The following is a 57,186-nucleotide window of genomic DNA, read 5'->3' as shown; positions in this document are numbered from 1 at the left end:
CTGAATAGCCTGCTCCAACCGATCAGTAATGGTTTGGATGGTTGGTAATACACAAAGGCGTCACCTTTTGGGGTGGCGCCTTTGTGCTTCTAACTAGCGTGCTGGTTGGCTTCTGGACGCAGGTGCTATCCCAATCTCCGTCATCCTCGCCCTTGTGGCGGGGATCCAGTGACCCGACGTCCGTCGGGTCAAAAGACTTTTCAGCCCAATGACTTGGGCTGACTAGATTCCTGTGACAAGCACAGGAATGACGGAGGCTTGGGCTCGTTTCAGGTCCCTAGCGATATCCCGGCAGCGAAACACCAAACAGTCAGTCATCCGACGACGGCACCTTGAGCCCCATCTTCAAAACAGCACCCCATATCGCAAAGCATCATAGATCCCCGCGTGAATATTGCGGCTGGCCACCGCGTCGCCGATGCGGAAGAGGTCGAACTCTCCATCGGGATTGTGCATCTTGATCGGATTTTCCTGGCGGATCAGCGCCTTATAGTCCACGGCGCCGAGATTGCGCGACATTGGTTTCAGTTCGAGATAGAGGTCGGCCATCGGCAGGGTTCCGTGCTCGACGACCACCTGGGCGACGCGACGTTCGACAGAGGCATTTTCCGAATAGTCCGAGCCCAGCACCGCCACCAGCTGGTTGCCCTCGCGGCGCACCGATTTCAGTCTTGTGTTAATGGTCACCCGCACATTCTTTTCCGCGAAAGCCTTGGCATAGGGCACGTGGTTCATGCCGCCGATCTCCGGCGCGAACATGCGCTCCGGCGAGACGATCTCCAGTTCGGCACCGGTCGCCGCAATTATTTCCGCCGCTGTCATGCCGGTATGGGCGCCATTGTCGTCATAGAGCAGGACCGGACCTTCGGGCTTGATGGCACCGGCGATGATATCCCAGCTCGACACGACCAGCTCGTCACCCGCTTCCAGCAGCGGATTTTGCGCTATACCGCCGGTGGCGATGACGACGAGATCGGGTTTTCGCTCCAGAATATCGCCTACCTCGGCAAAGACATTGTAATGGATCGGAACGCCCAGCCGCTCCAATTCGGACAGGCGCCAGTCGACGATGCCGATTATTTCCTTGCGGCGCGGATTGCGGGCTGCCAGCAGGATCTGGCCGCCGGCGGCGCTGGTCGCCTCCAGCACCTCGACCGAATGGCCGCGCTCGGCCAGCACCCGCGCGGCTTCCAGCCCCGCCGGTCCCGCCCCGACCACGACCGCGTTTCGCACTGGCCCTGATGTCTTCGAGATGACATGCGGGATGGTGGCCTCTCGGCCGGTCGCCGCATTGTGAATACAGAGCGCGCCGCCGCCCTCATAGATACGATCAAGACAGTAGGTGGCGCCGACGCAGGGACGGATCTGGTTTTCGCGGCCCTCGATGATCTTTTTGACGATATGCGGATCGGCGATATGGGCGCGCGTCATGCCGACCATGTCGAGCTTGCCCTCGGCGATCGCGTGACGGGCGGTGGCGACATCGGCGATGCGGGCGGCATGGAAGACCGGGAACTTGGTGGCTGCGCGGACATCTCCCGCGAAATCCAGATGTGGCGATGCCGCCATGCCCTGGATCGGGATGACATTGGTCAGATGCGCATCATGATCGATATGACCACGGATGATGTTGAGGAAATCGACCTTGCCGGACCCGGCCAGCCGCTTGGCGATCCCGACGCCCTCCTCCTTCGACAGACCGATATCCCACTGCTCATCGGCCACCATGCGGATACCGACGATGAAATCCGGCCCGACGGTTTTACGTACGGCGTCGAGCACCATGTCGGAGAAGCGCATGCGATTGTCGAGCGAGCCGCCGAATTCGTCGTCGCGATGGTTGGTGGCGGGCGACCAGAAGCCATCCATCAGATGGCCGTAGGCTTCGAACTCGATGCCATCGAGCCCGGCCGCCTGCATGCGCTGGGCGGCACTAGCGTAATCGCCAACGATGCGCTCGATATCCCAGTCCTCGATCTCCTTGGGGAAGGCCCGGTGGGCTGCTTCGCGGACCGGCGACGGCGACAGCACCGGCAGCCAGTCGCCTTTGTTCCAGCCGGTGCGGCGGCCAAGATGGGTCAACTGGATCATTACGGCGGCGCCGTGCTCATGACAGTCATCGGCGATCTTCTTCAGCCACGGCACGATCTCGTCGGAATAGGCATAAAGATTGCCAAACGCGGGTGGCGAATCCTGCGAGACGATCGCCGAACCCGCCGTCATCGTCAGCGCGATGCCGCCCTTGGCTTTTTCCAGATGATAGAGCCGGTAGCGGTCCTTCGGCATGCCGTCTTCGGAATAGGCCGGCTCATGCGATGTCGACATGATCCGGTTTTTCAGCGTCAGGTGTTTGAGCTGGTACGGCTGGAGAAGCGGGTCTTTCGACAGGGTCATGGTCTGGCTCAGGTTTCAAGTTCGAGACTGTTGCAGTACCCCTCACCAACTTCGGCCAAGGGCTCGTAAACTCGCCCGGCCTGCGTATCCTCTCCCGCAAGGGGAGAGGAAGACCCGCGGTGGCCGTCTCCACTTTACCTCTCCCCTTGCGGGAGAGGATAGCAAGCCCGCATGAAGCGAAGCTGAGTGCATGGGCGCGCTTGGTGAGGGGTAAAAATCCCCGCCCTCAATACCAGGCATCCGCCATGCTGTTCTTGCGTCGCGTCATATACTCTGCCAGCGCCTCGTCGATTGCCACGTCCAACGGCGGCGCTTCGTATTCGGCCAGCGTCTTTTTCCAGCGTTTGTTGGCGCGCGCCGCCATGTCAGTGGAGCCGCCCTCCTCGCTCCACTTTTCGAACGGCTCGTTGTCGGAGAGGCCTGAATCCCAGAACGCCGTCTGATAGTTGCGCATCGTGTGATCGCAGCCGAGAAAATGGCTGCCGGGGCCAACCTGCAGGAAGGCGTCCATGGCAAGCGTATTGTCGTCCACCACGACGCCTGCGAGGTAGGAATGCAGCGCGCCGCAGAAATCGGTGTCCATGACGAACTTCTCGTAGGACATGGCGAGCAACCCATCGAGGAAGCCGGCCGAATGCAGAATGAAATTGGCGCCGCAATGCACGGCTGACAGCATCGACATGACGCCCTCCTGCATCGCCTGCGCGTCCGGCAGTTTTGAATTGGAGAAATTGCCGGCACAGCGCAGCGGCAGTTTCAGCCGCCGGGCGAGCTGGCCGATGACCATGGAACCGATGGCAGGCTCCGGTGTGCCGAACGTCGGCGAACCGGAACGCAGCGACATCGAGGACAGGAAATTTCCAAAAATCACCGGTGCGCCCTTGCGCTCCAGTTGCGTCAGCGCGCAGCCGGCCAGCGTCTCGGCAAAGGATTGGGCAATCGCGCCGGCATTGGTGACAGGCCCCATGGCGCCGCCGAGGATGAAGGGCACGATCACCGCCGCCTGGTTGGCGCGGGCATAGGCGCGCAGCGATTTGGTCATGGTGCCGTCCCAGACGAGCGGCGAGTTGACGTTGACATTGCCGAGGATGACGCAGTTGCGATCAACGAAATCGCGGCCGAAGGCGATCCGCGCCATGTCGATCGAATCCTCCGCCCGGTCTTCCTGCGTGATCGAGCCCATGAAGGCGCGGTCGGAATATTTGATATGGCTGTAGACCATGTCGAGATGGCGCTTGTTGACCGGCACGTCGACGGGCTCGCAGATCGTACCGCCGGAATGGTGCAGCCACGGGCTCGACTGGGCGAGCTTGATGAAGTTGCGGAAATCCTCCAGCGTGCCGTAGCGGCGGCCCCTGTCGAGGTCCATGACGAAGGGCGAGCCATAGGCCGGGGAAAAAACGACGTTGTTGCCGCCGATCTCGACATTGTGGGCGGGATTGCGGGCATGCTGGGTAAACTGGGCGGGTGCGGTCGAGACGATCTCATTCAGCATGCCCGGTTCGAAGCGCACCAGCAGACCGTCAACTTTGGCCCCCGCCCGCTTCCAGTGATCCAGCGAAGCCGGGTCGTCGCGAAATTCGATACCGACTTCGCTCAGGATCCGGTCAGCGACGCGCTCGATCTTCTGAAGGTTTTCCTCGCTGAGGATATCGTAGGTCGGGATGTTGCGGGCGATATAGGGAACGCCCACAATCCGGGCTGCATTGTCGCGCCGTGCCGGGCGGGCGGGCCGTGAGCGTCTTGCCGGTTCTGCGTCGATAGCCACGAGCGTTTCCATGATAGGCCTCCCCTTTTCTCAATCGAGGCTAGCTGCGAAAAAGATCAGTGTAACGCTGGAAAAATTAGAGACATCCTATAAGCTGCACTTATGGAAACCCTGCGCCGCCTGCTGCCCTCCGCCTCCAGCCTGATCGTCTTCGAGGCGGCCGGGCGGCATCAGAATTTCACCCGCGCCGCCAATGAGCTGGCGATGACCCAGGCCGCCGTCTCCTATGCCATTCGCGGGCTGGAAGAGCAGCTTGGCGTACCGCTGTTTCACAGGGTTCACCGCGCCGTGCAATTGACGGAAGCCGGCGAGAAATTCCATGCCGACGTCTCGCTCGGCCTGTCACGCATCCAGAAATCGGCCGAGGAAATCCGCGCCAAGCGCCGCGAGACCAATGTGACACTTGCGGCATCAACTGCCTTTGCCTCGATGTGGATGCTGCCACGGCTGACGAAACTGCGCGCGGACCTGCCCGAAATCGACCTGCGCATCCAGACCAGCGTGCGTGATCTCGATCTTGAGGAAGAGCCGATCCCGCTTGCCATTCGCGGCGGCGGCGATCCGGTCAACTGGCCACGCTATCATACCGCACTTTTGGCACCCGAGGTGATCTGCGCCGTGGCATCGCCCGCTTTCGTCGAGGCGAACGGCATGCCGCAGCGACCTGGTGATCTGCTGAAACACCCGTTGATCCATCTGGAGGAGCCGGTCAGGCAGGCCTATAGCTGGCAGGAATGGTTTGCCAGCGCCGGCGTGTCCTATCCCGCCAAGGCGCGGCGGCTGACATTGAATGATTATGTGCTGGTCATCCAGGCCGTGCTTGCCGGTGAAGGCATCGCGCTCGGCTGGAACCATCTGATCGAACGGCAGGTCCGCTCGGGCGCACTCGTTCCGGTCGGCAATCATGTGCTGAAGACGGATTCGGCCTTCTACGTCGTCTGGCCGCGATCGCGCGAGCTTAACCAGCAGGCACGCCGGGTGCGCGATTGGCTTCTGGAGGAAGGCCGCCAAGAGCGGGAGAGCTGAGGAAGTCTCAGACCGCGACGGAGAGGGCCGGGCCGTTGTCGTGATATTTCTCGGCGAGATAACGCAGCGTCGTCACGGAATCGGCGGGCTTTCCGTAGAAATAGCCCTGCCCCATGCCGCAGCCGAGCCCCTTCAGCTTCATGGCTTCCGAGAAATCCTCGATCCCTTCGGCGACGACTTCGAGGTTGAGGCCATCGCACATGGCGATGATCGCCTTGACGATATGCTCGGACGCCCGGTCGGCGGAGATGCGCGAAACGAAGGCGCGATCGACCTTGACCTTGTCGAAGGAGAAATCCCGCAGGCGGCCAAGGCTTGACTGCCCGGTGCCAAAATCGTCGAGCGAAATGCGAACGCCGGCGGCGCGCAGTTCGGTGACGATCTTCTGGGCGACATCCGCATCGGTCATGACGGCGGTCTCGGTGATTTCGAGTTCCAGCCGGCGCGGATCAAGCCCGGCACGCTGGATGATCGACAGGACGTTGGTGGCGGTCATCGGGTCCATCAGCTGCGCCGACGACAGATTGAAGGATAAAAACAGCTCCTTCGGCCAGAGCAGCGCCGTCTCGGCCGCCTTGCGCAGCAGCGTCTCGGAGAGGGAATCGATAAAGCCGCGCTCTTCGGCGAGCGGCACGAAGACGGCAGGAGAGACATAACCGAGATCGGGATCGCACCAGCGGGCAAGTGCTTCGAAACCGACCACCATCTCGGTCTTCAGATTGACGATCGGCTGGAAGTGCACATCGACCTCATCGGCGATGATGGCGTTGCGCAGCGCCTGTTCCAGCTGCGTCGCACGTTTCATCTCCTGGGCGATTTCCTGGGAATAAACCGTGATCTGGCCACGTCCCCGGCGCTTGGAACGATAGAGCGCGGTATCCGCACTCTTCAGAAGTTCCTCGAATTCCTCACCGGCAAAAGGGTAAACCGCGAAACCGAAGGATGCGGACAGGCGGACATTGCGCTCGCCGAGATCAAAGGGCGCCGACAGCACCTCTTTCAGCATATGGCCGATCTTTTCGGCAGCCTTGCGCTCGAACACCAGTGGCAGGACGAAGGCAAACTCGTCGCCACCAGCGCGGATGACGGTCGCGCCATCCGGCACACAGGCAAGCAGGCGGCTCGCCACCTGGCAGAGGATTTCATCACCGGCAGCGGGGCCGAAAAGATCGTTGATCGGCTTGAACCCGTCGAGATTGGCAAGACCAATGGTGAACGGCGCGGGATCGCTGGCGCGATCGGCAGCGATTTCACGCACCTTGTCACGCAGTCTGTAGGAATTGCCCAACCCGGTCAGCGGATCGGTGTAGGCCATTGCATGCAAATCATTCCGGCTGATGTGCTGAGACGGTGTTTCAGCAGAATTCATAAACGCATTCCCAGGATTGGATCAAGCAGTGTCAGAAACAGACGATGGGCATGGAGAGTTAAGATTTCGAAAGCGCGTCTTCCTCTCTTTCCGCATCCTTCTCCCTAATTCTAGGGAGTTGACATCAATATGGTTCAACCCCGTGCTTTTACTGGCCTTTCCCGCGATATTTTAGCGTCTGCGAACACATCGATCCGTCAGCCCGCCAGGCGTTCGGCTTTGGTGTTGACAAACTTGCGGTAGACGGCCTCGATCATGTCCGGACTGATCGGCTTGGTGATGTAATCATCCATGCCGGCGAGCTTGCTCTGTTCGATATCGATATCGAGCGCCTGCGCCGTGACCGCGATGATCGGTGTCTGGAAGACTGCATTTTTCTCAAGCGCGCGGATGGCGCGCGTCGCATCGAAACCGTTCATCACCGGCATCGAGACATCCATCAACACCAGGTTCGGCCGGTATTGCTGCCAGAATTTGACGGCCTCCTCGCCATTGGCGGCGATCCGATAGGATATCCCCAACCCTTCGAGGATCTGCGCAAAGACGAACTGGTTGATTTCATTGTCTTCGGCAACCACGACTTCGACTTCCGGAATAGGACGGCCGGTCAGGTTGGTTTCCGGCACGATGATATCCCAATCGGCAGGCCCTTCGGCCTCCGCTGACGGGAGTTCGCCGATACCGTTTTCGCACAGGGCCAGAATGTTCGCCCGCAATTCGACGGCTTTCCAGTCCCTGGCGATCACCAGGGATGGAGACATCGTCCAGCTCGTGACGGTCGCCAGCGCGTCTGCCATCGTGCCATCGATCAGCAGTGCCTCGATCGTGATCCCGCGTGCCGCACACGCATCCTTGAAGGCTGCAAGCTCGGTGGCATTTCTGACCGCGCAGGCATCGAAACCCCAGCGGCGCAGTTGCGGCACCAGGTTGATTTCGAGAGCGGCTGCCGATGTCAGCAGCAGGATTTTCTGCTTGCCCTTCATGTCCGGATCGATGATGGCGCCGGCCTCGACCAGATGCTGCATGTCGATCGAGCGGAAGGGATCGTAGCAATTCTGCGCAGGAACGAAGGCGCTGTAATCCTTGATGTCCAATGGCGACCGGCCGGACGTGATGTCGTCGAGGCCGCTATAGCCGACGACCAGATCGGTCACATCGTTCATGCAGGTGACCAGCAGATATTTGCCGGGATCACCGACGCGAAACTTACGGGTGACGACCCAGAGATCCTCGCCATCCGCCTGAACGATCTGTTCCGGCTGGCAATAAACAGCGCCACTCTCCAGCGTTTCACGGTCGGATCGCTCGAACTTTTCAGCGAGATCCGGCTCGAGAAGATCCCAGACGGACCGGCCGAGGATGGCGTCGGCCGTCATGCCGTGGATGGCACAGAATGCCTTGTTGACGGCGATATAGCTGAGGTTGCGATCCTTGACGCAGATCGGATTGGGCAGGCAATCGAGGATGCCCTCGGTCAGCTCGACGCGCTCCATGTCGAGCTGCATCTGCTCTTCGCGCTTCTTCTGCTCGGAGACGTCGCTGATGGCGACGATGCCGAGACCGTTCGACAGGCGCCGCTTGCGCACATTGATCCAGCGGTGGCGGCCGATACGCTCGACAACGTCGAAACGCTCGCGCCAATGATGCGACAGATGTTCGGAAATCCATTCGTCGCGATTGGCATGGCGGCGGCTGGTCTCGGGCGCCGTGCCGCTGCGAACGCCGGAATCGAAGATGGCGCCGAGAAAATCCTTCAGCCGTGTTCCAGCCTCCAGAAAATGCGCCGGAATAGGATAGAACTGGAGAATGGGGCGACTGGCAAAAACAATCTCATCATTCTTGTCACAGACAAGAATGGCCAAGCCGAGTGCGTCAGATGTCGCCTCGAGCACGGTTTTCTGGATGTTCGCGCCGAAAGACGCTACATCATTCATTGCATAGCCCTCTTATAACCTTGGCGGCTTCTTTTTCCGGGGACATGCTGACGAACGCGCCTATCGGCCGTATCTGGGGTTCCGTTCCCGGGCGGACAGCTGCGCCACAGGCTCCAAATGACAAAACCTGTGCTCATTCAGGTTGTCGCAGACCGTCGCAGCTTTGTATTAAGGCCAGATTAAACCCGGCCGAATTTGTCACAGACCCACACCTCGACACAGCCGGGGATAGACCCTCCAGCGCACTTTTCATGTGCAGCCGAATCCCGGACAATAGATCATGGCCATCAAGCAGCTCTCAGAAACCCTTATCAACCAGATCGCCGCCGGTGAGGTCATCGAACGCCCCGCCAGCGCGGCCAAGGAACTGATCGAGAATGCGCTCGACGCTGGCGCCACCCGCATCGAGATCGCCACGGCGGGCGGTGGCAAGACGCTGCTGCGGGTGACGGACAACGGCTCCGGCATGGGGCCGGACGATCTCGAACTGGCGGTGCGCCGCCACTGCACTTCCAAGCTCGACGACAATCTTCTCGATATCCGCACGCTCGGGTTTCGAGGCGAAGCTCTGCCCTCGATCGGCTCGGTGGCGCGGCTGACGATCACCAGCCGTCCGGGTGGCGCCAGCCACGGCGCCGAGATCGGCGTGTTTGGCGGCAAGCTGCAGCCGGTGAAGCCCGCGGCCGTCAACCAAGGCACCGTGGTCGAGGTGCGCGACCTGTTCTTTGCGACGCCGGCACGGCTCAATTTCATGAAGACCGAACGGGCCGAAGCCTCGGCTATCTCCGAGGTCGTCCGGCGCATGGCGATCGCCTTTCCGGGCGTGCGCTTCGTTCTGTCCGGCTCAGATCGCACAACGCTGGAATTCCCCTCGACCGGCGACGACCGGCTGGCGCGGATCGCCCAGGTGCTGGGCCGGGATTTTCGCGACAACGCGATCGAGATCGATGCCGAGCGCGAAGGGGCGCGGCTCACGGGCTTTGCCGGCGTGCCGACCTTCAACCGTGGCAACTCGCTGCAGCAATATGCCTTCGTCAACGGCCGTCCCGTACAGGACAAGCTGATCTGGTCGGCCCTTCGCGCTGCCTATGCTGAAACCATCCCGCAAGGGCGCTATCCGGTGGCGGTGCTGTCGCTGACAGTCGATCCGGATGTGGTCGACGTCAACGTGCATCCGGCGAAATCCGACGTCCGCTTCCGCGATCCCGGCATGGTGCGCGGTCTGATCATCGGCGCCATCCGCCAGGCACTGGCGCAGGACGGCGACCGGGCTTCGACAACCGGTGCCAGCGGCCTGATGCGGGCCTTCCGGCCGGAACCGCAGCGGCCAAACGCCAACTGGACGGCCGCCACGTCGCCCTACCGGCCGATGGATTTCGGCTCAGCGGCTGCCGGTTTCGGCGAACGGCCGCAGGCAGCCTTTGCCGAGATGGCAATGCCGTCGGCCCGAACGCCGTTCAGCGAACCCGAACTGGCCGCAGCGCCACACCCGGACAAATCCCATCCGCTTGGCGCAGCCCGGGCGCAGCTGCATGAAAACTATATCGTCGCCCAGACGGAGGATGGCCTTGTGATTGTCGATCAGCATGCTGCGCACGAGCGGCTGGTGTTCGAGGAATTGCGCAAGGGGCTGAATTCCAGGCCGATCCCGGCGCAGGCCCTGCTCATTCCCGAGATCGTCGATCTGCCGGAAGACGACTGCGACCGACTGATCAGCCATTCCGCCGAATTCTCGCGGCTCGGGCTCGGTATCGAACGCTTCGGTCCGGGCGCCATCGCCATCCGCGAGACACCGTCGATGCTCGGCGAGATGGATGCCGTCGGGTTGGTGCGGCAACTGGCCGATGAGCTGGCCGAATGGGACACGGCCAACGGTCTTGCCAGCCGGCTCGACTATCTCGCCGCCACCATGGCCTGCCATGGTTCGGTGCGCTCCGGCCGGCGGCTGCGGCCCGAGGAAATGAATGCGCTGTTGCGGCAGATGGAGGCAACGCCGGGATCCGGCCAGTGCAATCATGGGCGGCCGACCTATATCGAACTGAAGCTATCCGATATCGAGCGGCTATTCGGGCGCAGTTGAGCATCCGGGCCGTCAATTGGGCTGGAAATTCAGGCAATGTCGCGCTAGAGCATGATCACAACAGATGACGCTGAAACGCTCGTCTTGACGCGTCCACCCGGATGCCTGTCGAGACAGCGCTTCCAAACAGCGGGCGAAATTGATGCGGGGTCGCAGGACGATGAACAGATTTGAGGGCAACGGCAACCGGGAAGCCAAGATCCGTTATCTCGATGGCGACTTCCAGATCGTTTTGCCGGGATCGCACGTCATCTGCGCGATGACCGGCGCCGTTATCCCGGTCGATGAGCTGCGCTACTGGAGCGTCGCGCGGCAGGAACCCTATGCCGACGCCGAAGCTTCCTATGAGGCCGACAAGCGCGCCGGCATTCTGCCAAACCAGATTTAGACGATCCGTCAATCCACCCTAATCACGGGCGGCGGCACTGTGCCTACGGCTTGCGCAGATTGCGGGTCCGCGCTGCCTTGACCGCCGCGTCGATGATCTTGCCCGATGAGCCCGGATCGTCAAAGCGGACCTCGACCTCGATCACCCTGCTCTTTTCCATCAATTCTCCGGCGCGGCCATGCTCGGGTTCCAGCCGCACTATGTCCTTGGCGGTGGTCACCAGCTGGTAGCCATGGGCGGCCGCGTGGTCGATGAGATCGCTGATCTCGTCCTCGGAAAAACGGTGGTGGTCGGGAAAGCTGCGGGTTTCCGCAATGATCGCCCCCGTCTCGCGCACCGTGCGAAAGAACTTTTCCGGATCGGCGATGCCGACCCAGGCCAGAACCTGAACATCCTTCAGCCCGCCATCATCGAGATGTTCGACGTTAGCGGCATAAATCTGCTTGCCGGCACGCGCCGAGCGGCGGATCAGGTCGTCGGCACGATCGCCGTTACCGATCTTCAAAAGTGCGGAGGCGTGGCGGATTTGCTGGCGGATCGGCGCCCGCACCGGACCGGCCGGGATCAGGAAGCCATTGCCGATGCCCCGGCGGCTGTCGATCACCAACAGCGAAAAATCAAATGTCAGCCGGGCGCTCTGAAAACCATCATCCATGATGATGATATCGGCACCTTCGGCCACCAGCCTGCGGGCGCCTTCGACACGTTTGCGGCAGATCACCGCCAGGCCTTCGCGCGCCAGAAGCAGCGGTTCGTCGCCGACGTCGCGGGCACGGTGATGGGCGGGATCGACCACCGTGGTGACATCAAGCGAGCCGCCATAGCCACGGCTGAGGAAGCCGGGTTTCAGGCCGCGCTGGCGGGCAGCACGGGCCAGTGCGATCGCCGTCGGCGTCTTGCCCGCTCCACCGACGGTGAAATTGCCGACGCAGATGACCGGGACCGGCACGGACGCACGCCGCGCATGATCCATGCGCGAACCGGAAATACGCCCGTAAATCCACGAAAAGGGCCACAGGCCATAGGCGCGCCAATCGGCCTTGGTCCACCAGAATGGCGGTGCATCAGAAACCATCAGTCCTTCCAGGCCTCCCGCGCCGGCCGGTTCTCCCGGTTTTCGCAATGTTCTGCGCGGCGAAATTCTTGTCCGATCGAAAACATTTTTTTCAGCAGAAAAAAGCCCACTCGATCCGCTGCACAAAACGTCAGATTGCCGGGAATTGCAAGCCGCGCGCGTATCGAACGGCGCAATGACCCGTTGATGGAACACACCAAACGGCATTGCCAGGCCAAATGTACCGCCGCTCGATATACCGAGTATTAACCAGACTACGCCACTCTCGGTTAACCAGATTTGGTGCCTTCCGTTTTCCTGTTTTTTGTAGCGGACATAAAAATGAACATAAGTTTCAACTCGGCGGCCACCGCCGCTTTGGCAATTCTGCGCCATAATGACAGCACCCATGCCAAGATGCAGGATGTCATCACCACCGGCATGCGGATCTCGGAGGCAGCCGACAATGCCGCCTATTGGTCGATCGCCACCGACATGCGCAACACCACCAAGGCCACGAGCACCGTGATCGACGCGCTGGAGCTCGGGGCCGCCCTCGTCGACGTGTCCTATCAGGGGATGGAAGACCTCATCTCCATCACCTCCGAGATCAAGACCAAGATCGTGGCGATGAAAGAGCCGGGCGTCGACCGCTACAAGGTCAGCTCGGAAATCTACGAGCTCGAAAAACAGTTTCTCTCGACCGCCCAGTCCTCGTCGTTCAACGGCCGCAACCTTTTGGCGCCGGGCGAGCTGCGCTATACCGAAAAAAGCTATGTCGACGGCAATGGCAAGACGCTGAACTATATCGAGATGAAAGCCCCGGACGCCAATGTCGCCTTTGGCGGCATCGTTGCCAGCTATACCAAGGGCGCGGTCGGCATCATCAACATCTATGGCGACAGCAACCTCAATGTCTTCGGCCCGGCCACCTACAAGAACGACGACGGCAGCACCTCAGCCCAGAACGGGCTGGTTGATACGCCGCAGGCCGATGGCATGACTGGTGGGGTGGCGCATCAGGACCCCGGCAAGGGAACGGCCTGGCTACCGGCCTTCAACGGCCGCACCCAGATCGGCTTTGCCAACGGCGCCCAGACCGACGATATGTACAGCGCCTCGCATATGGGCGAAGTGCCGGACGATCTGGTGGGCTACGCGACCGATCTTCTGTTGAAACGCTATGACGATATTCACAAAACCCTGACCGACCGGGGAGCGACGCTTGGCTCGCTCAGCATGCGTATCGAGATGCAGACGGACTTCAACCGCACCCTGACGGCAACGATCCAGAAGGGTGTCGGGCGGCTGGTGGATGCCGATATGAACGACGCCTCCACCAAGCTCAAGGCCATCCAGGCGCAAGTGCAACTGGCCGTTCAGGCGCTCAACATCGCCAACAATGCGCCATCGCTGTTGATGCAGCTGTTCCGGTAAAATCCGGGCGAACGCTAGATCAACACCGCTTCAAGCTCGGTGATGTCGTTGAGGCAATGATCCGATGCCCCCGCGAGCGATTGCGGCGAGCCGGTGCCGGTCAGGACAGCGACTGTCAGTCCAACGCCGGCATTGCGGCCCATGTGCAGGTCGTGATTGTTGTCACCGACGACTGCGACCTGATGCGGCTCAAGCCCGGTTGCGGCGCAGAAACCATGCACCATGCCAGGCTGCGGCTTGGTGCCAAAGCCACTGTCATAACCCGCGACGTAGTGCAGATAACCATCGAAACCGAAGCGCTTGGCGGTTTCGCGGATCGAGCGCTCGTTGTCGCTCGAGGCGACGCCGAGGCGGTAGCCCTTGGCATGCAGATTAGCAAAGAACGTGGCGAGATCGGTGACCGGCACCGCATACTGAGCCGAATTGGAAAACAGCCCGTCAAGCTTCGCCGTTAAGGCCTCGACCGTATAGGGCGCGCCGGCTTTAACCATGCCGGTGGCAATCTCGACGGTGTTGCCCGCAGCCAGCAGGCTGTCGGGCAGGACATGGCCGGTATCGGGATCCATGCCACCAGCGACAAGCAGACGCCGGGCGAGTTCGGCATCGCCATTGGCAGCGATACTGGCGACTTCATAGTTCACCGGCACCCAGCTCTTCACATAATCGAGCAGCGTCCCGTCCTTGTCGAAGAGGATGCCGGAAATGGTCCTGTCGGTCATCGTTACTATCCCCCCAGAAGAAAGTGTCAGTTATCGCCGCGTGGCAGCAGCCGTGCCTTTACCGTCAGCGGATTGATATAGGGCTCAAGGCCCCGGATCGTCGCCGATAGCGCGCCGCGCATTTCATGCACGGTTTCGAGCCCGGCATCGATCATCCTGTGGCGAACCTCGTCGTTGACGAGAAGATAATTCACCCCCTTGGCCAGCATCTCGACATCGCGGATGATCTTGGCGCTGCCGTTCTTGGCAAGCATCTGGTAGGTGTCGCGGAAATTCTGCACATTGCCGCCCGACAGGATGGCGCAGCCGAGCATGGCCGGCTCCAGCGGGTTCTGTCCGCCTTCGGCAAACAGCGAACGGCCGACAAAAGCCACCTCGGTCAACCGCAGGTAAAGCCCCATCTCGCCGATCGTATCGCCCAGCAGGATATCGGTTTCCGGCGTGATCGGATCGTTGCGGGTGCGCCGCGCGACCGTCAGTCCCTTGGACGTCAGCATCGTTTCGATCGCATCGCAGCGCTCGGGGTGGCGCGGCACGATGATGGTCAAAAGGCCGGTACGTTCCTTCAGGGCGCGATGGACGATGCCGGCGGCATTCTCCTCGCCCTCGAAGGTCGAGATGGCGGCCCAGGTCTTGCGGCCGCCGATCTGCTGACGGTAGTGCTTCAGCGCCTGATTGTCATGCGGCGGCGCATCGGTATCGACCTTGAGATTGCCGGACACCATAACCGGCAGCGCGCCAAGGGTCCGGAAACGGTCCGCATCGGCCTCCGACTGGGCAATGACCAGCGCCAGGTTTTCAAACAGCGCGTCGGCAAGCCAGAGGCGCTTCTTCCAGCGACCGAAGGTGCGATCGGACAGACGGCCGTTGACCAGAACCTGCGGTATATGACGCCGCCCGAGCTCCATCATCGTCATCGGCCATATCTCCGATTCCGCGATGATCGCCAGATCCGGCTCCCAATAATCGAGGAAACGGCTGACGGCCGGCTTGAAATCGAGTGGCACATATTGATGGATGACACGCGAGCCGAGCCGCTCGGCAACAATGCGAGCCGATGTCTTCGTGCCGGTGGTCAACACGACCGAGATACCGCGGCGGGAGACTTCATTGATCAGCGGAATGATGGCAGTGGTCTCGCCAACGCTAGCGGCATGAAACCAGACCAGCGGCCCTTGCGGACGCGGCGCGCTGGCATGGCCATAGCGCTCCTGACGGCGGGCACTGTCTTCCTTGCCCTTGGCGGCGCGGACGGCAAGATAGCCCCAGACCAGCGGATAGACCGCCGTGCCGATCCAGCGATAGCTGGACAAAGCCAATCGGGCGAGCATGCGGGTCATAGGGACAAGACTCCCCCGCAACGGCCAGCCCGACGGCTGTCCGCGTTTGCGGCGGCGGCCCGTTCAGCCGCATGGTTTACCTGTCCAAAACGCCCTGGCATCAAGCCTGTTCCGGATCCAGCAACCGGTGCATGTGGACAATGAAATAGCGCATATGCGCATTATCGACAGTCAACTGAGCCTTGGACTTCCAGGCGGTCAGGGCGCTGTCGTAATCAGGGAAGATGCCGACGACATCGAGTTTTTCCAGATCACGGAACTCAACACCGGTCAGCGTTGTCAATTCACCGCCGAACACCAGATGCAGCCGCTGTTTTACTTCCGAATTCTGAGCCATCAGACCTTCCAATTTTCTTGCCGTATTTTGCTTGTGGTTTGCGGCATTCAGCCGGAAAGGTCAATGGCCCTCCAGCCCCCGCGATGCGGCAATCAATGCCGGTAATGCAGGCTTTGCCGCCGCACACAGGACCGTATGGCGAACATTGGGGCGATTGTAGGAAAGCGGCTCTCCATCGAGACTAAAAAGCGCGCCGCCGGCCCGTTCCAGGATCAGATCGGCCGCCGCCAGATCCCAGTCATGGGAGTTTTTCTTGACGACCGTGCCATCGATCCGGCCATCGGCAATCATCGCAATCCGGTAGGCAAGCGACGGCACATGCGGAATGCGCGACACGCTGGCGCGGTAACCGGGCTCCAGAAGCCCGACCGTCTCTTCGGCAAGCGCGATCCGCAAAATCTCGGACCCCATCGGTTTGACGGTGATCGGCGAGCCGTTCTTTAGCGCCTCGCCCGCCGATGTCGCCTGAAACAATTCACCCAGTGCCGGGGCGAACAGAACACCCGCAACGGGCCGGCCGAGATGCACGACGGCGACGCTGACGCACCAGACATCCTTGCCAGCGATGAAGGCACGGGTTCCATCAATGGGATCGACGACGAAGACCGTGTCGCAGCCAAGCCGGGCTTGGTCATCATCGGTTTCCTCCGACAGCCAACCATAGTTCGGCCGGGCGGCCAGAAGCTTTTCCTTGAGAATATCGTTGGCGGCAAAATCGGCTTCGCTGACCGGCGAACGGCCACCGTTCTTCCACTGGACCTCCGGATCCTTGCGGAAATAGGACAGTGCCTTTTCACCCGCAGCCTTCGCCGCCATCGTGATCAGGTCCAGATCGCCGGACCATTGCTCCGGCGATGGGCGAACGGCATTCATGTCAACTTCCGTTTCCCGCAGCATCCGCCGCGTTAAAGAGACTTGGACGGGCGCTTACTTTCCAGCGAGCGTCATGCCCTCAATAGCAAGCGTCGGGGCAGCGACGCCGAATTTGCGGTCGATATCGTCGGCAAGCGTGATGGCAAAGAACATCTGCTTGAGATTGGAGGCAATCGTGACTTCCGAGACCGGGAAGGTCAATTCGCCATTCTCGATCCAGAAGCCGGAAGCGCCCCGGCTGTATTCGCCGGTCAGCATATTGACGCCCTGGCCGATCAATTCGGTGACGTAGAAACCCGTTCCGATACTGCGGATCAGGTCTTCGCGCGAGATATCGCCGGGTTCCAGCGCAAAATTTGTTGCCGAGGGTGAAACCGCCGTGCCGCCGCGCGCGCCGCGCCCGTTGGTCTCTAAACCCAGTTCCCGGCCGGTCGAGGTCGAGAGGAACCACTGTTGCAACACACCATCCTCGATCATCGAGAGTTTCTGCCCGGTGACCCCTTCGCCGTCGAACGGGCGCGAAGACGAGCCGCGCACCACCAGCGGATCATCGGTCACGGTGATGCCGGCCTTCATCACCGGTTTTCCCATCATGTCGCGCAGGAAGCTCGTCTTGCGAGCAACCGAGGCACCGTTGATCGCGCCGGCGATATGCCCGGCAAAACCGCGCGACATGCGCGGATCGAAAACGACGGTGACATTCTTCTGGGTCGGCACCTGGCGCGGGCCGATCCGGGCAACCGCCTTTCCGCCGGCGGTGCGGCCGATCTCGGCTGCGGATTTCAGGTCGGCGAAATAGAGGCGGCTGTCGAAATCATAGTCGCGTTCCATCTTGGTGCCGTCGCCGGCAATGGCGCTGACCGAGCGGCCAAAACGGGTGCCCATATAGGCGCCGGAAAAACCATGCGACGTGACCAGGACCATGCCGCCCATGCCCGCAGATGCGCCGGCACCGCTCGAATTGGTGACACCGCTGACGGCAAGTGCTGCCTCTTCGGCTTCAAGGGCTGCGGCCGTCAGAGTTTCAGTCGAAACCTCAGTCGGGTCATAAAGTTCAAGATCAGGATAGGAGCGCGCCAGGCGCTCGCTGTCGGCAAGCGTTGCATAGGGGTCTTCGGGAGAGGCCTTGGCCATCGCCACCGCACGCTCGGCAAGCACCTTCAGATCAAAGCCCGGATTGGCCGAAACGCTGGCGACACGGCGGCCGACGAAAACCCTCAGCGAGAAATCATCGCTTTCCGAGGCGTCGGTACCCTCGACCTTGCCAAGCCGCACGGACACGGAACGGGAGCGGCCCCGGACCACTACCGCATCGGCCTGATCGGCACCCGCTTTCAGCGCCAAATCGATGAGCGCGGCCGCCCTTGTCTGCAGAACACCGGAATCGATAATATCGGACATGATTTAGCCTTTCATTCCCGCTCCATTTATTGTGCAGTAGGACCGGCATCAAGGGCATATCCTGATTCTTGATCGCCGCCCCCGACCAAATGCCGAATTTAGGGCAAACTCCTGCCCAGCCAGACACGCCAGAGCCGGAATATGCGGCTGCGCGCCAGGGAAGAACACGTATGTCGACGACACCCGCCCTCACCTCACAGGCCCTGCTCTTGCTCGGTGGAGCCGTCGTGGCAGCGCCGATCTTCAAGAAGCTCGGGCTCGGCACCGTACTCGGTTATCTCGCAGCCGGCATCATCATCGGTCCGCTTCTGCACCAGATCACCGAGGGTGAGCAAATCCTCGGCTTTGCCGAACTCGGCGTGGTCTTCCTGCTGTTCATCATCGGGTTGGAGCTCAAGCCGTCGCGCCTGTGGCAGATGCGGCGCGACATCTTCGGGCTTGGCACCGCACAGGTGCTGGTGACCGGTACCGCGATCTCGGCAATCGTTTTCTGGGCCGGACTGCTCGACTGGAGCGGCAGCGTCATCACCGGCTTCGGACTGGCGCTGTCATCGACGGCTTTTGCGCTGCAGATCCTTGATGAGAACGGCGACACCAACACCCGTTATGGCCAGCGTGCCTTCTCGGTCCTGCTCTTGCAGGATCTGGCGATCGTGCCACTTCTGGCACTCATCCCTCTGCTCGCCCTGCAGGCACCGGAAGATACGACGCCGCCGCTACAGGATTTCTCGGTCGCGGTCGGTGCAATCCTGATCATGGTCATTGCCGGCCGCTATCTGCTCAACCCGCTGTTCCAGGTCATCGCCCGCACCGGCGCGCGCGAGGTCATGATTGCGGCAGCACTGCTGATCGTTCTGGGAGCCGCCACCATCATGCAGCTCGCCGGGCTTTCCATGGCAATGGGGGCCTTCCTGGCCGGCGTGCTTCTGGCGGAATCATCCTACCGCCATGAACTGGAAGCCGATATCGAGCCGTTCCGTGGTCTGCTGCTTGCCCTGTTCTTCATGGCGGTCGGGCTGTCACTGGACCTTGGTGTCATCATGAAGAACTACGTGCTGATCCTGATCGCCGTACCCCTGTTGATGCTGGTCAAGGCGCTGGTGATCTACACGCTCTGCCGCGTCACCGGCTCGCCGCACAATGATGCCGTACGGATCAGCCTTCTCCTGCCGCAGGGCGGGGAATTCGGTTTCGTCCTGTTCACGGCCGCTGCCACCGCCGGTGTGTTTCCAGACAGCTGGGCGTCTCTGCTGATCGTCATCGTAACGCTCTCCATGGCGCTGACGCCTGCCGCTTCCGCCCTGGCCGGGCTTTTGATGCAGGAGCAGGATGAGGCGACGGAGGAGATGGAGGAGGATTTCGATGGTGCCGGCGCCGATGTGCTGATGATCGGGTTTTCCCGCTTCGGCCAGATCGCCTCGCAAATCCTTCTCGCCGGCGGCCGCGAAGTGACGATCATCGACCATTCGGCCGCCCGTGTGCGCCAGGCTGCGACCTTCGGGTTCCGGATCTATTTCGGCGACGGAACGCGGCTGGACGTGCTGCGTGCCGCCGGGATCGAGCGGGCCAAGATCGTCGCTATCTGCACGCAAAAGCAGGAGATCACCGACCGGATCGTCGACATGGTACAGGCGGAATATCCGAATGCCCGGATTTTTGCCCGCGCCTATGACCGGCTGCATACCCTGTCGCTGCGCGCCCGTGGCGTCGATTACGAATTGCGCGAGACGTTCGAATCCGGGCTGGTATTCGGCCGCAAGACGCTGGAAGGGCTGGGGATCGCCGATAACGAGGCAGAGGAAATCATGAACGATATCCGCCGCCGCGACGAAGCCCGGCTGGTGGTGCAGGAGGCGGAAGGCATCAGCGCCGGCCGCGACATGCTGCATTTCGAACCGGTCAAGCCGGAGCCGCTGATCAAGCCGAGGCGCGAAGCAGCGCCCTCGCTGGCGGCCGACGACGATATACTGCCGGAATCCGCGCCGGTGAAACCAAAACCGGCCAGCGATGTTCTGGCTGGAGCCGATTGATCCGTCCTAGCCCCGGATTCTGGCGTTAAAGGCGGTATCGAGTGCCGCCTTCAACTGATCCTTGACCGCAGCAGTGGCGCCCAGCACTTCCTGGGCTCTCAGAAAATCCATCACCCGGAAGCGGCTGACCTCGGGGCGCAGCAGGATATCGGGCCGATGCGCCTTCAGCTTCATCGCGATGATCGACTGCATCATCAGTTGGCTTGCGCCGAACAGGCTGTCGATCCGGCTCGGCATGGTTTCGCCGTCACCATCCGGTCCACCAACCACATCGACGGCGATGACGATATCGGCCAGACCGGTCAGGTGATCGAAGGGGACCGGATTGTAGATGCCACCGTCGATCATCACGCGGCCATCGATACGCACCGGCATGAAGACGGCTGGAAGGGCTGCCGATGCGGCCAGCGCCTGGTGCAGGTCGCCGTCCTGACAGACGCGCTCGGTCTGCCCGTAATAATCCGTTGTCATCACCTTCAACGGAATGTGCAGCTCGGAGAAATCTTTGGGAATGGCGTCCGGGAGAAAGGCGGGCAGGATGCGCTCGATATTGAACTGGCCGACCCGAAAACCGCCGGTCACGGCCTTGGCGAAACTTGCCGGCCGCAGGCTCCACAGCCGGTTGACGATCTCTTTGCGCCGGCCGACCGTTGCCAGCGTATGCTCGCGGATATCGGCACCGCTCAGACCCGCTGCCATGCCTGCGCCCATGATCGCTCCGATGGACGAGCCAGCGATAGCAACCGGGCGGATGCCGAGTTCGTTCAGCGTTTCGATGACATGAATATGGGCAAGCCCGCGCGCGCCGCCGCCGCCGAGTGCAAGCACGACGGTCGGGTTGGCTGATGACTGCGATATGTCGAGGCCTTGCGTCATGCTCAGCGTCTTTCCGGTGTCACGCGGCGCGGTAACGGTAGAAATGCATCTTGGTTTCGCCGAACAGGCGGTCGTCGATGAAGTCGAAGCCATCCTGCAGCACAGGATAAACATCGGCCCGCTCTTCGAGCACGGCAAGCGCGCCCGGCACCAGCCAGCCGCCATTGGCGGCCGACGTCAGCGCCTTCTCTCCCAGGCCCTTGCCATAGGGCGGGTCAGCGAAGAGAAAGTGGAAAGGTTCGACGGTACCGGCTGGACCGAGATCGGTCGCATCACGGCGGAAGACACGCGCCCGGCCGGTCAGGCCGAACGCTTCGATATTGGTGCGCAACAGGCCCCTGCCCTCAGCGCCCATTTCAACGAACAGGGCCTGGCGGCAACCGCGCGACAGGGCTTCAAGCCCGACGGCGCCGGTACCGGCAAACAAATCCAGCACCCGGCCCTCAAGCGCTTCCGGATAGGAGTGGCTGAGGATATTGAACAGGCTTTCGCGCGTCCGGTCCGTGGTCGGCCGGATGTCGTTGGAATTGGGCGTCGCGAGCCCGCGCCCGCGAAACTCGCCACCGACGATCCGCACCGGCGCTTAGTTCCCGCGTCCGCGTGGCTTGCCACCACCGGCTGGGCCTCCACCCGAAGGCTTGCCACCACCCGTGCTGGGCTTGCGGGGACCACCGGTTTTGGCACCGAACGGCTTTGCTCCGCCCGGCTTGCCGCCAAACGATTTTCCGCCGGCTGGCCGATCGCCCGAGGGCTTGCCGCCAAACGGACGGTCACCATCACGGCGTGGGGGTCGATCACCCTGTGGACGGTCGCCCTGCGGACGATCGCCACGCGGCGGGCGATCACCAAAATCACGCGGCTTGCGATCGCCGTCTTCACGCGAGAACGACTTTTCGCCAAACGGCTTGCGCGGACGATCGCCTTGCGGGCGCTCACCGGCAGGCCGGTCGCTTCTCGGACGGTCGGAGAACGAGCGGGCACCTTCGGCACGCGGCTTGCGATCACCAAATGGCTTGTCGCCATCACGGCGGGGCGGGCGGTCGCCCTGAGGACGCGCACCCTGGGGGCGATCACCCTGCGGACGATCTCCACGTGGAGCGCGGTCGCCGAAGCTGCGGGCGCCACGATCATCGCCACCCGAACGCTTGCGGTCGCCACCACGGCTTTCGTCGCGGCTTGGCTCGTCGGTTGCGCGGATCCAGTCGTTGTCGTCTGCGTCACGCGTGACGATCACGCGTGGACCGCGATCGGGACGATCGTAGACGGACGCCTTCTTGCGGTCCGGATCGAACTTCCGGTTGGACTTGGTCGCCACGCCATCCCTGGACTTGCCATAACGCTTGACGTCCGGCGCGCCTTCCGGGCGCTCGCGGCGCACAGGCTTTTCAGCAACGTCGGTAGCTTGAGCATCCTTCGGCTTCTTTTCCGGCAGAGGCCGGGCGCCGGGCGCCATCCAGACATTGGCCTTACGGGCCCGGAAACCTGGTTCGCGCTTGGGGCCGTCAAATTTCGCCTCGGGCGCATCGCGTCCGCCTCGGTCATTGCGGTCGGGGCGGGAGCCGCCACGATCGTCGCGCCGTGTCGTATCCAGCCGCGACAAAGCACGCTCGCGCTTGTCGCCGGCCTTTTCCTTGAACGCACCACGCTCGCGGGCTTCCGGCTTTCCGGCGGCCCATTCGTTCTTCTGCGGCTTTTCGTCTTCGCCGGCTGCGGCATCGAAGATCGGCGCATCGAAATTCGCCTTGGCATCTTCGATCAGGCGCGGGCCGAGCTGGTCGCGCAGCGTGCGGCCACGAATTTCCTGGGCCTGACCTTCCGGCAGTTCGCCGAGCTGGAACGGGCCATAGGAAATGCGGATCAGCCGATTCACGTCGAGGCCAAGCGCGCCCATGACGTTCTTGATTTCGCGGTTCTTGCCTTCGCGCAGGCCCATGGTGATCCAGACGTTGGAACCCTGAACCTTGTCGAGCGTCGCATCGATGGCGCCGTAGAGTACGCCGTCTACGGCGATACCGTCCTTGAGCTTATCCAGCGCTGCCTGATCGATAGTGCCGTGGGCGCGGACGCGGTAGCGGCGCAGCCAGCCAGTGGCGGGCAGTTCGAGCACACGGGCCAGACCGCCATCGTTTGTCAGCAACAGCAGGCCTTCGGTATTGATGTCGAGGCGGCCGATGGACAGGACGCGCGGCAGCTCTTCCGGCAGGTTGTCAAAAACGGTGGCGCGGCCTTCCGGATCGGAGTTGGTGGTCACCAGGCCGGACGGCTTGTGGTAGAGCCAGAGGCGGGTGCGCTCGATGCCGCGGATCGGCTGGCCGTCCACTTCGATGTGATCGGCGAGCGTCGCGTTGACGACCGGGCTGTCGAGCAGCTTGCCGTTGAGCGAAACGCGGCCTTCCATGATCATGCGCTCGATATCGCGGCGCGAGGCCACGCCAGCGCGGGCCATGATCTTCGAAATACGCTGCGGCACCTCGGCGCTGACGGTTTCCGTCGCTGATGGACGCGGCTTGCGCGGCTTCTCGGCATCGGTGTTATCCACAGCCGAATGATCGGCAGCGGTGTTGCGCGCGCCGGTATAGGGCTTCTTGTCGGACCGTGCGGGTTTGCCGCCAGGCCGCTGGGGCTTGTCTTTGAATGTCATTTGTGTTGCCTGCCTTTTGGGCTGTCCTATCAGGTCACAGCCCTTGGGTTAAGAGAAATTATCACGGGTATCGACGATGGCTGAAACGAGCCGGTTTATGGATTTGGCCTTGGAAGAAGCCAGAATGGCGGCTGCCCGTGGCGAAGTGCCTGTTGGTGCCGTCCTTGTTGTCAATGGCGAGATCATCGCCAGCGCCGGAAACCGCACGCGCGAGCGCAACGATGTGACCGCACATGCCGAAATCGAAGTGATCCGCGCGGCTGCAAGCGCCATCGGGGCAGAGCGGCTGAACGGCGCTGATCTCTACGTGACGTTAGAGCCCTGCACCATGTGTGCGGCGGCCATCTCGTTTGCCCGCCTGCGCCGGCTTTACTATGGTGCCGAAGATCCGAAAGGCGGCGGCGTCGATAACGGCGTCCGCTTTTTCAGCCAGCCGACCTGCCATCATGCACCCGACGTCTATTCCGGTCTTTCCGGTCAGAGTGCTGCAGACATCCTCAAGGCATTCTTTGCCGGGAGACGCTGAGCGCCCGATCCGGAAATCTTATCCGGCGGCGAAGCTTTCGAGTGCCGCACCGGACAGACGGTAGCGCGTCCATTCCGACAAAGGCTCGGCACCGATTGCCTCATAGGCCTTGATGGCCGGCTCGTTCCAGTCGAGAACGCTCCACTCGAAACGGCCACATCCCTTTTCGACCGCGATCTGCGCCAAATAGCGCAGCATCGTGCGCCCGGCGCCCGACCCACGTTGATCCGGCGTAATATAGAGGTCTTCGAGATAAAGGCCGTTGCGTGCAAGCCATGTGGAATAGCTGAAGAACCAGACGGCAAAACCGACGGGGATGCCATCGCGCTCGCAGATGGCTGCATGCGAAACGGAATTCTCGCCGAACAGCGAAGAGGTGACTGACTGAACGGTCGCCTCGACCTCGTGTCCGGCTTTTTCGTAGATGGCCAGTTCAGTGATGAAACGCAGGATGGTCTCTGCATCCTTGGGGGTTGCCTTGCGAATTTCAAACATGCCGGATCAGAATACCTGGTACCACTTCTTGCCGCTGCCCTTGATTGCAGCTTCCTTCTTGCGGCGGCGTTCCTTGACCTGCTCCGGCTCGCCAAGGTCCGCAGTCGCCTCTTCCGGCAGCTTGCGGTACTCGAGTGGCGGATCGCTCAGGAAACGGCGCTTGTCGGCATAAGCGCCCATCTGGATCTTGCGGGCGTCGCGATAGGCCTGCGTCTGTTCGGCTGTCGTCAGCTTGCGGCCATTGGCGCTGGATTTGGCCAGTGGCGAGACGTAGCTCGGATTATCGGCGTTGGCGTCGGCTTCCTCGCGCAGACGCTGGCGCGTGTCTTCCGGCGATTCGATCCACTGCGGATTGTCCTTGGTGGCCATATTCTGCTGCGGCTGAACCAATTGCGCGGTTTCGCCGGACGGTGGCAGCACCAGGCCGGGACGCGGCTGGTATTTGACATTGTTGGGCTTGGTCGATCCGAGGCTGACGGAACTGCCGAGGTCGTCAATCAGATGCTCGCCGGCGGTCTTGTCCGTCCCGTAGGTCGGGCCACCGATGCAACCGGTCAAGACGACGCTGCCCGCCACAACGGCAAACAGGCCAGCATACACTCGAAACTCTCGCGTCATTCCCATGAAAACCCTTCCAGCGGTGCCGGCACGATCGATACTTGAGCGGCATTGCTGCGCCCATGACGGATAAATCCGCCGATTTTCAGGCAGGTTTACCGGATGAACGGCAATTACGCAATTCACCCGGTAAACAATCCCTTAAGAAGCGTAACCCAGCTCGCGCAGCGCTAGCGCATCACGGGCGGACACATCCGGGAACGCGGCATCGGAGCCAACATCAGCGGTGATGCGCCAGGACCGGGCGCATTTGACGCCTTCAGCCAGCGTCGGCTCGACACTGACGGAGGCAACATCGTCCAGCCGGAAAGCTTCTGCCGGACCAGCATCGGCAACGATGGTCACCGCCGACGTGATGCAGATTTCCGCCAGATCCTCGCCGTCGATTGCCGCCAGCAGATCGGCATCTCCGACGTGGACCACAGGGGCAGCTTCCAGCGAAGAGCCGATGCGCTTGTCGCGGCGCTCGACTTCGAGCGCGCCGGTGACGACCTTGCGCACCGTGCGGATCTTCTTCCACTTTTCAGCCAGCGCCTCGTCGCGCCACTCAGCCGGCACGGATGGGAACTGTTCCAGATGCACGGAAACCGCCGACGGATCACGCGACAGCCAAGCCTCTTCCGCCGTGAAGGGCAGAACCGGGGCAAGCCAGGTGACGAGGCAATCGAACAGCTTGCGGATGACCACGAGGCTCGCACGGCGGCGCGGGCTCGACGGCGCGTCGCAATAGAGCGCGTCCTTGCGGATGTCGAAATAGAACGCCGACAGCTCGATGTTGGAGAAGTCGATCAGCGCACGGGCGATCCGCTTGAAATCGAAGGCGTCATAGCCTTCGCGCACCAGCTGATCGAGTTCCGACAGACGGTGCAGCATCAGGCGCTCGAGTTCAGGCATGTCGGCAAAGGCGATGTCCTCGCCGCCCTCTGGACCCTTGTCATGCGCCAGCGTGCCGAGCATCCAGCGGATGGTGTTGCGCAGCTTGCGATAGCTGTCGATGTTGGTCTGGATGATCGCCTTGCCGAGACGCTGGTCTTCCCAATAATCGGTGGTGGCGACCCAGAGGCGCAGGATATCGGCGCCCGATTCCTTCATCACGTCCTGCGGGGCGACGACATTGCCCTTGGACTTCGATTGCTTCTCGCCCTTTTCGTCCATTGTGAACCCGTGGGTGACGACGGCGTTATACGGCGCACGGCCGCGCGTCGCGCAGCTTTCGAGCAGCGACGAATGGAACCAGCCGCGATGCTGGTCGGAGCCTTCAAGATAGACATCGGCCGGCCATTTCAGGTCCGGGCGATCTTCCAGCGTGAAGGTGTGGGTGCAGCCGCTGTCGAACCAGACATCGAGGATGTCCATGACCTGGATCCACCTGGTATGGTCATGATCGTTGCCGAGGAACCGGTCCTTGGCACCTTCGGCGAACCATGCATCCGCCCCTTCGGCCTCGAAGGCTTCGATGATGCGGGCGTTGACGGCTTCGTCGATCAGCACTTCGCCCTCAACGTTGGCAAAGACGGCGATCGGCACGCCCCAGGCGCGCTGACGTGACAGCACCCAGTCGGGACGGTTCTCGATCATCGCGCGCAGGCGGTTCTGGCCGGCAGCCGGCACGAAGCGGGTGTTGTCGATGGCCGAAAGCGCCCGCGAGCGCAGCGTCGTGCCGTCGGCAAGGTCCTTGTCCATATAGACAAACCATTGCGGCGTGTTGCGGAAGATGATCGGCTTCTTTGAACGCCAGGAATGCGGATAGCTGTGCTTCACGCGGCCACGCGCGAACAGGGTCTTCGCCTCGATCAGCGCCTTCATGACGAGTTCATTGGCATTGCCCTTCTTGCCGTTGTCATCCATGACCCGGCCAGCACCGCCTTCGCGATCCGGGCCAAAGCCAGGCACGTCAGCGGTATAGAAACCGGCATCATCGACGGTGAACGGGATTTTCGACGAGATGCCGCGCGCTTCCAGAGCTCGGGCGTTGTCCATCCAGGCTTCAAAGTCGTCGGCGCCATGGCCGGGTGCCGTGTGGACGAAACCGGTACCGGCTTCGTCGGTGACATGGTCGCCATTGAGAAGCGGAACCTTGAAATCGTAGCCGAGGGCGGCCAGCGGATGGGCGCAGGTGATCGCGCCCAGCTCTTCCGGCGTCACGTCGCGGATAAGCTTGAGCGTGACTTTCGCCTTTGCAGCACATTCATCGGCAAGGCGCTTTGCAAAGATCAATTGTTCGCCCGGCTGCGGACCAAAGTCGTTTTCCGCACTTTCAACCTCGAACAGGCCATAGGGATAACGCGAGGAATAGGCGATTGCGCGATTGCCCGGGATCGTCCAGGGGGTCGTCGTCCAGATCACGACGAAGGCGTGCTTGAGGCTTTCAGGCCCTTCCAGTACCGGGAATTTCACCCAGATCGTATCACTCTCGATATCGGCATATTCGACCTCGGCTTCCGCCAGCGCGGTGCGCTCGACGACCGACCACATGATCGGCTTGGAGCCGCGATAGAGCTGGCCGGACTTGGCGATCTTCAGCAGTTCACCGGCGATGCGGGCTTCGGAGTGGAAGGCCATCGTCGTGTAGGGATTGTCGAAGTCGCCCTCGATGCCCAGACGCTTGAACTCGGCCGACTGGATCTTGATCCAGTTGGCGGCGAAGTCGCGGCATTCCTGGCGGAATTCGTTGACCGGAACCTCGTCCTTGTTCGTGCCCTTGGCGCGATAGGCTTCCTCGATCTTCCATTCGATCGGCAGGCCATGGCAATCCCAGCCCGGAACATAGTTCGCATCAAAGCCGCGCATCTGGAACGAGCGGGTGATGGTGTCCTTGAGGATCTTGTTGAGCGCGTGGCCGATATGGATATTGCCGTTGGCATAGGGCGGGCCATCGTGCAGCACGAATTTTTCGCGGCCGGCGGCAGAGGCGCGCAGCTTTTTATAGAGCCCCATCTCCTGCCAGCGGGCAACGGTTTCCGGCTCCTTCTGCGGCAGACCGGCACGCATCGGAAATTCGGTTTCCGGCAGATAGAGGGTCTTGGAATAATCAAGCTTTTCAACGGTATCGGTCATGGTTTCAGCAATCATATCTGGGCGCGTGTCGCCGCGCATGCGAACGGGATATCATAAGGGAAACGGTGGCGCTCGTGTCGAACGCCGAAAACCCGGACCTTCCGGCGGCTATCAAAGCGCTGGGAAGGCCGGGCCAATAATTCGCTGATCACGTATCAATCGACGATATCGGGTCATGGTGGCGGTTGTTTAAGCGGTTTTTGCGCGAAAAGGAAGATGACACCAGCAAAGTTTCAAAGAACGATGTGCGTCACGGCGATGGAATGCAGATTTTTAATTGGATGAGCAGCGTGCGACGGGTTCCCTCTTCTCCCCAGCCGGGAGAAGTGCCGAACGCAGTGAGGCGATGAGGGGGTGCTTCGGCGAAGCCGGAGCCAATCAAAAGTGGCCTTCGGCCCCCTCATCCGCCTTTCGGGCACCTTCCCCCGCTGGGGAGAAGAGGGAACGAGGCAGAAAAGCTTCCTCAATCCTTCGGATTTGCCAATATCACGGCGCGCAGCGCGTCGTTGATGCGGTCCTGCCAGCCGGGGCCGTCGTCTTGGAAATAGTGCAGGACGGCGCTGTCGAGCTTGATCGACACCAGTTCCCTGGTTTCCGGCAAAGCGCGCTTTTCAACAGCCGGGGCCGGTGCCTTCTTGACCGGCTTGAACAGGGCTTCGGCGGCATCCATGGCGCTGACGGGCCGGCGGGGCGTGGTGGCCATTGGGATCATCCTTTAGGAGTTTGCATCCAGACCGAATGCGATTTTGCTGTCGATCATACTGAGCGCCTTGACGCCGGAGAGCAAGGCGCGGGCTTCGGCGTCATCCTGCTTCATCTGCACCACCAGCGGATCGAGACCGTCGAATTTCAGCTCGTCGCGCAGATGGCCGAAGAACGAGACCGAACAGACTTCGCCGTAGAGATCGCCGGAAAAATCGAACACGAAGGTTTCGAGCAGGGCAATGCCGTTGCTATCGACCGTTGGACGCTTGCCGAAGCTGGCGACGCCATCGTGGATACTGCCATCGGCGCGGCGGAAGCGCACGGCATAGATGCCGTTGCGAAGTTCGACTTCCGGCGGAAGCTGCATGTTGGCGGTGGGATAGCCGAGTGTACGGCCAAGCTTCTTGCCGTCGATGACTTCGGCTTCCACGGTATAGCGGTAACCGAGCAGCCCGGCAGCCTGGGACACGTCGCCCTCACCCAGCAATCCGCGAATGTGGCTGGAGGAAATCACCGCAGCATTCTCATCGCGAAACGCATCAACCAGCGTCACGCCAAAACCGTTTTCGCCACCGGCGGCCATCAGGAAAGCCGGGCCGCCTTCCCTACCCTTGCCGAAATGGAAATCAAAGCCGGTGACCACGTGGCTGGCATGCAACCAGTCCATCAGGATGGAGCGAATGAAATCGGATGCGGAAAGCTCGGAGAAGGTCCGGTCGAACGGGTATTCGATGACGGCGGAAAAGCCCATACCTTCCAGGATGCGGGCTTTCAGCGGCGCTGGCGTCAAGCGGAAGACCGGCTGGTCGGGCTTAAAGACGCTGCGCGGGTGAGGCTCGAAGGTCAAAACCAGGGCCGGAACACCGCGCGCTTGCGCCTCTTCCAGAGCCCGGTTCAAAACCGACTGATGGCCGCGATGCACACCATCGAAATTGCCGATGGCAATGACGCCGCCGCGCAGCGTTTCCGGAAGGGGTTCGCGGGTCTCGTTGCGATGAAAAACCGTCATGTCCGTTCGCCAGTCATCTCTTCGTGCAGGTCGGCTGCGGCAGATCCGTCAAGCCAGTCTCGGCATCCACCATTTTGGCGTGGCACCCTCGTTTTTCAAGAACGCCGCCAGCTTGGCCTCATCGGTCTTTTCGGCAGCCATGTATTCGGCGGCGTGGATACCAGCGCTGATATAAAGCACGTCGAGGCCAAAATCCTGTGCGCCCTTGACGTCCGTCGGCATGCCGTCGCCGACCGCGATCACCCGCGACAGGTCGAGCCCGCCGCGCACGGCCTTGGCTTCCGTCAGAGACGCGCGATAGATCGGCACATAGGGCTTGCCGGAAATCCGGGTTTCGCCGCCCAGTTCCGCATAGACCTTGGCGATGGCACCGGCGCACGGAATGAGCTTATGGCCGCGCTCGACGACCAGATCCGGATTGGCACAGATGAACGGCACCTTGCGCTTGGCAAGGCTTGAGAGCGTGGCGCGATAGTCTTCGGCCGTCTCGTTTTCGTCATCGAAAAAGCCGGCGCAGACGATGATCTCGGCTTCCTCGGAGGACACCATGCTGACGCCGAGCCCTTCGAGCAGCGGCAGGTCCTTTTCCGCACCGATGAAATAAATCTTCTTCGGGCCGGCCGAGATCAGTGCGCGGGTGACATCACCCGACGTGACGATCCGGTCATAGGCACTGTCCGGCACGCCGAGGCCACGGATCTGGACGATGACGCCGGGATGCGGGCGCGGCGAATTGGTGATCAGAACGACAGTCAGACCTTTGGCGCGCGCTTCGGTCAGTGCCTCGCAGGCACCCTTGAACGCCTCGACGCCATTGTGCAGCACGCCCCAGACATCGCAGAGCACGACATCATAGCGGCTGGCAATGTCGCGAAAACTGTTGATCCGAACGGCCATGCTGGCTTCCCGCAGAAAAGAAATGGTCGGGCTGACATCGCAGGCAGGCGTTAAAAACACAAGTCTTCATCGGGAAAATGGGGGCTGAATTCCAAGGTTTCCGGCTTGTAATGTGATGGAACAGCTAAAACCCACGGATCAGCCAACCGGCAACCGCGCAGATGGCCAGCGTCACCACGACGCCGCGCTTGAAGAAGAACAGCAGCACGGCTGCCAGAAGCGTCAGGCAGAAGGACGGCAGCTGGAAGGTCTGCCAGACCGGAAGCGGCATGGAAACAGGTCCTGCCGCAAAGCGATCCACACTGGCAAAGAGAACGTGCAGACCGAACCAGACGGCCAGATTGAGGATAACGCCGGTGACCGCAGCCGAGATCGCCGCAAGCGCGCCCGCCAGCGCCCGGTTGTTGCGCAGGGCCTCGACATAGGGGGCGCCCAGAAAGATCCAGAGGAAACACGGCACGAACGTCACCCAGGTCGCCAGCGTCGCCCCAAGCAGGCCGGACACAAGCGGATCGAACCCCAGCGGTGCGCGAAACGCGGCCATGAAGCCAACGAAGGACAAGACCAGCACCAGCGGTCCGGGCGTTGTTTCAGCCAGCGCCAGGCCATCCAGCATTTCACCAGGCTTAAGCCAATGATAGGTCTCGACCGCCTGCTGCGCGACATAGGCAAGCACCGCATAGGCTCCGCCGAAGGTCGCCACGGCCATCTTCGAAAAGAACAGGCCGATGGTCGTATAGACGGTGGCACACCCGAACACTGCGCCAAGGATGACGAACGGCGCGATCCAGAGAACCAGCCAGGTGGCGAGAACCTGAAACGTGCGGCTCCAGCTTGATGCGCCATCGGGAAAGCTGCTGTCGATCACCGAAGGCCTGTCGGCAAGCGCCTGTTTTGCCGCCGCCGCCAAGGCCTTTTCGCCTGTTGCCGGCTGCAGCCGCGTGGCGACGTATCCGGCAATGCCGGCGGCCAGCACGACGAGCGGGAATGGCAGATCGAAAAAGAACAGCGCGGCGAAGGCGAGCGCGGCGACGACGAGCGCAAATCGGGTTTTCAATGCGCGGCGGCCAACGCGAATGACCGCCTCGATGACGATGGCCAGCACCGCTGCCTTCAGGCCGAAGAACAGGCCGGTCAGCCAATCCGTTTGCTGGAACAGCGCATAGGCCGACGACAGGCCGAGGATGACGAAGAACCCGGGCAGGATAAACAGCAGCCCCGCGACGATGCCGCCGCGCGTGCCGTGCAGCAGCCAGCCGATATAAGTGGCAAGTTGCTGCGCTTCCGGGCCGGGCAAGAGCATGCAGAAATTCAACGCATGCAGAAACCGGCTCTCGGAAATCCAGCGGCGCTCCTCCACCAGTTCCCGGTGCATCAGCGCGATCTGCCCGGCGGGGCCGCCAAAGCTCAGGAGCCCGATCTTTGCCCAGACTTTTGCAGCTTCAGCGAATGTTGGATATGGTGGCGGAGACTGTATCTGCACCGCCTCATTCATGGTCTTTGGCCTTCTTTGCAACGTGATGCACCCATTCGTGCTTTTCCTGCGTGGCGTCACGCGCCCAACGGTAGAAGGCATCGTAGAGTGTCATGCCGGCTTCCAACTGCTCAAGATCGTCGGCAAACATCCGCGACAGGCCGAGCGAGGCTGCGAGCAGGCCAGATGCCTCGGGAACCAGATCGAGCCGGTCGGTGTCGGCCGCGCGAACGATCAGCGCCAGATGCTGAAGGGCCGGAAAGGACAAGCCGAACTCCGCGATCATCGTATCAAAGGTGCAGCCCTCGCCCCTATGGCTCCAGAAAACATTCTCCACGTCGAACGGCGTAGCGCCGAAACGCTCCGCAACGGCCTCGACTTCGGACGGGGCGACGAAGCGGCGGATCAGCCATGGGCAAGCGATGCGGTCAATCTTGGGGCGCGAGCGCGTGACCCAAACAGAGCCACCACCGGCTTTTCCGCCGGGTATCGCGGCGGCCGGGACAAGCGGCAGGCCCGCAGCCGTCCAGGCTTCAAGCCCACCTTCCAGGCTTTCCGCCTGGGCGCCGGCGTTTCGAAGCCAGGCGGCAACGCCTTCGCTCAACTTCCTGCCCTTCTGGCAAACGACCACGACCCAAAGGCCGCGATATTCCGCCGACCATTGCGCGGCCGAGGCAAAAGGGCGACGCGTGGATGCGGGAACAAGCGAGGGCAGTGCTGCGAAATCTTCGTCGTCGCGCACATCAATGATGACCGGTCCTTTTGGCGTTCCGGTCAGACGGGCGAGTTTTTCAACGGAAATGGAATTGTACGAGGCCATGATACGTCCCTTTTTATGAAGAGTGGACGCGAAATTCTGGCATGACGCCTCGTGGGGCGATCGCAGACCCCATGGCAACTGTTAAACAAAAAATGGCAAATCAAGTCAATCAGCGTTTCGATTAAAAAATCGCGTTGTCTTGTTCTTGACTCATCTGGCGGGCATCCTTATCTGCAGGTCGCTAGCACTCAAGCAATAGGAGTGCTAACATCCATCCGGCGGATCGCAAAGACGATCCGTGAAGTCATTTGATCGAGGGATTAGACAATGACAAGCACCAATTTCCGCCCGCTGCATGACCGCGTCGTCGTGCGCCGTATCGAGGCCGAAGCCAAGACCAAGGGCGGCATCATCATTCCGGACACAGCCAAGGAAAAGCCGCAGGAAGGCGAAATCGTCGCTGTCGGCACCGGCACCCGTGACGACAAGGGCGCTCTCATCGCGCTCGACGTCAAGGCTGGCGATCGTATCCTGTTCGGCAAGTGGTCGGGCACCGAAGTCAAGCTCAACGGCGAAGACCTTCTGATCATGAAGGAAGCCGACATCATGGGCGTTATCGGCTGATCCAGCCGGTTTCCACCTTTCCACTTTCCATAAAACCAATTGGGCATCAGCCCGGGAGTTTTTAACATGGCAGCCAAAGAAATTAAGTTCGGCCGTACCGCGCGCGAAAAGATGCTGCGCGGCGTCGACATCCTCGCAGACGCAGTCAAGGTCACACTCGGTCCTAAGGGCCGCAACGTCATCATCGACAAGTCCTTCGGCGCACCGCGCATCACCAAGGACGGCGTTTCCGTCGCCAAGGAAATCGAACTCGAAGACAAGTTCGAAAACATGGGCGCCCAGATGGTCCGCGAAGTTGCTTCGAAGACCAACGACATCGCCGGTGACGGCACCACGACGGCAACCGTTCTCGCCCAGGCCATCGTTCGCGAAGGCGGCAAGGCAGTTGCTGCCGGCATGAACCCGATGGACCTGAAGCGCGGCATCGACCTCGCAGTTGCAGCCATCGTCAAGGACCTCGTTGCCAAGGCAAAGAAGATCAACACTTCGGAAGAAGTGGCCCAGGTCGGGACGATCTCTGCCAACGGCGAAAAGGAAATCGGCCAGTACATCGCTGAAGCGATGCAGAAGGTCGGCAATGAAGGCGTCATCACGGTTGAAGAAGCCAAGACCGCCGAAACCGAACTCGAAGTCGTCGAAGGCATGCAGTTCGACCGCGGCTACCTGTCGCCTTACTTCGTAACCAACCCTGAAAAGATGGTTGCTGAACTGGAAGACGCTTACATCCTTCTCCATGAGAAGAAGCTCTCCAACCTTCAGGCCATGCTTCCGGTTCTCGAAGCCGTTGTTCAGACCGGCAAGCCGCTCCTGATCATCTCGGAAGACGTTGAAGGCGAAGCGCTTGCTACGCTCGTCGTCAACAAGCTGCGTGGCGGCCTGAAGATTGCTGCCGTCAAGGCTCCTGGCTTCGGCGATCGCCGCAAGGCCATGCTCGAAGACATCGCGATCCTGACCGGTGGCCAGGTCATCTCCGAAGACATCGGCATCAAGCTGGAAAACGTCACGCTCGAAATGCTCGGCCGTGCGAAGAAGGTTTCGATCTCCAAGGAAAACACCACCATCGTTGATGGCGCTGGCAAGAAGGCCGAAATCGAAGGCCGCGTTGCTCAGATCAAGGGCCAGATCGAAGAAACCACATCCGATTACGACCGCGAAAAGCTGCAGGAACGTCTTGCCAAGCTCGCTGGCGGCGTTGCAGTCATCCGCGTTGGCGGTGCGACTGAAATCGAAGTGAAGGAAAAGAAGGACCGTATCGACGACGCGCTGAACGCAACGCGCGCTGCCGTTCAGGAAGGTATCGTTCCTGGTGGTGGTACGGCTCTGCTGCGTGCTTCGATCGTTCTCGACCTCAAGGGCGCAAACGACGATCAGACCGCCGGTATCTCCATCATCCGCAAGGCACTTCAGTCGCTGGTTCGCCAGATCGCTGAAAACGCAGGCGACGAAGGCTCGATCATCGTTGGCAAGATCCTCGAAAGCAACACCGACAACTACGGCTACAACGCCCAGACCGGCGAATTTGGCGACATGATCGCCATGGGTATCGTCGATCCGGTCAAGGTTGTCCGCACGGCCCTGCAGAACGCAGCTTCGGTTGCTTCGCTGCTGATCACCACGGAAGCCATGATTGCCGAACTGCCGAAGAAGGATTCGGCTGGCGGCGGCATGCCTGACATGGGTGGCATGGGCGGCATGGGCGGCATGATGTAATAAGGCCTTCGCCTTATTACGAATGACGACCGTAGAGCTTTCCGGGTTTCCGGATTGAGAAGGGGCAGGCCGCAAGGTCTGCCCTTTTTTCGTTCCCGTTCAACGAACACCGTGAAAAACCGACAGGCTCATTGCCGCGCTCTGCGGATCATGCTCTGATTGTACTTTGACCAAATCACTGCAATCGGGAATATTTATCTCGGATCACAAAATATTTCTCGAAACACCATTGAAGCGTGAGAAAAAGCAATTATAACACCGCTCCAAGTGAACCGCAGATTCACAGGGATCAAGAAATCGGACGAATTGACAATAAGACAGTTCAATTTTTCCGTATTAACCGTCTACCCAACATCCTTTTGATTCCAGGTCACAAAGCCTATAGATTTTCCTCGCATACAATTTATTTCGTCTTGCCGACAAACCTGCCCAAGACCTGAAAATTGAGCTTTCTATCTTTTTACATCGAACCACGCCTCGCCCTATATTTGGTGCGTGGCCAAATATTGTTGAGACATAGAAATTGTTTCTTGTGAACACTTACGGGAACAGACGAATGAATTTCGGATTTTGTGACTATACCGGGGTCCACCTTGTTTAAAATTGCAAGAACAGGCCTTTCTCAGCCGCTAGGCGCTGATTCCTTTGCCTGCGGCGAAAGCGGGCTGGAGATGCTCGGCCAATTCTGTTTTTCAGAAGGCTGGTCTGGCGACCTGTCGAACGGCCTGTTTCGCCTTGGCGAAAGTGCGGCCGCCATGCACGGCCTCAGCCAGGCCGAATGCGGCTTGCTCAATCTGGTCCGCTGCTATGACAGCGCCGACCGTAACCATGTGCTGGCGCTTTTCGAGCAGGCAGCAACAACCTCCTCGTCCTTCTGCTTCTCGACGACGATTATACTGTCGTCCGGCCAGAAACAGCCGGTCTTCTGCATCGGCGAATCCACGGGGCTGGAACAGCGCTATTCGGGATCGATTACCGGCGTGTTCTTCTTCCCCCGCTTCCAGCTGGAAGCCCGCAGACACGTCTTCACCCGCCATCAATAACTGCAGGCTGGCATAGCCAGCCTGCAGACGCTTGACCGTTACGGCAAGAGCGTCTTCAAATCGGTCTGCGGGTCATCGAGAAGAGCCCGGTCGGGCGTCAGGCCGAGATCCAGCAGTTTCTTGCCGGTGACATAGGCCTTGGCGTCATTCAGCGCATCAACGGCGACCAGTTTGCCGGCTGTGAAATACCAGACCGAAATACTGCCTTCGCGCTGCCCCTTGCGCACCACCGTCTCGTCATGACCATGGCCAAAGCCGGCGATCTGCAGCTTGACGTCATATTGATCTGACCAGAACCAGGGTTTTGGCTCATAGGGCGCCTCGCCGCCCACCAGCAGCGCAGCCACGGCCTCGGCCTGATCAACGGCGTTCTGGACTGATTCCAGCCGGATGCGCATGTCCTTCCAAGGCAGCACGGCGCAATCGCCCATCGCATGGATGGCGGGATCTGACGTGCGGCCGAAACCATCGACGACAATGCCGTTGGCAACGTCCAGACCGGCGGCATGCGCCAGGGCGTCATTGGCCGTGACGCCGATACCGACGATCACCAGATCGACCGGGATGGTCGAACCATCGGTCAATTCCGCAGATGTCACCCGGCCATCGGTGCCGATCAGCCGGACAAGGCCGGTGCCCTCGCGGATATCGACGCCGCGTGATGTATGAATGTCCTTGACGAGGTAGGAGGTCGCAACTGAGGCGACGCGCTGCAGGATGCGGTCGGCCATTTCGATGACGGTCACGTCAAGCCCGCTTGAGCGCGCCACTGCAGCTGCTTCCAGGCCGATATAGCCGCCGCCAATGATCAGCGCGTGTTTGCCGGGTTTCATTTCCTCGGCAAGACGGTCGGCATCGGTGAAATCGCGCACCACGAACACGCCAGCGAGATCGCCGCCGACACTGGCCGGCAGTTTGCGCGGGGTCGAGCCGGTGGCGAGCGCCAGCACGTCGTACTCCAGCGTCGAGCCGTCGCTGAGCGTGACTGTCTTTGAAGACCGGTCGATGGCCGTGGCCAAGGTCGAGAGGCGGATATCGATATTGTGCTCGGCGTACCAGCTCTCCGGCCGGTAGAGCAGCCGGTCGAGGTCCATTTCGCGCAATAGATATTTCTTCGAGAGGGGCGGCCGTTGGTAGGGATGGCTTGCTTCCGCGGCAACGATCGTAATCGGACGCTCGTCCTTCAGGGCCCGCAATTTGGCCACCAACGCAAAAGCGGCCTGACCGCCGCCCACAACAACAAGTCTGCCTGTCACGTTTGTCCACCCGTCGCGAATGCTTCTTTTCCTCAGACGTAGCCTGTCCGCCCGAGTGTCGTCAACTCGGGTGGACAATGCGCGGGTTGGGCGGCGTGCGCGATCAGTCGCGCTTGGGAATGTCCATGCCCTTTTGCACGGCCGGGCGGGCAAGCGCACGATCAACCCAGGCCATGACATTGGGGAAGCTGGCATATTCCAGCACATCGGCAGCGCCATAGAATTTGCGGGCACCCTCGATCCAGGAATAGGTGGTGATATCGGCGATGGTATATTGATCGCCCATCAGCCACTGACGGCCCTTGAGACGCCCTTCCAGCACGCCAAGAAGCCGCTTGGCCTCATCGCGATAGCGCTCCATCGGATAGGAATTGTTGGCGACCTTGTCGGCAGCGAACTTGAAGAAATGGCCGAACTGACCGAACATCGGCCCGACACCGCCCATCTGAAACATCACCCATGCCAGCGTTTCGTAACGTCCGGCGGCATCGGCCGGAATAAGCTTGCCGGTCTTTTCGGCGAGATAGATCAGGATGGCGCCGGACTCAAACAGGCCGATCGGCTTACCGCCCGGACCGTTCGGATCGATGATCGCGGGGATACGGCCATTGGGATTGAGCGAGAGGAATTCGGGCGTTTTCTGATCGTTGGTACCGAATGAAATCAGGTGCGGCTCATAGGGCAGACCAAGTTCCTCAAGCGCAATCGAGACCTTCACACCATTCGGCGTCGGCAGCGAATAGAGCTGGATGATATCGGGATTTTTAGCGGGCCAGCGAGTTGTGATCGGGAAGGAACTGAGGTCGGCCATAAGGAACTCCTTGAGGTTGGAATTCGAATATAAGACAGTCGTGTCCAGAATGTCAGGGTGACATACGGATTTTTTGAGGCCTTGCATCGTTCGCAGCCGGACTGTCCGGCGCCGCCTGCTTCAAGAGCGGATCGGCCCAGCCTCTCACACAAGGCTAGGCGACAGCCCCTTGTACCGCCTCGATGATCTTTGCCACCAGCGGATCGCCCGCATGCTCGGCCTTGCGCGCCCGCACCAGGCAAGCCTCGGATCGCAGCATGATGCCATCCGACAGGATCTTCAGGTGGTTTGCTTTCAGTGTCGAGCCGGTCGAGGTGATATCGACGATGATATCGGCGGAGCCGGAGGCCGGGGCGCCTTCGGTGGCGCCGAGGCTTTCGACGATGCGGTAGAGTTGGATACCGTGCTGAGACGAAAAGAACTGCTGCGTCAGGCGCCAGTATTTGGTGGCGATCGCCAGCCTGCGGCCGTGACGGGCGCGAAAATCGGCGGCGACATCGCCAAGGTCAGCCATGGTATCGACATCGAGCCAGATTTCCGGGACAGCGACAACGACATCGGCATGGCCGAAACCGAGCCGGGCGCAGAATTCGACGCGAGCATCGGCTTCCGACAGTCCTTCGCGGATCAGGTCTTCGCCGGTGACACCGAAATCGACCGAGCCGCTGCCGATCTCGCGGGAGATCTCCGACGCCGACAGGAAGGCGATCTCGACATCGTCGAGGCCTTCGACACGGCCGCGATAGGAGCGCTCGTTGCCGACGGCGACGATCTTCAGGCCCGCTTTTTCGAAGATGGCGGAGGCATCGTCCTTCATCCGGCCCTTGGAGGGCAGCGCGATGGTGATGGTCATTGGGCGGCCTCCCCTTTTGACTTGGCGAGCGCCTGCTCCATCCGGTCGAGCCAGAGCGCGAAGCCGACGGCCGGAATGCGTTCCTTTGCGCCGAGCAGCGTCATCAGCCGGTCGAAGCGGCCGCCACCGGCGAGAACGGCGTGAGAACCTTCGATGACGACCTCAAAAACCATGCCGGTATAATAATCAAGCGGACGGCCGAAGGCGGCGCGGTAGGTGAGCAGCTTGGCGTCAACACCGGCGTTGCCAAGTGCTGCGACACGCGCATCAAACCGAGACAGGGCACCATCGAGCGTCAGCCCGGATTTTTCCGCAAACGCAAAAAGGGCAGCCGGCGCATCGGCAAGCGGCATGTTCAGCGACAGGAATTCGCGCAGGACAGCCAGTGTGCGGCCATCGAGCGCGGTCTTTTCCAGCGCCCGTTTCTCCTTCAGCCGTGCGGCGATTTCCTTCGGGCTGCGGCTGGCATTGGTGGAATAGCCGGTCGCTTCCATCGTCTCATCGAGATGGGCAATCAGCGTGGCATCATCACCGGATGCCAGCAGCGCCTCGATCTCGGCGCTGAGGCCGGTTACCGGCTGCGGGCTCGACAACCGCGTCAAAAGGGTTTCGATCTGGGAAGAATTACCAAAGGCGTGGATCAGGCGCTTCTGCCAGCCGGCCGGCAGGCCGCAGGCGGCGACGACAGCCTCGAATACCGATTGATCGCCGAGCGTTACATTGAGCTTTTTGCCCGGCAGGCGCGCGGTGAGAATGGCGATGGCATCGCTGATGGCGCGGGCATCGGCGCTCGCCACATCGGTTTCGCCGAGATCCTCGATACCGGCCTGATAGAATTCGTTCGCCCCTTCCCGTCGCTGGCGGAAGATTTCGCCGAGATAGGAATAGCGCTGCGGCGTGCCGGTGGCGGTCTCGATATGACGCAGGCAGACGGGGATGGTGAATTCCGGGCGCAGGCACAGGCTCTTGCCGGTCTCGCTCTCGGTCATGAAAATGCGGCGGCGCAGGTCTTCACCGGCCATATCGAGGAACGGCTCGGCCGGCTGGATGACCGGCGTATCGACGCGCAACGTACCCAACCGCTCGAAATCGGCCAAGAGGTCAGCGGCAAAGGCTGGGAGGTTGGTCAGGGGCATGGGCGGTAGGTCTCCGAAGACGAGGCGATATACCCCCCTCTGTCGGCGACGCCGACATCTCCCCCACAAGGGGGGAGATTGACCGCTACACCCTTGCGCCCCTGACCTTGATCAAGAGGCTGGCAAGGGAAAAGAACAATCTCCCCCCTTGTGGGGGAGATGTCACGCAGTGACAGAGGGGGGTAAACAGTCCGCATACTTAATCCTGCGCCGTCCGCGCCCGGTCTTCCGCCTGCTCGGCCAGCATTTCGCGTACCTTGGCAACGAGGTCTGCCTCCGGTACCGAGACCTGCGCCACCCGGGCTTCGCGCCACGCCGTGTTGTCCTCGATCTCGCCGGACAGGCGCTTGCCTTCGATCAGGTCCTTGATCTGCACGACGCCTTGCGCCCGTTCGTCGCCACCCTGGATGATGGCGAGTGGCGAGCCACGGCGGTCGGCATATTTCAGCTGGTCGCCAAAGTTCTTCTTGTTGCCCTGGTACATTTCGGCACGGATACCGGCATGGCGCAGAGCCTGCGTGAACTGCTGGTACTTGCCGAGGCTTTCCGTATCGCGATCCATGACGCAGACGACGACCGGGGCGATGACCTCTTCCATGCCGAGCTTGCCGAGGTTCTTCAGCGCCGTCATCAGGCGCGAGACGCCGATGGAAAAGCCCGTCGCCGGAACCGGTTGGCCCATGAAGCGCGAGACGAGGCCGTCATACCGGCCACCGCCGCCGACCGAGCCGAAAACGACCTTTTCGCCCTTTTCATTGGTAACATCGAACTGCAGTTCAGCTTCGAAGACGGGACCGGTGTAATATTCGAGGCCGCGAACAACAGAGGAATCTATGCGAACACGTCCATCATTATAACCCGCAGCCTTCAGACTGTTCCATATTGCATCCAGTTCGGCTAGCCCTTCGTTGCCAGTCGATGTTTGACCGACAGCAATTGCGAGGCCTCCTTTGATGCCTTCATAGCGAACGTGCTCCTTCTCTGCGGCGTTGATCCTGCCTTGTTGATCGAGAGCCTGCCAAACCTCGTCAGTTGCCCGGTCATTCTTTAAGAGCTCCTCCAAACCGAACAACATCAAAACGACATCAATCTGCCGCTGATCCAGCCCGGCGCCCTTGGTAAAGTCTCCCGACCCATCTTTCCGCCCGGCACCCAGCAATTCCGAAACGCCCTCTCGACCGAATTTATCAAATTTGTCGATAGCCCTGAGTACGCTCAACCGCCGCCCGGCATTCTCATCGCCGCCAAGGCCGATGGCTTCCAGCACGCCATCGAGTACCTTGCGGTTGTTCACCCGGATCACATAATCGCCGCGGGCAATGCCCAGCGCTTCCATCGTATCGGCCATCATCATGCACATTTCGGCATCCGCCTGGACACCGGCGGCGCCGACCGTATCGGCATCGAACTGCATGAACTGGCGGAAACGGCCCGGACCCGGCTTCTCGTTGCGGAAGACGTAGCCGGCGCGATAGGTGCGGTAGGGAAGCTGGATGTCGTTGAAATTTTCGGCGACATGACGTGCAAGCGGCGCCGTCAGGTCGTAGCGGGCGCTCATCCACTGTTCGTCATCGTCCTGCAGCGAGAAAACGCCTTCGTTCGGACGGTCGCTGTCGGGCAGGAATTTTCCGAGCGCGTCAGTATATTCGAACAGCGGCGTTTCGACCGGATCGAACCCATAGCGCTCGTAGACTTCACGGATCTTTGCGGTCATCTCATCGACGGCGCGGATGTCGGCGGCGGAGCGATCGACAAAACCACGCGGCAGGCGGGCTTTCAGCTTCTGTGGCTTCTTCTTTTTGTCGTTCATGGCGGCAGCACTTTCAGCGTCGATCGGGCAGGCGCGATCAATCAGGGATTTGGCGCTTTCCCTAGCCGATCAAGGCCAAGGCGGCAAGTCTTTGCGCTGTTGGCATGGGCCTAAAGCGGCCGCGACAGCGTATCCCAGGTGTGAACGACCGTCCCCTCGTTCATCGGCGCCTCAGCCGCGGGAATAAGGATCGAATGCGTATCGCCGCGAATGACGCCTCTGACTTCCGACTGAAAGCTCATCCGCTTGAACTGGACGAACCCATCGGGAATGCTGGTCACCGACATGGCAGCTCCGCCGTAGAAATCGATGCTGGCCAGTTCGCCGGATTTCAGGCTCGAAACGGTTGCCTGATCCTCGATGAAATCCTGATAGAGTCCGGTCATGTAGCGGCGAATGCTCTTGCCGACCATCGCCCGCATCAACGGCGTATCCATGAACTCCTGCCGCGAACCGGCGAGATAGCGGATATCTTCGCTTTCCCAGAGATTGCGGCTGTCCTTGGCCGACAGGACCGATTGCAACAGAACCCTTTCCGTATGCGCATCGGCGCGGCGAAGAAAATCGACGATGGCACCGATGGCGCGCAGGTCCGGCGCGCAGATGCCACGCTCCCAGCGCGAGACGGTGGGCAACGAAAAGCCCAGTTTCCAGGCGATATCGCCCTGTGTCAGCCCGGCCTTCAACCGGTAGGCCTGCAATTGCCGGATCAGTTCACCCTGGATGGAATTCATCGAATGCAACTTTTCGTAAAATCGTGAGTTGTGTTCAGCAATTTTAATGATCTAAAGGGAGAGTCAATGATCAACTGCAGCCGTTTCGGCGAAAGCTTTTGTCGACTATTTTTTGAAACCATAAAGACCATTTTTTGCTGACTGCAACATTGCGACGCGCCATCAGAGACAGCGCTTTTCCGGCTGCCGGTAAAGTGCTTTTTGATGCGTGCGCCAAACACGCTGCGGAAAGTGTCTCAGACTTGAAAGCGCCGCGCGCCAACGGCCATTGAAAACGGAATAGCATGCTCAGATTCGTGAAACCGGGTTTTGGTACGATCCTTCCTGAGGACGCGCGCGCCCATGAAGAGTGGATCGCCGAACTCACTGCCCATGACTATGTCATCGAGGGCTGGCACTGCGATCTTTCCACCGGCATCTTCTCCGTCGGCGAGATGGCGCAGCGTATGCATGCGCTGGAGCACAACCTTTGCGGCCTGCTGGATATCATTCGTGGATATGCGGAAAACCACCGCAAGATCGTGCTGACCATTCTGGAAGAGGCAACGGCTGCGGCCTCATCCTTCTGTTATTGCACCGATATCGCGGATGCCTTATCCGGCCCGCTCTACTGCATCGGGACATCGACGCTTGATGCAACAGCCGCCACCGGCCGCATGCAGGGTGTCTTTGCATTTTCAAACGTAGATCGCTGACCGGGCGCCCACCTTTTGAGCCTATGAAGGCAGCGCCGGAGCCTGTCTCCGGCGCCTATTGCCCCGTCCATTTCACGGATGTTGACCGAACGCGGCCTTCGGCACATAATTTCCTCCAGTGCATGGGAGGACGTCATGAAGGTATTCAAGAATATCGCAGGCATCGTCATCATTTTACTTGGCGGCCTATGGATGCTGCAAGGCTCCAACATCATTCCCGGCATGGCCATGTCCGGCAACGGGGAATGGCTGGTGATCGGCGCCGTGCTGGTGATCTTTGCCATCGGGCTGCTCTACCAGAACAACCGCCCCACCACCCGGCTGCACGGCATGCCCGACGATCTCTTTTAACGCACCCACGTCTCAGCGGAGCATTTAGGGCCGGACGAACGCATGCCGCAGGTCTTCGATCCTGCCCCGGCAGTAGCAACCTTCGATGTGATCGTTGACCAGGCCCATCGCCTGCATGAAGGCATAGACCGTGGTCGGCCCAACAAAGGTCCAGCCGCGCTTTTTCAAATCCTTGGAAATGAGCGTCGAGGTCGGCGTCGTCGGGTTGGCGGCGATCGCCTCCCAGGTAACGATCTTCGGCCGTTCGTTGCCGCCCGGCTCATGGCTCCAGAAATAGCGCGCCAGCGAACCGAACTCGGCTTTCAGCTCCTGCGCCCGTTTGGCATTGTTGATGGTCGAGACGATCTTGCCGCGATGGCGCACGATGCCGGCGTCGGCAAGGCAGCGGGCAATGTCGTCATCGCCAAACTTTGCCACTAGGTCGAAATCGAAACCTGCAAAGGCGGCGCGAAAGGCCTCGCGCTTGCGCAGGATGGTCAGCCAGGAGAGGCCTGACTGGAAACCTTCCAAACAGATTTTCTCGAACAGCCGGATATCATCGGCCATCGGCTTGCCCCACTCTTCATCATGGTAGCGCTGATAATCCACCAGATTGGCATGCCAGGCGCAACGGTCGACGCCGTCCTCTCCGGTAATGATGCCCTTAACCGTCACACGCTTCTCCCTGAACTCTGCACTGCATGGCCCCCTAAACTGGAACGAATTCTGCAGCAAATTTAAAGTGCGGCGGCGCCCCTTGCGCGTCATCGGCGCGCGGCGCTGCCGTTTACCAATCGCCAACCATAGTCCTAAAGCCGGCGATAACCCTACCCAAAGCTTTATCCGGGCGAAGGGGTTTTAATGAACCGGCATTTACCATTCGGTTGCTGCCGGGTGCCACGATCCTTCCATTCCGCCAATCCTTGTATTGGCGTCCGTACCGCTCGTCATCCGCCAAACGGCGGGCGGCGAAGCTATGACAGATCCCGGCGAAAGGTAGTGAGTCCGTCCGATGCTGAAGAAAACCCTGATCCTTGCCACATCCCTGCTCGTTGCGCTGACCAGTCTTGCCGAGGCGCAGGACCGCTACCAGAACCGGCCGCCTGTTGTCATCAGCCCGGACCTGACCGCCCCTTGGGTAACCCAGCTTGGCGGCACGCCGGAGCGTGTCGTCTATCGTCAGCAGCGGCCTATCGCGGTTCAACAGCCGGGCGCCACCCGAAAACAGTATCTGTTCCAGAAGCGCGTCCAGCGTTCCGGCGCTGGCGTTGCCCAGCCGGTGGCGATGACCCGCGCCCAGAGGCCGGTCCGGCAACTGGATCCGCAGTTCCTGCCGCAGACCGTCGCCTATGACAGCACGGAAAAGGCAGGCACCATCATCATCGATACCAACAACCGTTTCCTCTATCTGGTGACCGGCAATGGCGAGGCCCGGCGCTACGGCGTCGGCGTCGGCAAGCCGGGCTTCGAATGGGCCGGTGCCCACAAGGTGACCCGCAAGGCGGAATGGCCGAACTGGACGCCGCCTTCCGAAATGCGCGCCCGCGAAGCAGCCAAGGGCCATTATCTTCCGGCTCGCATGGACGGCGGCCCGGAAAATCCGCTCGGTGCGCGTGCCATGTATCTCGGCTCGACGCTCTACCGCATCCATGGCACCAATGCGCCCTGGACGATCGGTTATGCGGTTTCGTCAGGCTGCATCCGCATGCGCAACGAGGACGTCAGCGATCTCTACGAACGCGTCAAGCTCGGCACCAAGGTCATCGTCATCTAAGCGCCCGCTTACCCGCCGGAGGGCCACATCGTGGCCTTTCGGCAACAGAGGTTCCCTCGGTTACAGCCCGATCGATCACATTTGCCCTAAGCAGAACCCGTAAGACTTGCGTAAAACGCGATATTCAATAGCGTTTTGCAGCTGGGGACTGGATGAGGGAACTGCTTATGAAATATACCTTGCAGACATTGGCCGCGATCGGATTGGCGGCTGCGGTGACTTTGAGCGCATCAAGCGCATCGGCTTTCATGCCGGGCGAACCGGCAGGTGCAAAGTCCAACTCCGACGTCACGCTGGTGGCGATGGAAAGGAAGCCGGCCCAAAAATTCTGGCGCACCAAGGTGCGGTTGAGCACGGATGAGGCACCGGGCACCATCATCGTCGATACCAACAACAAGTATCTCTATTATATCGAAGGGCCGAACCGGGCGACCCGCTACGGCATCGGCGTCGGCCGCGAAGGCTTTGGCTGGTCGGGCGTCGTCAAGGTGCAGCGCAAGGCCGAATGGCCGGGCTGGACACCACCGAAGGAAATGATCGCCCGCGAGCGCAAGAAGGGCCATATCCTTCCGGCCTTCCAGGAAGGCGGCATCGACAATCCGCTCGGCGCCCGTGCGCTCTATCTCTACAAGGGCGGCAACGATTCCGGCTTCCGCATCCACGGCACCAACCAGCCCTGGACGATCGGCCTCAACATGTCGTCCGGCTGCATCCGCATGATGAACAAGGATGTCGAGCATCTCTACCAGCGCGCCTCGATCGGCACCAAGGTCATCGTCATCGGCCCCGGCAACAAGCAGGGCAATGTGTCCTACAATGACCGTGGCGTCGATATCCTGCGGACGATCTTCGGCGGCTGAGTGTCACCGCAGCCTCTCTCTTCTCCCACAGGGGAGAAGAGCCTGATGTAGCGAGGCGATGAGGGGGATGCTTCGGCAAAACCGGAGCGTACCGCCCCCTCATCCGGCCCTGCGGGCCACCTTCTCCCCGCCGGGGAGAAGAGGGATTTTTACCTCCACCTTGAAGGGGAGGTCGCGGGCGGGGGTGCCCCACCGCGAGCGCCACAATCCATTGGTTATGCCGCACATCACCCCACCCCGGCGCTTTGCGCCGACCCTCCCCCTCAAGGGGAGGGTGGAAGGTCCGCTGGCCGTTCGCCGCCATAGGCCCAGTCCAGCAATTCGACCGTGTGCAGGATCGGCATAGCCGTTCCGGTGGCGATCTGGGTGATGCAGCCGATATTGCCGGTGGCGATGATGTCGGCTTTGGTGGCCTCGATGTTCTTCACCTTGCGCGCCTTCAAGGTCGCAGAAATTTCCGGCTGCAGGATGTTGTAGGTACCGGCCGAGCCGCAACAGAGATGGCCCTCGGCCGGATCGCGGACGGTAAAACCGGCATTGCGCAACAGCAGTTTCGGCGCCAGAGTGATCTTCTGACCGTGCTGCATCGAGCAGGCGGAATGATAGGCGACGATCAGGCTTTTCGGCTCCTGACGCGGCAGATCGAGCGTTGCGAGATATTCGGTGATGTCCTTGGCCAGAGCCGAGACACGCGCAGCCTTTTCCGCATAGGCCGGATCGAGCCTGAGCATATGGCCATAATCCTTGATGGTGGTGCCGCAGCCCGATGCGGTGATGATGATCGCATCGAGCCCGCCCGCATCGGCGGCCTTCACCCAGACATCGACATTGCGGCGGGCAGCAGTCAGCGCCTGCTCCTCGCGGCCCATGTGATGCACCAGCGCGCCGCAACAGCCCTCGCCTTCCGGCACCACGACCTCGACACCGAGCCGCGTCAACAGCCGAATGGTCGCCTCGTTAATCCCCGGTTTCAGCACCGGCTGGGCGCAGCCGGTGAGAATGGCGACCCGGCCGCGTTTCTCCGTTTGGGCAGCACGGATGCCCGGCACCGAAGCTGAGGATGCCAGGGCAATATCCGCTGGCGCCAGATCGAGCATGACGCCGAAGGTTTTCAGGAACGGCACGCGCTTCATCGCCGCCGCAAACGGCTGGCCAAGCCGGGCCGCTTTCAATGCCAGCCGGAATCGTCCGGGATAGGGCAATACCGCTGCCAGCACGCTGCGCACCAGCCGGTCCTTCAAGGGACGCTTGTAGGTCTGCTCGATATGAACGCGGGCATGGTCGACCAGGTGCATGTAATTGACGCCGGATGGACAGGTGGTCATGCAGGCCAAACAAGACAGGCAGCGGTCGATATGGGTGACCACTTCCTCATCGGCCGGACGGCCGTTTTCCAGCATGTCCTTGATCAGATAAATCCGCCCGCGCGGACTGTCGAGCTCGTTGCCGAGCGTCACATAGGTCGGACAGGTGGCGGTGCAGAAGCCGCAATGCACACATTTGCGGAGAATCCCCTCGGATTCGGCAACATGCGGATCGGCGAGCTGGTCGGGGGTGAAGTTGGTCTGCATCAGGTTTGGTGCTCCGAGTATGCGGAGGCATGCCCCCCTCTGTCCCTCCGGGACATCTCCCCCACGAGGGGGGAGATTGGCCGCAGCCCCCATCCCCGTTTCACTAAAAAGCGAACAGGGGAAAAGAATGATCTCCCCCCTTGTGGGGGAGATGTCACGAAGTGACAGAGGGGGGTAGCGCGCCGCATACTCATCATTTCCATCACCCCATTTTCCCCGGATTGAATATCCCCCTGGGATCGAACTTTTCCTTGATCCGCGCCGACAGGGCCGCCACGGGAGCAGGCTCCGGCTCGAAGGACGGGGTGACCGCGCGAACGGCATCGGATGCGCGCACCAATGTCGCATGGCCACCACCAATGCCCTTGATAAACCGGCGCAGCATGTCCGCTTCGGCATCGGCCTCCATGCGCAGCCAGACGAGGCCGCCCTGCCAGTCATAAAAGGCATCGACGCCGGTTTGCAGCCGCAATGCCGCGACCAACTGATGGCCAGCCGTCGGCGCCACCGAGACGCGCCAGAGCGGCTTTTGCGTGCCGTCGGCATAGGGTTTGGCGTCGCGGATATCCCGCCAGAGCTTTTCCGTCGCCTCGTGATCCAGCACAGTCGCGGGCGCGACCTTGGCGAAGGCGGCTTTGAGTTTTTCGGCCCGGACAGCAACCGAGGCCGGCAGGCCTTCAAGGCGCAGGACCGTTGCAGCGCCCTCCGGATGGCTGCTGCCGACAAAGCGGTAACGCACACTCTCCGTCAGGTGGGCGGCACCGGACACTTCGACCGGCATGGACAGCGCATGCGCCATGGCGGCTGCGGCCTGCGCATCGTCGAGGCCAAACGCCACGATCGTGGCTGCGGCGGGCGGCAAAGGTAGAACCTTGAACGTGACTTCGGTCAGAAGCCCCAGCGTGCCGTGTGATCCGCAGAGCAGCTTGACCAGATCAAGCCCGGTGACGTTTTTCATCACCCGGCCACCGGATTTGATCGCCTCGCCCGCGCCGTTGACGAAACGGATGCCAAGCAGGTGATCGCGCGCGGCACCGGCGGTGATACGGCGCGGGCCGGAGACGTTGGCGGCAAAGACGCCGCCGATGGTCGGCTCGCCACTGGTGCCCATGACACCGCGATGATCCATCGGCTCGAAGGCGAGCATCTGGCGATTGCCGGCAAGCGCTGCCTCGATCTCGGCCATTGGCGTTCCCGCCTTGGCACTCATTGTCATTTCAGCCGGATTGTAGCTGACGATGCCGGAGAGTTTTCGCGCCGTGAGTACCTGCTCTGCCCGGACGCGGTTTCCAAAGCCCGAGCGCGTCCCTCCACCGGTTATCGCTAGCGGCATTCCCGCTCCGGCAGCCTGCCGGATGATATCGGCAGCTTCCATCTCTGATGTCGGTTCGAAGGCGATGCTCATGCGGCTGGGCGTCCTTCCAGCGGAAAGACTTTTGACGGGTTCATGATCCATTGCGGATCGAAGGCGGCGCGTGCGGCCATCTGCTGGTTCAGATCGATCTGGGTGAACTGGTGCAGCATCAGGTCACGCTTCTCGATGCCGACGCCGTGTTCACCGGTCAGGCAGCCACCGGCATCGACGCAGAGCCGCAGAATATCGTTGCCTGCGGCTTCGGCGCGGGCGGCGTCTTCCGGATCGTTGATATTATAAAGGATCAGCGGGTGCATGTTGCCATCGCCGGCATGGAAGACATTGGCGACGCGCAGGCCGTAGCCGTCTATGATTTCAGCGGTTTTCTTCAGGACATAGGAAAGCTGGCTGAGCGGTACGGTACCATCCATGCAGATATAGTCCGCAATGCGGCCGGTGGCGCCGAAAGCGGATTTGCGGCCTTTCCAGATCAAGGCAGCCTCCGTTGCCGACTGGCTTTCGCGGATGGTGGCGACGCCATGACGACGGGCGATCTCGATGATGCTGGCGAGCATCGCCTCCATCTCGGCTTCCGATCCCTCGACCTCGACGATCAAAAGTGCCTCGACATCCATCGGATACCCAGCCTGCGCGAACGCCTCGCAGATGCCGATGGCCGGCTTGTCCATGAATTCGATGGCAACAGGAATGATGCCGGAGCCGATGACTTCGGCGACACAAGATCCCGCCTCCTCCGACGACATGAAGCCGAACAGCACGGGCCGCGTCCCCTCCGGCTTGGCCAGCAGCCGGACCGTCGCTTCGGTCACGATGCCAAGCTGGCCTTCCGAGCCGCAGACGAGACCGAGCAGGTCATAGCCCGGCGCATCCAGCGCCTTGCCGCCCAACTCGATCACCGTGCCATCGAACAGCACCATCTTGACGCCGAGCAGATTGTTGGTGGTGACGCCATATTTCAGGCAGTGAGCACCGCCGGAATTCATGCCGATATTGCCGCCGATGGTGCAGGCAAGCTGCGAACTCGGGTCCGGTGCATAAAAGAAGCCATCGGCGGAGACCGCTTCGGAAATATTGATATTGGTGACGCCCGCCTGCACTGTCGCAGTGCGGTTGGCAAAATCGATATCGAGGATGCGTGACATTTTTGACAGGCCGATCACCACCGCATCGGATTGCGGGATGGCGCCGCCCGACAGCGAGGTGCCTGCCCCGCGCGGCACGACAGGAATGCCGTAGCGGCTGCAATATTTCAAAACGGCCGCCACCTGCGCGGTGGTTTCCGGCAGAGCGACAGCCAAGGGCACCTGGCGATAGGCGATGAAGGCATCCGTCTCGAATGGCACCAGGCCGCGTTTCTCGCTGATCAGGCAGCCTACCGGCAGGATATCCGCGAGATCCTCGACGATCTGATGGCGGCGCGCGAGCACGGATGGTTTCGGCTCCAGAAAGGCAATCGTCTCCGGCATATCGGCCTCCCGGCATCGTCGTCCTGCGGCATGATTGGTATTTTTTCTTTACCACTTTCACCATGGCGCAGCAAATGCTAATCAGTTTTTCTGTTTTCGAAACAATGGTCAAGATTGATGACAAATCTGGGCGATCTTGAGGTGTTCACGCGGGTCGTATCCACCGGCAGTATGTCGGCGGCGGGGCGGACACTGGGGTTTTCCCCAGCTGTTATTTCCAAACGCATCAAGCGGCTGGAAGACCGGCTCGGCACGCGACTGTTCCAGCGGACCACACGGCAGATATCACTGACCGAAGCGGGACAGGGATTTTACGACCGGGTGCTGGGGATCATGGCCGGCATCGAGGAAGCCGAGGCCTTTGCCTCCGGCCGCTCGGGCCAGCCGCAGGGTACGCTGCGCATCACTGCCCCCACCTCCTTTGGCCGCATGCACGTGGCGCCGCATCTTGCCCGCTTCATCGAGGCGCATCCGGACCTCATTCTGAATATCGTGCTTTCAGACGAATTTACCGACATCGTCGCCGAGGGTTTTGACATCGCCATCCGCATCGGCGAACTCAGTGATTCGACGCTGGTGGCGCGCAAGCTGGTGCCGGTGCGGCGTATCCTCTGCGCTGCGCCCACCTATATCGCGCGCTACGGCATGCCGGACACGATCGACGACCTCGGCGATCATATCTGCCTTCGCCAGCACAATCAGGACATCTGGAAGCTGGAGAGCGAGGCGGGCTCGATGAGCTACAAGCCGCAGGGACGGCTAATCACCAATTCCTCCGAAGTGGTGCGCGAAGCCGTGCTTTCCGGCGCGGGCATAGCCCTGCGCTCCACCTGGGATGTCGGCAGCGACCTGAAATCAGGCAAACTCGTGCAGGTCCTGCCCGCCTGGGAAGGATCGCGCAACCTGTTCGTCTCGGCGCTTTATCCCAGCCGCCAGTTTCTGCCAGCCAAGGTTCGGCTGTTCATCGATTATCTGGCTGGGCTTTACGGGCCTGATCCCTACTGGGAGCGGTAGGTTTCCGGCGGGATACGATCCCAGAAACCGTGGCGGCGGATATGCTGCCTGCGCAAATCCGCGACATAATCGGCATGGGACATCAAACCGTCATTGCCTCCTGGGCGTTTGGCCAGCGCTGAAAGCCGTGCAAGATAATCGGCGCCGTACCCATAGGCTTCCGACAGGCCACGGCCGATGATGCGGTCGAGAAGCGCGCGGTAAAGTGCGGTTGCCGCTGCCGGGTACTCGGCAACCTCGAAAGCCTCGGCTGCAGGCAGAAGAAACTCGTAGAATTCGCCTTCCCAGACGCCCCAGCGGGCAACGACATAGCGAGCAGCCAGATCGAGCCTCCCCCAGGCGAGATAGAAACGCAACGCGGCATGCGGTTCGCGGTGCTGCTCGACGAAAGCGAATGCCTTGTCCAGCGCCTCGAATTCCTCGAAATCACCGGCCTTGGCGATGTATTCGCGCAGTATTTCTGCATCGAGCCCCTGTTCGAAAATCTTCCAGCGGACGGCCTGCGACGCGGGGCGATCTTTCATGCCATCGAGGATCGCGGCCTCGAGCCGGTCCTTGTCCGGCAATGCCTTCACATCACCGCTCAGGATGTCGGCGCGCCGAGCAAAGCCGATCCGCGATTTGCGCGGTTTGCGCACCCAGATCAAGGCCTCCGCATGACGCCCGGCGGCATGCAGTCGCTCGGCGATGATGACCGGTTCGCGCAGCGGCTCCGGCAGGCTTTCCTCGATGGTCACATAGGCATCGAGGTCACCGCGCGCATCGGCAATGGCGCGGCGCACGTAAACGATAGCCGGCAGAAGCGTGGTGCCGGCCGGTATCTTCATGATGGCCGCCAGCGTTGCATCCCAGGCCTTCAGCACATCCGGCGACAGCGCGGCAGCGATCCGCACCGCAAGCAATGTTTTGACGCCGTGATAGTCCATACCTTGCAGGCCGGGCGTCAGCAGGGGCGGAAAACGCGCCTGCTGATCGACCGGCACGAGCGGTGCCAAACGCCCGGCGGCCTCGCAGGCCTGGATATAGATGTTGGCGATACGGCCGCTGGAATCGTTGACGCGCTCGGCAATGCCCTCGTAGCCGAAGACGAAACGGATCAGCCGTTCCAGCGCCATGCCGGGATCGACGGCGCCGAACTCCTTGATGATGCTGGCTGAGATGCTGTCGAGGTCGTTGCCGAAGGCACGCTCCTTCTGCCAGCGGATGCGCGTGCCCGACTTTTCGAGCGCGGTTAGGCGGCTGTCAATCAGCTTGGCAACGCCTGCGGCACCGCCGATGCCAGCCAGCGCCGCGCTCAGCCGTTTCTTGAAGGATGTGTTGAGAGCTGCCTCATCCAGCGCGATCTCGATCAGCCGTTCCAGACCGAGCGCCGTCAGGCCATCCCGGTCGAGTTTTGCCTTCTTCACCGCTTTTACCGCTTTTGCCATGGTGCCGCACAGGTCGATTCGTTTCGAATATCCGGCAAGACTTAAAGGCTTTCGCGGTCCTCGTCTGCATGGTGCTTGCGGATGCGCCGCACCACCAGCCACATGGCGAGAACGGCGACCGGAACGAAGAACCCGGTCAGCACGCTGGACTTGACCGGAACCCCCTCGCTTTCCAGCGCCTTGGCGATATAGCCGAACAGACAGACGACATAATAGGAGATCGCGGCGACCGACAGGCCTTCGACCGTCTGCTGCAGACGCAGCTGCAGCTTGGCGCGGCGGTCCATCGAATTGAGCAGCACGCTGTTTTGGCGCTCAAGCTCGACATCGACCCAGCTTCGAAGCAGCGCCGTAGCACGGGTGAGTTTTCGTGAAAGGTTGGCCTGGCGCTCTTCCACCGATTGGCAGGTGCGCATGGCAGGCGCTAAGCGCCGTTCAAGGAAGGAGCCGAGCGTTTCATAACCCGGCACGCCGGTTTCGATCAGCGAGCGGATGCGCTCCTGAACGATGCCGTAATAGGCGCGGCTGGCGCCGAAACGGTAGAGGCTCAGCGCTGCGCCGGCTTCGAGTTCGGCCGCCAGAAGCGTGATCTCGGCCAGCATCTCGTCGGCCTTTTCGCGGGCGCTGGTGCGCATCCGCTGGGTCATCCCCGTCAGTCCGTCCTCGATCCGGCGGATATCGGGCGACAGCGATTGCGCGAGAGGTAGGCCCAGCATCGCCAGGGTACGATAGGTCTCGATATCGAGCAGCCGCTGGACCAGCGCGCCGGTTCCGGCCTCCGTCATGCCCCGGTCGATGACGAGGATCTGCGTCAGGCCGTCACCGTTCTGGCGGAAATCGGTGAGCACCACCGACTGGCCGTTCTTGATATCGCTGTAACAGAGGCTGGTCGGATCGAACGCGCTCATCGCCGCGCGGGTTTCCTCGGAATCCGGCCGGATTTCCAGCCGAATGCCGGAGATCAGCGTTCCCGGCGGCGAAAAACCATCGCCGAAAGGATGGGTGGTGACTTCGCCGCCGAACTGATCGGGGATGACGCCGTCCCAGAAATAGGTCGAGAATTCCGTATGACGCTCCCAGCGCAGCGTGCCCTGCCCCCAGGATATCGCATGATGGCTGGCCTCACGGCTGGGCGGCGACACGCCCCGTGCGCGCGACAATTCCGAGAGAACGGCATGATCGACGGCAGCCCCGCCATCCGTCATGAAGGCGAGCTGGAAAATGACGCGCGGCGACGTCACCAGCGCATATGGACGCGCATGGATCTCGCCCAGCGCCTGGGCGCGGGCCGGAGCCGATGGAAATGCAAAACTGCGTTTGGCCATGAAGCGTTTTCCCCTCTCACGCATCAATCAGAACTGTCTTATCAACAGGATGAGCAAAAGGGAAAGGACGCTTTGACGCAGGCCCGCGTTTGTTTCGGCAAGCCCACCATTGCATGACTTTGAAAAGTGGCTAAAGAAATTGACCACTTTCGATGGGGTGACTAAGTTGGCGCCAAGGAGAGCTGCCGTGACAGACGACACCATCGATGCTTTTGCCCGCATCCCGCACAGCCGGACCTCCGGCGAAATCATCCAGCAGATCGAACTCCTGATCCTTGAAGGCGTGCTGCGCGACAGCGAACGGCTACCAAGTGAACGGGATCTGTCGCGCCGCTTCGATGTCTCACGGCCGATCCTGCGCGAGGCGCTGAAGGAACTGGAGGCGCGCGGACTGCTGGTCAGCCATCACGGCGGCGGCACATTCGTTGCCGATGTCATCGGCCAGGTGTTTTCCAGGCCGGTGATCGACCTGATCTCGCGCCACCAGAAGGCAACGCAGGATTATCTCGAATATCGCCGCGAGCTGGAAGGCATGACGGCGGAACTGGCTGCACGCCGCGCCACCCGCTTCGACCGGGACATGCTGACGCGGATCATGGACGAGATGCGGGCAGCACACCTCTCCGGTTCTGCCGAGGGCGGGCTGAAGACCGATGTCGAGCTGCACAGCGCCATCGGCGAATGCGCCCATAACATCATCCTCCTGCACACGCTGCGCGCCTGCTACCGGCTTTTGAGCGGCGGCATCTTCTTCAGCCGCGAGGTGCTGTTTGCAGCCCCCGGTGCCGGCGACATGCTGCTTGCCCAGCATGAGGCGATCTACGAGGCAATCATGGCCGGCAACCCGGCACAGGCCCGCGAAGCCGCCCAAGCTCATATCGACTTCATCATCACCGCCACACGGGATGCCGAGCGCTCCGGCGAATGGGCGCGCATCTCGCAGCTGAGAATGCAGCAGCGCGACCGGCAGGCCGGCGCCTGAGCCTTATCGGCGGCGAAACAAACAGATGCCGCCGGACAAATAAACCCGCCTGTCTCGCCAATGCCGCAAACATGCTCTATAAGGCCGCTGTAGGCACATTTATCTGGCGCAATCTCATTAAGTTGCCCGTCTTTCGCGTTGTCGCGCCCTTCATAAGGTGCGCCGCGATAACTATATGTGCTTCACCAAATCTGCGCGTTTACAGGCCGTTTAAAGCGAGCATATTGAAACGATATTGCAGGCTAGAATGATTCGTTTTTTTTGAAAGGATGCCCCGACGTTGAATATTCTGAATCGCATAGTCACTGATGTACGCCTGATGTTCCGCCGTCCGGTGCGAATGCAGTGTGCTGCGCTGTGCTACCGGTTCAAGAAGAAAAGCGCGGCACCCGAGATGCTTCTGATCACCAGCCGCGACACCGGCCGCTGGGTCATCCCCAAGGGCTGGCCGATGGAAGGCAAGATGTGTCATCAGGCTGCCGAACGCGAGGCGTATGAAGAAGCGGGCGTCAAGGGCGAAACCGGCGCTGAGCGGATCGGCTTCTACATGTACGACAAGGGCATGGACCAGGGACTGAAAGTCCAGTGCATGGTCCAGGTCTATCCGCTGGTTGTTCTGGATATGTTGAAAAGCTTTCCGGAAAAAGGCAGCCGGAAAATGGAGTGGTTCAGTTTCGAGGAGGCCGCCAACCGTGTGGCCGAGCCGATGCTCAAGGATCTCATCCTCAATTTCGAACAGCGCCTGCTTGGCACGATGAACCCGGCTCAAAAGACCGTGACACGATAAACGCTGACATACATGGATAGAACGACGCGAGGCTTCCCCGATCCTGCTGCGCCGAACGGTGCTTACCCCTAAATCTAGGGGTGGCAGACTGAATTGGAGAACAGACGGTGACAAAACCGCGCCCGAGCCTCGAAAAACCGACACTCGACAAATACCTCGACAAGGTGACCCTGACCGAGGAGGCCACGCAGCATGTGTTGCGGCCTTGGGCCGGTATCGGTCTAGGGCTGCTGTTCATGCTGGTCAGCGTGATTTTCGCGGCGATCTATGTGTCCGAAGAACCCAAATACCTGATCATTCTCGCCGCCGCTGCGGTCGCCGGTTATATGGCGATGAACATCGGCGCCAATGACGTGACCAACAATGTCGGCGCGGCCGTGGGGTCCAAAGCGATC

At 61.1% G+C, this 57,186-nt stretch carries 50 protein-coding genes and 1 pseudogene (2 of these 51 cut by a window edge); 18 read left to right on the top strand and 33 right to left on the bottom strand.

All coding sequences use genetic code 11. From position 1 onward, the window contains the following. Positions 1-8, top strand: the end of a protein-coding gene (locus tag ACQY8Q_RS17370; protein WP_428427710.1) for a PRC-barrel domain-containing protein. The gene continues 592 nt to the left of window position 1, outside the view; 8 of the gene's 600 nt are visible here — the last part of the coding sequence; its start codon lies off the left edge, out of view; its stop codon occupies positions 6-8. A 337-nt stretch (positions 9-345) separates the two neighbouring features. On the opposite strand, the gene ACQY8Q_RS17365 is transcribed toward ACQY8Q_RS17370, so the two are convergent. Together ACQY8Q_RS17365 and ACQY8Q_RS17360 are read right to left on the bottom strand one after the other, a co-directional pair. After that, positions 346-2,394, bottom strand: a complete 2,049-nt coding sequence (locus tag ACQY8Q_RS17365) for an FAD-dependent oxidoreductase (protein ID WP_428427709.1) — start codon at positions 2,392-2,394, stop codon at positions 346-348. A gap of 226 nt (positions 2,395-2,620) precedes the next feature. Continuing rightward, a complete protein-coding gene (locus ACQY8Q_RS17360; RefSeq protein ID WP_428427708.1) occupies positions 2,621-4,174 on the bottom strand; it encodes a trimethylamine methyltransferase family protein in 1,554 nt (517 codons plus the stop codon). Between the two features lie 90 nt (positions 4,175-4,264). On the opposite strand from ACQY8Q_RS17360, the gene ACQY8Q_RS17355 reads away from it, so the two are divergent. After that, complete coding sequence (locus ACQY8Q_RS17355; RefSeq protein WP_428427707.1) at positions 4,265-5,188, top strand: LysR substrate-binding domain-containing protein; 924 nt, start codon at positions 4,265-4,267, stop codon at positions 5,186-5,188. 7 nt (positions 5,189-5,195) lie between these two features. Here ACQY8Q_RS17355 and ACQY8Q_RS17350 read toward each other — a convergent pair whose 3' ends face one another. After that, positions 5,196-6,557, bottom strand: coding sequence for a putative bifunctional diguanylate cyclase/phosphodiesterase (locus tag ACQY8Q_RS17350; protein ID WP_428427706.1), 1,362 nt, complete (start codon positions 6,555-6,557; stop codon positions 5,196-5,198). Between the two features lie 197 nt (positions 6,558-6,754). After that, positions 6,755-8,491 carry a response regulator gene (locus ACQY8Q_RS17345; RefSeq protein WP_428427705.1) on the bottom strand — a complete coding sequence of 579 codons (1,737 nt, stop codon included), beginning with the start codon at positions 8,489-8,491 and terminating at the stop codon, positions 6,755-6,757. Between the two features lie 280 nt (positions 8,492-8,771). On the opposite strand from ACQY8Q_RS17345, the gene mutL reads away from it, so the two are divergent. Then, positions 8,772-10,571: a DNA mismatch repair endonuclease MutL gene (gene mutL, locus ACQY8Q_RS17340; RefSeq protein ID WP_428427704.1), complete on the top strand. Its 1,800-nt coding sequence runs from the start codon at positions 8,772-8,774 to the stop codon at positions 10,569-10,571. 160 nt (positions 10,572-10,731) lie between these two features. Then, positions 10,732-10,959, top strand: a complete 228-nt coding sequence (locus ACQY8Q_RS17335; RefSeq protein ID WP_113243156.1) for a DUF2093 domain-containing protein — start codon at positions 10,732-10,734, stop codon at positions 10,957-10,959. A 43-nt stretch (positions 10,960-11,002) separates the two neighbouring features. On the opposite strand, the gene lpxK is transcribed toward ACQY8Q_RS17335, so the two are convergent. Next, positions 11,003-12,034 carry a tetraacyldisaccharide 4'-kinase gene (gene lpxK / locus ACQY8Q_RS17330; protein ID WP_428427703.1) on the bottom strand — a complete coding sequence of 344 codons (1,032 nt, stop codon included), beginning with the start codon at positions 12,032-12,034 and terminating at the stop codon, positions 11,003-11,005. Positions 12,035-12,355: 321 nt separating this feature from the next. On the opposite strand from lpxK, the gene ACQY8Q_RS17325 reads away from it, so the two are divergent. Beyond that, entirely contained in the window at positions 12,356-13,450 is a 1,095-nt protein-coding gene (locus tag ACQY8Q_RS17325; RefSeq protein ID WP_428427702.1) for a flagellin, read from the top strand. Between the two features lie 14 nt (positions 13,451-13,464). Here the strand turns inward: ACQY8Q_RS17325 and ACQY8Q_RS17320 are convergent, their stop codons facing one another. The 5 genes from ACQY8Q_RS17320 to ACQY8Q_RS17300 form a co-directional block, all read right to left on the bottom strand. After that, positions 13,465-14,169 (bottom strand): HAD family hydrolase, encoded by a 705-nt coding sequence (locus tag ACQY8Q_RS17320; RefSeq protein ID WP_428427701.1) that lies wholly within the window; start codon positions 14,167-14,169, stop codon positions 13,465-13,467. A 26-nt stretch (positions 14,170-14,195) separates the two neighbouring features. Then, entirely contained in the window at positions 14,196-15,509 is a 1,314-nt protein-coding gene (gene waaA, locus ACQY8Q_RS17315) for a lipid IV(A) 3-deoxy-D-manno-octulosonic acid transferase (protein ID WP_428427700.1), read from the bottom strand. Positions 15,510-15,609: 100 nt separating this feature from the next. Next, entirely contained in the window at positions 15,610-15,846 is a 237-nt protein-coding gene (locus ACQY8Q_RS17310) for a DUF4170 domain-containing protein (RefSeq protein WP_428427699.1), read from the bottom strand. A 60-nt stretch (positions 15,847-15,906) separates the two neighbouring features. After that, the gene (locus ACQY8Q_RS17305) at positions 15,907-16,719 is read right to left on the bottom strand and encodes a 3'(2'),5'-bisphosphate nucleotidase CysQ (protein ID WP_428427698.1); all 813 of its coding nucleotides are present in this window, start codon (positions 16,717-16,719) and stop codon (positions 15,907-15,909) included. A gap of 54 nt (positions 16,720-16,773) precedes the next feature. After that, complete coding sequence (locus ACQY8Q_RS17300; protein ID WP_428427697.1) at positions 16,774-18,120, bottom strand: TldD/PmbA family protein; 1,347 nt, start codon at positions 18,118-18,120, stop codon at positions 16,774-16,776. 170 nt (positions 18,121-18,290) lie between these two features. Between ACQY8Q_RS17300 and ACQY8Q_RS17295 the strand changes: the two genes are divergently transcribed. Then, complete coding sequence (locus ACQY8Q_RS17295) at positions 18,291-20,150, top strand: monovalent cation:proton antiporter-2 (CPA2) family protein (protein ID WP_428427696.1); 1,860 nt, start codon at positions 18,291-18,293, stop codon at positions 20,148-20,150. A 6-nt stretch (positions 20,151-20,156) separates the two neighbouring features. On the opposite strand, the gene ACQY8Q_RS17290 is transcribed toward ACQY8Q_RS17295, so the two are convergent. From ACQY8Q_RS17290 to ACQY8Q_RS17280, 3 genes and pseudogenes are all read right to left on the bottom strand, one after another. Next, positions 20,157-21,026, bottom strand: coding sequence for a patatin-like phospholipase family protein (locus ACQY8Q_RS17290; protein WP_428427695.1), 870 nt, complete (start codon positions 21,024-21,026; stop codon positions 20,157-20,159). Between the two features lie 19 nt (positions 21,027-21,045). Beyond that, entirely contained in the window at positions 21,046-21,603 is a 558-nt protein-coding gene (gene rsmD, locus ACQY8Q_RS17285) for a 16S rRNA (guanine(966)-N(2))-methyltransferase RsmD (protein ID WP_428427694.1), read from the bottom strand. After that, a pseudogene (locus ACQY8Q_RS17280) lies at positions 21,587-23,667 on the bottom strand (pseudouridine synthase); the annotation flags it as partial. The pseudogene ACQY8Q_RS17280 and the gene rsmD, both read right to left, overlap by 17 nt. A gap of 76 nt (positions 23,668-23,743) precedes the next feature. Here ACQY8Q_RS17280 and ACQY8Q_RS17275 point away from each other — a divergent pair. Further along, positions 23,744-24,193: a nucleoside deaminase gene (locus ACQY8Q_RS17275; protein WP_428427693.1), complete on the top strand. Its 450-nt coding sequence runs from the start codon at positions 23,744-23,746 to the stop codon at positions 24,191-24,193. 18 nt (positions 24,194-24,211) lie between these two features. Here the strand turns inward: ACQY8Q_RS17275 and ACQY8Q_RS17270 are convergent, their stop codons facing one another. The 8 genes from ACQY8Q_RS17270 to ACQY8Q_RS17235 form a co-directional block, all read right to left on the bottom strand. Continuing rightward, positions 24,212-24,688, bottom strand: a complete 477-nt coding sequence (locus tag ACQY8Q_RS17270) for an N-acetyltransferase family protein (protein ID WP_428427692.1) — start codon at positions 24,686-24,688, stop codon at positions 24,212-24,214. A 6-nt stretch (positions 24,689-24,694) separates the two neighbouring features. Then, a complete protein-coding gene (locus tag ACQY8Q_RS17265) occupies positions 24,695-25,312 on the bottom strand; it encodes a hypothetical protein (protein WP_428427691.1) in 618 nt (205 codons plus the stop codon). Positions 25,313-25,447: 135 nt separating this feature from the next. Then, positions 25,448-28,363, bottom strand: a complete 2,916-nt coding sequence (ileS, locus tag ACQY8Q_RS17260) for an isoleucine--tRNA ligase (protein ID WP_428427690.1) — start codon at positions 28,361-28,363, stop codon at positions 25,448-25,450. 463 nt (positions 28,364-28,826) lie between these two features. Then, positions 28,827-29,066, bottom strand: coding sequence for a BrnA antitoxin family protein (locus tag ACQY8Q_RS17255; RefSeq protein ID WP_428427689.1), 240 nt, complete (start codon positions 29,064-29,066; stop codon positions 28,827-28,829). 12 nt (positions 29,067-29,078) lie between these two features. Further along, positions 29,079-30,077 (bottom strand): bifunctional riboflavin kinase/FAD synthetase, encoded by a 999-nt coding sequence (locus ACQY8Q_RS17250; RefSeq protein WP_428427688.1) that lies wholly within the window; start codon positions 30,075-30,077, stop codon positions 29,079-29,081. A gap of 48 nt (positions 30,078-30,125) precedes the next feature. Beyond that, positions 30,126-30,974 carry a TIGR01459 family HAD-type hydrolase gene (locus tag ACQY8Q_RS17245; RefSeq protein WP_428427687.1) on the bottom strand — a complete coding sequence of 283 codons (849 nt, stop codon included), beginning with the start codon at positions 30,972-30,974 and terminating at the stop codon, positions 30,126-30,128. A 124-nt stretch (positions 30,975-31,098) separates the two neighbouring features. Next, a complete protein-coding gene (chrA, locus tag ACQY8Q_RS17240; RefSeq protein ID WP_428427686.1) occupies positions 31,099-32,469 on the bottom strand; it encodes a chromate efflux transporter in 1,371 nt (456 codons plus the stop codon). Then, on the bottom strand, positions 32,462-33,268 hold the full coding sequence (locus ACQY8Q_RS17235; protein WP_428427685.1) for a chromate resistance protein ChrB domain-containing protein: 807 nt from the start codon (positions 33,266-33,268) through the stop codon (positions 32,462-32,464). Before ACQY8Q_RS17235 ends, chrA begins: the two co-directional genes overlap by 8 nt. 267 nt (positions 33,269-33,535) lie before the next feature. Between ACQY8Q_RS17235 and groES the strand changes: the two genes are divergently transcribed. The 3 genes from groES (at position 33,536) to ACQY8Q_RS17220 (ending at position 36,585) form a co-directional block, all read left to right on the top strand. After that, entirely contained in the window at positions 33,536-33,832 is a 297-nt protein-coding gene (groES, locus tag ACQY8Q_RS17230) for a co-chaperone GroES (protein ID WP_275789194.1), read from the top strand. A 66-nt stretch (positions 33,833-33,898) separates the two neighbouring features. Then, positions 33,899-35,542: a chaperonin GroEL gene (groL, locus tag ACQY8Q_RS17225; protein ID WP_426125251.1), complete on the top strand. Its 1,644-nt coding sequence runs from the start codon at positions 33,899-33,901 to the stop codon at positions 35,540-35,542. A 593-nt stretch (positions 35,543-36,135) separates the two neighbouring features. Further along, positions 36,136-36,585, top strand: coding sequence for a hypothetical protein (locus tag ACQY8Q_RS17220; RefSeq protein WP_428427684.1), 450 nt, complete (start codon positions 36,136-36,138; stop codon positions 36,583-36,585). Between the two features lie 38 nt (positions 36,586-36,623). On the opposite strand, the gene ACQY8Q_RS17215 is transcribed toward ACQY8Q_RS17220, so the two are convergent. The 6 genes from ACQY8Q_RS17215 to ACQY8Q_RS17190 all read right to left on the bottom strand — a co-directional run bounded on the left by ACQY8Q_RS17215 (position 36,624) and on the right by ACQY8Q_RS17190 (position 43,185). After that, on the bottom strand, positions 36,624-37,841 hold the full coding sequence (locus tag ACQY8Q_RS17215; protein WP_428427683.1) for an NAD(P)/FAD-dependent oxidoreductase: 1,218 nt from the start codon (positions 37,839-37,841) through the stop codon (positions 36,624-36,626). A gap of 103 nt (positions 37,842-37,944) precedes the next feature. Next, positions 37,945-38,652: a glutathione binding-like protein gene (locus ACQY8Q_RS17210; RefSeq protein ID WP_428427682.1), complete on the bottom strand. Its 708-nt coding sequence runs from the start codon at positions 38,650-38,652 to the stop codon at positions 37,945-37,947. A 154-nt stretch (positions 38,653-38,806) separates the two neighbouring features. Beyond that, positions 38,807-39,505 carry an ATP phosphoribosyltransferase gene (hisG, locus tag ACQY8Q_RS17205; protein ID WP_428427681.1) on the bottom strand — a complete coding sequence of 233 codons (699 nt, stop codon included), beginning with the start codon at positions 39,503-39,505 and terminating at the stop codon, positions 38,807-38,809. Next, positions 39,502-40,641 (bottom strand): ATP phosphoribosyltransferase regulatory subunit, encoded by a 1,140-nt coding sequence (locus tag ACQY8Q_RS17200; protein ID WP_428427680.1) that lies wholly within the window; start codon positions 40,639-40,641, stop codon positions 39,502-39,504. Before ACQY8Q_RS17200 ends, hisG begins: the two co-directional genes overlap by 4 nt. A 199-nt stretch (positions 40,642-40,840) precedes the next feature. Beyond that, positions 40,841-42,451 carry a histidine--tRNA ligase gene (gene hisS / locus ACQY8Q_RS17195; protein ID WP_428427679.1) on the bottom strand — a complete coding sequence of 537 codons (1,611 nt, stop codon included), beginning with the start codon at positions 42,449-42,451 and terminating at the stop codon, positions 40,841-40,843. A 110-nt stretch (positions 42,452-42,561) separates the two neighbouring features. After that, on the bottom strand, positions 42,562-43,185 hold the full coding sequence (locus tag ACQY8Q_RS17190; protein WP_428427678.1) for a helix-turn-helix domain-containing protein: 624 nt from the start codon (positions 43,183-43,185) through the stop codon (positions 42,562-42,564). A gap of 284 nt (positions 43,186-43,469) precedes the next feature. Here ACQY8Q_RS17190 and ACQY8Q_RS17185 point away from each other — a divergent pair, with 284 nt between their 5' ends. Next, positions 43,470-43,880, top strand: a complete 411-nt coding sequence (locus ACQY8Q_RS17185; RefSeq protein ID WP_428427677.1) for a hypothetical protein — start codon at positions 43,470-43,472, stop codon at positions 43,878-43,880. 135 nt (positions 43,881-44,015) lie between these two features. Next, entirely contained in the window at positions 44,016-44,231 is a 216-nt protein-coding gene (locus tag ACQY8Q_RS17180; protein WP_428427676.1) for a hypothetical protein, read from the top strand. Between the two features lie 24 nt (positions 44,232-44,255). On the opposite strand, the gene ACQY8Q_RS17175 is transcribed toward ACQY8Q_RS17180, so the two are convergent. Continuing rightward, positions 44,256-44,885: a DNA-3-methyladenine glycosylase I gene (locus ACQY8Q_RS17175; protein WP_428427675.1), complete on the bottom strand. Its 630-nt coding sequence runs from the start codon at positions 44,883-44,885 to the stop codon at positions 44,256-44,258. Positions 44,886-45,222: 337 nt separating this feature from the next. Between ACQY8Q_RS17175 and ACQY8Q_RS17170 the strand changes: the two genes are divergently transcribed. Next, positions 45,223-45,984 (top strand): L,D-transpeptidase, encoded by a 762-nt coding sequence (locus ACQY8Q_RS17170; RefSeq protein ID WP_428427674.1) that lies wholly within the window; start codon positions 45,223-45,225, stop codon positions 45,982-45,984. A gap of 167 nt (positions 45,985-46,151) precedes the next feature. Further along, on the top strand, positions 46,152-46,844 hold the full coding sequence (locus ACQY8Q_RS17165; protein ID WP_428427673.1) for a L,D-transpeptidase: 693 nt from the start codon (positions 46,152-46,154) through the stop codon (positions 46,842-46,844). 263 nt (positions 46,845-47,107) lie between these two features. Here ACQY8Q_RS17165 and glcF read toward each other — a convergent pair whose 3' ends face one another. From glcF to ACQY8Q_RS17150, 3 genes are all read right to left on the bottom strand, one after another. Beyond that, positions 47,108-48,415: a glycolate oxidase subunit GlcF gene (gene glcF, locus ACQY8Q_RS17160; protein WP_428427672.1), complete on the bottom strand. Its 1,308-nt coding sequence runs from the start codon at positions 48,413-48,415 to the stop codon at positions 47,108-47,110. Positions 48,416-48,617: 202 nt separating this feature from the next. After that, positions 48,618-49,820, bottom strand: coding sequence for a glycolate oxidase subunit GlcE (gene glcE / locus ACQY8Q_RS17155; protein WP_428427671.1), 1,203 nt, complete (start codon positions 49,818-49,820; stop codon positions 48,618-48,620). Continuing rightward, entirely contained in the window at positions 49,817-51,256 is a 1,440-nt protein-coding gene (locus tag ACQY8Q_RS17150) for an FAD-binding oxidoreductase (RefSeq protein ID WP_428427670.1), read from the bottom strand. The genes glcE and ACQY8Q_RS17150 overlap by 4 nt, the downstream gene beginning before the upstream one ends. Before the next feature lie 117 nt (positions 51,257-51,373). On the opposite strand from ACQY8Q_RS17150, the gene ACQY8Q_RS17145 reads away from it, so the two are divergent. Next, positions 51,374-52,270, top strand: a complete 897-nt coding sequence (locus ACQY8Q_RS17145) for a LysR family transcriptional regulator (protein WP_428427669.1) — start codon at positions 51,374-51,376, stop codon at positions 52,268-52,270. Here the strand turns inward: ACQY8Q_RS17145 and ACQY8Q_RS17140 are convergent. Both ACQY8Q_RS17140 and ACQY8Q_RS17135 read right to left on the bottom strand, forming a co-directional pair. Next, positions 52,255-53,697: a DUF6880 family protein gene (locus ACQY8Q_RS17140; protein WP_428427668.1), complete on the bottom strand. Its 1,443-nt coding sequence runs from the start codon at positions 53,695-53,697 to the stop codon at positions 52,255-52,257. The two genes, ACQY8Q_RS17145 and ACQY8Q_RS17140, sit on opposite strands and share 16 nt — an antisense overlap. A gap of 41 nt (positions 53,698-53,738) precedes the next feature. After that, on the bottom strand, positions 53,739-55,022 hold the full coding sequence (locus ACQY8Q_RS17135) for a DUF3422 family protein (RefSeq protein WP_428427667.1): 1,284 nt from the start codon (positions 55,020-55,022) through the stop codon (positions 53,739-53,741). A gap of 187 nt (positions 55,023-55,209) precedes the next feature. On the opposite strand from ACQY8Q_RS17135, the gene ACQY8Q_RS17130 reads away from it, so the two are divergent. The 3 genes from ACQY8Q_RS17130 to ACQY8Q_RS17120 form a co-directional block, all read left to right on the top strand. Beyond that, complete coding sequence (locus ACQY8Q_RS17130; protein WP_428427666.1) at positions 55,210-56,004, top strand: FadR/GntR family transcriptional regulator; 795 nt, start codon at positions 55,210-55,212, stop codon at positions 56,002-56,004. Between the two features lie 280 nt (positions 56,005-56,284). Further along, a complete protein-coding gene (locus tag ACQY8Q_RS17125) occupies positions 56,285-56,791 on the top strand; it encodes an NUDIX hydrolase (protein ID WP_428427665.1) in 507 nt (168 codons plus the stop codon). A 107-nt stretch (positions 56,792-56,898) separates the two neighbouring features. Next, a protein-coding gene (locus ACQY8Q_RS17120; protein WP_428427664.1) for an inorganic phosphate transporter crosses the window boundary here: on the top strand, positions 56,899-57,186 show its start. It continues 1,218 nt past the right edge of the window; only the first 288 of its 1,506 coding nucleotides appear in the window; the start codon lies at positions 56,899-56,901; the stop codon falls past the right edge of the window.

Source organism: Pararhizobium sp., assembly GCF_965279435.1.
Taxonomy (GTDB): Bacteria; Pseudomonadota; Alphaproteobacteria; order Rhizobiales; family Rhizobiaceae; genus Pararhizobium.
This window is presented reverse-complemented; position numbering and strand designations above follow the sequence as displayed.

Bases quoted from the DNA above. Each gene is read 5' to 3' on its own strand.
- ACQY8Q_RS17365 (WP_428427709.1), bottom strand. From the start codon at position 2,394: ATGACCCTGTCGAAAGACCCGCTTCTCCAGCCGTACCAGCTCAAACAC.
- ACQY8Q_RS17360 (WP_428427708.1), bottom strand. From the start codon at position 4,174: ATGGAAACGCTCGTGGCTATCGACGCAGAACCGGCAAGACGCTCACGG.
- ACQY8Q_RS17355 (WP_428427707.1), top strand. From the start codon at position 4,265: ATGGAAACCCTGCGCCGCCTGCTGCCCTCCGCCTCCAGCCTGATCGTC.
- ACQY8Q_RS17350 (WP_428427706.1), bottom strand. From the start codon at position 6,557: ATGAATTCTGCTGAAACACCGTCTCAGCACATCAGCCGGAATGATTTG.
- ACQY8Q_RS17345 (WP_428427705.1), bottom strand. From the start codon at position 8,491: ATGAATGATGTAGCGTCTTTCGGCGCGAACATCCAGAAAACCGTGCTC.
- mutL (WP_428427704.1), top strand. From the start codon at position 8,772: ATGGCCATCAAGCAGCTCTCAGAAACCCTTATCAACCAGATCGCCGCC.
- ACQY8Q_RS17335 (WP_113243156.1), top strand. From the start codon at position 10,732: ATGAACAGATTTGAGGGCAACGGCAACCGGGAAGCCAAGATCCGTTAT.
- lpxK (WP_428427703.1), bottom strand. From the start codon at position 12,034: ATGGTTTCTGATGCACCGCCATTCTGGTGGACCAAGGCCGATTGGCGC.
- ACQY8Q_RS17325 (WP_428427702.1), top strand. From the start codon at position 12,356: ATGAACATAAGTTTCAACTCGGCGGCCACCGCCGCTTTGGCAATTCTG.
- ACQY8Q_RS17320 (WP_428427701.1), bottom strand. From the start codon at position 14,169: ATGACCGACAGGACCATTTCCGGCATCCTCTTCGACAAGGACGGGACG.
- waaA (WP_428427700.1), bottom strand. From the start codon at position 15,509: ATGACCCGCATGCTCGCCCGATTGGCTTTGTCCAGCTATCGCTGGATC.
- ACQY8Q_RS17310 (WP_428427699.1), bottom strand. From the start codon at position 15,846: ATGGCTCAGAATTCGGAAGTAAAACAGCGGCTGCATCTGGTGTTCGGC.
- ACQY8Q_RS17305 (WP_428427698.1), bottom strand. From the start codon at position 16,719: ATGAATGCCGTTCGCCCATCGCCGGAGCAATGGTCCGGCGATCTGGAC.
- ACQY8Q_RS17300 (WP_428427697.1), bottom strand. From the start codon at position 18,120: ATGTCCGATATTATCGATTCCGGTGTTCTGCAGACAAGGGCGGCCGCG.
- ACQY8Q_RS17295 (WP_428427696.1), top strand. From the start codon at position 18,291: ATGTCGACGACACCCGCCCTCACCTCACAGGCCCTGCTCTTGCTCGGT.
- ACQY8Q_RS17290 (WP_428427695.1), bottom strand. From the start codon at position 21,026: ATGACGCAAGGCCTCGACATATCGCAGTCATCAGCCAACCCGACCGTC.
- ACQY8Q_RS17275 (WP_428427693.1), top strand. From the start codon at position 23,744: ATGGCTGAAACGAGCCGGTTTATGGATTTGGCCTTGGAAGAAGCCAGA.
- ACQY8Q_RS17270 (WP_428427692.1), bottom strand. From the start codon at position 24,688: ATGTTTGAAATTCGCAAGGCAACCCCCAAGGATGCAGAGACCATCCTG.
- ACQY8Q_RS17265 (WP_428427691.1), bottom strand. From the start codon at position 25,312: ATGGGAATGACGCGAGAGTTTCGAGTGTATGCTGGCCTGTTTGCCGTT.
- ileS (WP_428427690.1), bottom strand. From the start codon at position 28,363: ATGACCGATACCGTTGAAAAGCTTGATTATTCCAAGACCCTCTATCTG.
- ACQY8Q_RS17255 (WP_428427689.1), bottom strand. From the start codon at position 29,066: ATGGCCACCACGCCCCGCCGGCCCGTCAGCGCCATGGATGCCGCCGAA.
- ACQY8Q_RS17250 (WP_428427688.1), bottom strand. From the start codon at position 30,077: ATGACGGTTTTTCATCGCAACGAGACCCGCGAACCCCTTCCGGAAACG.
- ACQY8Q_RS17245 (WP_428427687.1), bottom strand. From the start codon at position 30,974: ATGGCCGTTCGGATCAACAGTTTTCGCGACATTGCCAGCCGCTATGAT.
- chrA (WP_428427686.1), bottom strand. From the start codon at position 32,469: ATGAATGAGGCGGTGCAGATACAGTCTCCGCCACCATATCCAACATTC.
- ACQY8Q_RS17235 (WP_428427685.1), bottom strand. From the start codon at position 33,268: ATGGCCTCGTACAATTCCATTTCCGTTGAAAAACTCGCCCGTCTGACC.
- groES (WP_275789194.1), top strand. From the start codon at position 33,536: ATGACAAGCACCAATTTCCGCCCGCTGCATGACCGCGTCGTCGTGCGC.
- groL (WP_426125251.1), top strand. From the start codon at position 33,899: ATGGCAGCCAAAGAAATTAAGTTCGGCCGTACCGCGCGCGAAAAGATG.
- ACQY8Q_RS17210 (WP_428427682.1), bottom strand. From the start codon at position 38,652: ATGGCCGACCTCAGTTCCTTCCCGATCACAACTCGCTGGCCCGCTAAA.
- hisG (WP_428427681.1), bottom strand. From the start codon at position 39,505: ATGACCATCACCATCGCGCTGCCCTCCAAGGGCCGGATGAAGGACGAT.
- ACQY8Q_RS17200 (WP_428427680.1), bottom strand. From the start codon at position 40,641: ATGCCCCTGACCAACCTCCCAGCCTTTGCCGCTGACCTCTTGGCCGAT.
- hisS (WP_428427679.1), bottom strand. From the start codon at position 42,451: ATGAACGACAAAAAGAAGAAGCCACAGAAGCTGAAAGCCCGCCTGCCG.
- ACQY8Q_RS17190 (WP_428427678.1), bottom strand. From the start codon at position 43,185: ATGAATTCCATCCAGGGTGAACTGATCCGGCAATTGCAGGCCTACCGG.
- ACQY8Q_RS17185 (WP_428427677.1), top strand. From the start codon at position 43,470: ATGCTCAGATTCGTGAAACCGGGTTTTGGTACGATCCTTCCTGAGGAC.
- ACQY8Q_RS17180 (WP_428427676.1), top strand. From the start codon at position 44,016: ATGAAGGTATTCAAGAATATCGCAGGCATCGTCATCATTTTACTTGGC.
- ACQY8Q_RS17170 (WP_428427674.1), top strand. From the start codon at position 45,223: ATGCTGAAGAAAACCCTGATCCTTGCCACATCCCTGCTCGTTGCGCTG.
- ACQY8Q_RS17165 (WP_428427673.1), top strand. From the start codon at position 46,152: ATGAAATATACCTTGCAGACATTGGCCGCGATCGGATTGGCGGCTGCG.
- glcF (WP_428427672.1), bottom strand. From the start codon at position 48,415: ATGCAGACCAACTTCACCCCCGACCAGCTCGCCGATCCGCATGTTGCC.
- glcE (WP_428427671.1), bottom strand. From the start codon at position 49,820: ATGAGCATCGCCTTCGAACCGACATCAGAGATGGAAGCTGCCGATATC.
- ACQY8Q_RS17150 (WP_428427670.1), bottom strand. From the start codon at position 51,256: ATGCCGGAGACGATTGCCTTTCTGGAGCCGAAACCATCCGTGCTCGCG.
- ACQY8Q_RS17145 (WP_428427669.1), top strand. From the start codon at position 51,374: ATGACAAATCTGGGCGATCTTGAGGTGTTCACGCGGGTCGTATCCACC.
- ACQY8Q_RS17140 (WP_428427668.1), bottom strand. From the start codon at position 53,697: ATGGCAAAAGCGGTAAAAGCGGTGAAGAAGGCAAAACTCGACCGGGAT.
- ACQY8Q_RS17135 (WP_428427667.1), bottom strand. From the start codon at position 55,022: ATGGCCAAACGCAGTTTTGCATTTCCATCGGCTCCGGCCCGCGCCCAG.